The sequence below is a fragment of the Streptomyces sp. NPDC058880 genome, from assembly GCF_042742535.1.
GTDB lineage: Bacteria > Actinomycetota > Actinomycetes > Streptomycetales > Streptomycetaceae > Streptomyces.
The window spans coordinates 1-51,648 of sequence record NZ_JBHYMC010000051.1 but is presented as its reverse complement, the minus strand read 5'-3'; the positions used below and the strand labels follow the sequence as shown (position 1 = coordinate 51,648).

The window sequence follows — 51,648 nt, the reverse complement described above, 5'->3', positions numbered from 1 at the left end:
ACTCACCCCAGTGGCCACCGCCCGCTCTGGGCGGACCCTCGGCGGTCTCCTCCGCCGCATTCAGCGGCCCCCGCCCATGACCCGGGTGAACTCCTCCGGGTCGGCGTCGAAGCCCTCCAGCCGTAGGGCGAAGGACCAGGCACCCGAGGCGTCGCGGGTGAACTCGGCGACGGTGGCGGCGGTGGCGGCGGGCACCGCCGCGAAGTCACCCTGGACGAGGTCGGTGTGGCCCTCGCGGATCCGGAACCCGGTGCCCGCGACATCGGCGAAGGTCTTCGCCCGGCCCGCGCCACCGCCCGCTCCGGCCCGGGTGTCCTGGATGACCACGCCGATCACCACGCGGCCCTTGTCCGGCGCCATCCTGTGCAGTTCGACGGTCATCACCTCGTCGAAGCCGAAGCCCTGGCCGGTGTGGCTGTCCCGGTTGAGGGTGATGGTTCCGTCCGGCGACCGGCTGCCGAAGTGCACGAGTTGGACGGGCGCCCCGTGCGGATCGGCCGCCGGGTAGACCGCGGCGACGATGTCCAGGTCGTTCGCCGGAGTGCCGGCGGGGCTGGGGTCCCACCGCAGCGCGACCTCCACCTTGGCCAGTCCTTTGCGTACACCGGTCACCGAACTCCCCCTTCGTCTGCTGGCATTGCCCTGGCATGATCCCACGGGCGCCGCACCCCGGCCCGAACGGCCGTACCTTCCCGGCCAGTCGGGCCGGCCGGAACGACCGCCGGGCCGCCCTCCACCGCCTGCTACCAGTCGCCGTCCTGTACGGGGCTGCCCGGCCTCGGGGCGTTGCCGAGCGGCTTGACCTGGCCGGGAGCGGGCTCGGCCCACGGGGTGTGATCGTCGCCGAGCCACTCCCCCACCGGCTTGACCCCACCGAGCACATCGGTCGGCGCCAGATCGGCGGCCGAGTCGTCGTAGTAGTCGAACCACGGCAGCCCGGCCCGGGTATAGGCGGCGCGGTCGACCGGCGAGGGCGGGGGATCCTCGCCCGTGATGCGGCGCCACGCGGGCGGGGTCACCAGGTGCACGAAGACCCGCGCGGACGGCTCCCCGGCCCAGTCGGACAGCGGGCGCTCGTCCCGGTAGACCTCCTGGCGCATGCTGCCGCCGACGCCGAGCCCCATCGCGGGGGCCGCGGGCGCACCCGGCCTGCCGCCCGGACCGGCACCCCGGGGCGCCCCCGGCCCGGCCGGGGCGGGCGGCGCCGCCATCGGCGCGGGGACCGGTCCGCCGAAGCCGCCGCCCGTCGGCGCCGGGCCGGGCGGAGCCCCGTAGAGCCCCCCGCCCTGGGCCGGCGCAGGGGGAGGTACCGGTCGCGCGGCTTCGGCCCGGCGCCACCGCGCCAGCGCCTCGGGGCCCAGCGGGAACACCTGGAGCTGCACGCCGCCGGTGGTCTCCTCACCGGTGACCTGCCCCTCGACCGTGGCACCGAGCCCCAGCGGCACGGCGACGAACTGGCGCACCGTGCCGTCCCCCGAGTTGATCCCGTCCAGCCAGGGCTGCCGGGGCAGCACCGTGTAGTTCTGCGGGGTCCGCGCCAGGCGGCCGCTCCACCGCTCGCCGGAGACGGCGCACACCTTGCCGACGCCGACCTGGAGCGCCGCGGGCGTCCGGGTCCCCCCGAAGCTCAGCCACATGGCCTCGCGCAGGTACACGGGCAGCATCACGCCGCCCTTCGCCAGCCATTCCGACGGGACCGTGTCGGGGTGGTCCTCGACCCTGCGCAGCGGGAATTCACCCAGTCCCGGCGGCAGCGCATGCGTTCCGCTTTCGGGCAGGCGCAGCGTCCGTATGAACCGGATCTGCACTCCTTCTCCCATAAGCAGCGCATTTCCGTCCACCCGTACCGAACCTGTTCCCACACTCGCCCCTTTCTGCTGGTCAGAGCCGGTTTTACCGAAGCAATGACGGTCAAGCCGGATCGTTATCCTCAAGTTTTGCTCAAATGTAGTGACGCTGCGGCCGCCCGCTTCCTAGCTTCCTCGTACACGTGTCCCGACGTGTCGTACGTTCCCGCGGTTCCACACGCCCGGCGATCCCGGTGACGCGTCCCGCGTTCCCCCCAGGAAAGAGTGCAAGCATGAAGGTTCCCCAGGCCGGCGCGGTCGCCGCAGTGATCGCCCTCGCCCTGACCGCATCCGGGTGCGGTGGTGGAGACGAGGACCAGGGGATCCTTCCCATCGGCATCAAGTTCGACCAGCCGGGCATTGGCATGCGCGAGACCGGTGGCACATTCACCGGGTTCGACGTGGATGTCGCCACCTACGTGGCCAAGGAGCTCGGCTACAAGCCGGAGCAGATCGAGTTCAAGCAGGTCCTGAGCAACGACCGTGAGCTGCTGCTCCAGTACAACGAGGTCGAGTTCGTCGTCGCGAGCTATTCGATCAACGAGAAGCGCAAGGAGAAGGTCGATTTCGCGGGCCCGTACTTCGTGGCCCACCAGGACCTGCTAACCCGCGCCGACGACACCTCGATCACCAAAGCCGAGGACCTCAACTCCAAGACGATGTGCTCGGTGACCGGTTCGACCTCCGCCGAGAACCTCAAGAAGAACCTCGCCCCGAAGGCGTCCCTGCTGGAGCTCGGCGGCTACTCGGACTGCGTCGTCGCCCTGCAGGAGGGCCGCGTCGACGCCATGACCACGGACAACGCGATCCTGGCCGGATACGCCGCCCGCAAGGGCAACGAGGGCAAGTTCAAGCTGACGGGCCAGAGCCTCAGCAACGAGAACTACGGCATCGGTGTCAAGAAGGGCGAGAAGGAGCTTCAGCGCAAGATCAACGATGCTCTGAAGAAGATGGTCCAGGACGGCTCCTGGGAAGCGGCCGTGAAGAAGAACTTCGGCGCGAACTACAAGTACGAGCCGGCTCCGGCGATCACCACCGGCTGACGCCCGACGCACGGGTGGCCGTGACCCCTCCGGCAAGGGGTCACGGCCACCCGTGCGTCCCGGCCCCGCGTCAGGCCACCGGGGCCTTGCCGCGCAGCACGGTCAGGAACTCCCTCATCCAGCGCGAGTGGTCGGGCCACGCTCTGGCCGAGACCAGGGTGCCGTCGACCACCGTCTCGGAATCCTCGAACCGGGCCCCGGCGGCCTCCATGTCCAGTTCCAGCGCGGGATACGCGGTCACCCGGCGGCCGGCCAGCCCCCCGGCCGCGGCGGTGATGAGCGGGCCGTGGCAGATCTGCGCGATCGGCTTGTCTGCCTCCGTGAAGGCGGCCAGGATGCGCCGCAGCTCGGGATCGTTGCGCAGGTACTCGGGCGCCCGGCCGCCCGGCACGACCAGGGCCGCGTAGTCCTCCGTCACCACGTCCGCGAAGGCCAGGTCGGCCGGCCAGGTGTAGCCGGGCTTCTCGGTGTAGGTGTCGTAACCGTCCTCGAAGTCGTGTACCACGAAGCGCAGTTGCTTCGCACGCGGCGCCGCGATGTGCACCTCGTACCCCTCCTCGCGCAGACGCTGGTAGGGATACAGCACCTCCAGCGACTCGGCCGCGTCGCCGGTCACGATGAGGATCTTCACTGCCATGGGCTGCTCCAGGTAGGGCTGTGGGCGGTCGGGGCGGCCCCGCCGGGGCCACCGCTACCCTGCCCGCGGCCCTCGGGGCGCACACCCCCGGCTTCCACGTTCCCGACACATGCTTTTTGCCTGATGGGCACATGACAATGCGATGCTCCTGTCGCCACCCGATCCCCCGCCGAATCCCCGGGCGGGGACGGTGCGTACGGAGAGGTACCCCCCACCGAATGAGAATCTCGCGCCTGACCCCCTGGGCTGCCGGCCTCGCCGCCGTGGCCCTGGTCGCCGTACCGGCGGCTGCGTCCGCCGGCCAGCAGGTCGCGGCGGCGCCCCCGGCCCCCGGGACCGCCCCCGCAGCGGCCGTCGCGTACGACGCGTACTACGCGCCCGCCGAAGGCAAGACCGGTGCCGCGCTCAAGGCGGCCCTGCATGACATCGTCAAGACGCAGTCCAGGATCTCCTACGACGGGGTGTGGAACGCCCTGAAGGCGACCGACGAAGACCCGGCGAACCCGAACAATGTCATCCTGCTCTACTCCGGCCGCTCGCAGTCGAAGTCGTCGAACGGCGGTGGCGCCAACGACTGGAACCGCGAGCACGTCTGGGCCAAGAGCCACGGCGGCTTCGGCACGGCCACCGGCCCGGGCACCGACCTGCACCACCTGCGCCCCGAGGACGTCAGCGTCAACAGCACCCGCGGGAACAAGGACTTCGACATGGGCGGCAGCCCGGTCAGCGAGGCCCCGGGCAGCCTGACCGACGCCGACTCCTTCGAGCCTCGGGACGCGGTCAAGGGCGACGTGGCCCGCATGCTGCTCTACATGGCCGTCCGTTACGACGGCGGCGACGGCTTCGCGGACCTGGAGATGAACGACAGGGTCAACAACGGCTCCGCCCCGCTCTTCGGCCGGATCAGCCTGCTGAAGCAGTGGAACCGGATGGACCCGCCGGACGCCTTCGAGCAGCGTCGCAACCAGCTCATATTCGACGTGTACCAGCACAACCGCAACCCGTTCATCGATCACCCGGAGTGGGTCGAATCCATCTGGTGACGTCGGACCGCGACCGCGGCGGCCTCCGGGGGTTGACGTGCGTCAGGCCGGGTATGCGCAGGCCAGAGGCTGCGGACCGCGCCCGACGGCGGCAGCCCACGGAGGTACGTCGTGATGGACGGAGCCGGCCTCTCCGATCGCGAGCAGCGCGCCCTCTCCGCGATCGAGGCAGAACTGCGGGGCGACCGGGCCCTCGACCGGATGCTGCGGTCGGGGCGCCGGCGGCGCCGTGCCGCCTGGGGGGCTCTGTGGGGCGCGGCGACCGCGGCGCTGTTCGTCGCCGCTTCGGTCACCGTGTCCGAGCCGCTGCTGTGGGGCTGCGCCGCAGCCTGGACCCTGACCGTCGTCACGGCCCTGCCCGCGGCCGTCGAATGGGCCGGCCGCCGCAGACGGGTCGGCGGGCACCCGGAGGGATGACCTGCCGCGGGCCGGCAGGCGCACCGGGCGGGGGACGGTCAGGCGGTCAGACCCGGCCGGCCAGGGCCTGGAACTCGGGCCAGGACAGCGTGGGCGTGCGCGCGTCCCACACCTTCTGGGACAGCGCGGCCAGCGGCATCCGGATGCCCGCCGCCACCTGGTCCTGGGTCTGCGCGCCGGACAGGTCGGCCCAGACGGCGAGGCGCCCGCCGAGTATCTGGCCGTCGTAAGAGGTCGGCACCGGTGCGGTGCCGCGCAGGACCAGAGGGGTCCACTGCTCGTAGATGCGCCGGCCGGTGGGGTAGGTGAACTGGTTCGGCTCGCCCAGCACGTAGTACAGGTACTCGTCGTTGAGGTTCACGAGCTTGCGGCCCTCGCGCAGGTACTCCAGCGGCGGTCGTGCTCCGATCTCCTTGCCGGTCCAGTACTCGACCTGGATGTCCTCGGCGGCACTGGTGACCCCGCCGGCGAAGAAGCCGTCGTTCCACGCCTTGAGGGCCTTGCCCGAGGGGCGGACCACGTCGGCCCGGTCGTTCAGCCATCCCGTGGCCAGGTCCTGCACGCGTGCCGAGGGCCCGTAGCGCTGCTGCGCCGCGCGGGCGAGCTGGGGGAAGGAGGCCTGCGGGTCGCGGACGACGAGCGCCTGGTACTCGTCGGCGCCCAGGTGCCAAGCCCCGCCGGGGAAGAGCGGCCGGTACTCGCGCAGCAGGTCGTCGACAAGTGCGGCCGCGGCCGGGTTCGATATGTCCACCGCTCCCTTGACCGCCCGGCCGTTCACGTCGCGCAGCTGCAGATCCGGGTGGGCGCGCAGCACGGCGCCGAGGTGTCCGGGCGAGTCGATCTCAGGGACCACGGTGATGTGCAGTCGGGAGGCGAGCGCCGTGATGTCGCGTACCTGCGCCTTGGTCAGGTGCGGGGTGGAAACGATCTCGGGGTGGCTGTCGGACTGGATCCGGAAGGCCTGGTCGTCGGAGAAGTGCAGCCCGAGCTGGTTGAGTTTGAGGTCGGCCATCTCGCGCAGGCGGCCCTTGATCCACTCGGGCGTGAAGTGCTTGCGCGCTATGTCGAGGTTGAGGCCGCGCTGGGGCTTGGCCGGCGCGTCGCGCACGGTGCCCTCGGGGGCCGAGCCGGAGGCGCGCACGGCCTGCTTGAGGGTACGGGTGCCGTAGAAGACGCCGGCCTCGTCCGGGCCGCTGATGCGCACGCGGCCGTCCTTGACGGTGAGGGTGTAGGACTCGGGCCCGCCCGCACCCTCCACGGCGAGCTCCACGTCTCCGGAACGGGGGGCCGCCGACGCGCCGTAGGTGATGCCCAGTTCCCCGGCGAGCAGTCGTGCCTCGTCGGAGAGCGCGGCCGTGTCGTCCTGTGCGACGACCACACGGGCCTCGGGGGCGGGCTTCCATCCGGGGCCGCGGGCCGGCTCGTGGTCGCGTACGGCCGGGATGGTGCGCGGGGCGGTGGAGAGGGCGTAGCTGGGCGACGGGGGCGGTGGCGGGGTGGGGGCGCCGGCCGGGGTGGTGGTGCCGGCGGGGCCCGGGGTGGTGGTGCCGGGGGTCGCCGGGCCGGGGGCCCGCGCCGCGTCGGAGGCGGCCGTGCACCCGGGCAGGGCAAGGGCGACGACCGCGGCGACAGCTGCCGTCGCGATGACGTGGACCCTTCTGCGCTTCATTGGTTTCCGCATCGTGCACCAGTGTCCCCCCGTACCAACGTGGCACGCGGAGCACGGGCGCGCGACCCGGCCTGGGCCCGGACCCGGTGCCGCGCGCCGCGCCTCTCAGCACCGTCTCCGGCGGCCCCGCGGAGTCGGGTGACACCCGCGGGGCACGCCTTCGGCCGGGGGCGGCCGTCACTGCCGGGCGGGATCGGCGGCGATCGTCGCGCGGCTTTCGGCGGCGGCCACCACCCGGCTGGCGGGAGCGGTGCGCGCGGCCGTACGGCGTTCCAGCGCGCCCGAGACCAGGGCGAGCAGCAGGGCCGAGGCGGCGAGCGCGGCACCGACCCAGTTCGGGGCGGTCCAGCCGAGGCCGGCGGCGATGACGAGCCCGCCGAGCCAGGCGGCGAGGGCGTTGCCGAGGTTGAAGGCACCGATGTTGACGGCGGAGGCGAGGGTGGGGGCGGCGGCGGCCTGGTCGAGGACGCGCTTCTGCAGTGGGGGCACGGTCGCGAAACCGAGGGCGCCGATCAGCGCGAGGGTGATGGCGGCTCCGGTCTTGCTGTGGGCGGTCAGGGTGAAGACGGCGAGGGTAACGGCGAGGGCGGCCAGGGTCGCGTAGAGCAGGGGCATGAGCGCGCGGTCGGCGTAGCGGCCGCCGACGAGGTTGCCGACGACCATGCCGAGGCCGAAGAGGACCAGGAGCCAGGTGACGGAGGAGTCCGCGAACCCGGCGACGCCCGTCATCATCGGCGTGATGTAGGTGATCGCCGCGAAGACGCCGCCGAAGCCGAGGACCGTCATGGCCATCGCGAGCAGCACCTGGACGTTGCGGAAGGCGGCGAGTTCGCTGCGGATGCGCACCTCGCCCCCGGGCCGGGGCAGCTCCGGCACGAGGCGGGCGATGCCGAGCAGTCCGGCGACGCCGAGCGCGGCGACGATCAGGAAGGTGACACGCCAGCCGAGGGTCTGCCCGACGAGGGTGCCGAGGGGAACTCCGACCACGTTGGCCACGGTCAGACCGGTGAACATCATGGCGATCGCGCCGGCCTTCTTCGCCGGGGCGACGAGCTCGGCGGCGACGACCGCGCCGATGCCGAAGAAGGCGCCGTGGGCGAGCGACGCGATCACGCGGCCGGTGAGCATGGCCCCGAAGGCGGGGGCGAGTGCGGAGAGCACGTTGCCCACGACGAAGAGGGCCATGAGCAGCATCAGCATGCGCTTGCGGGGGATGCGGGTGCCGAGCACGGTCATGAGGGGGGCACCGAGGACGACGCCGAGGGCGTAACCGGTGACCAGGAAGCCGGCCGTGGGGATCGAGACGCCGTAGTCCGCAGCGACCTCGGGGAGCAGGCCCATGATGACGAATTCGGTGGTGCCGATCCCGAAGGCCCCGACGGCGAGGGCGAGGAGCGCGAGAGGCATGGGGAGGTGCCCTTCAGGGAGGTGGTGGTGCCGGGTGCGGACGCGACCTGCGCGCAGGGATGCTTCCGACGCTTACATGCGCACACATTAATTGCAGACGCGGGATATATGCAAGCGCGGGCTATTGCGCAGATGGCATATCCTGGGGGCACGCGGCCCGCACGCTCGCCCCACACGCCCCGCGCGCCCCGCACGCCCCGACGCTTCGATGGAGGAGCCCATGACGGCCACGGACAGCACGCCGACCGCCCTCTCCCAGGGCTGGTGCGCCCTCTCGCTCCTGCACGGCCGGATCGAGGCGCACATCGAGCGCGCCCTCCAGGCCGGCCACGGACTCAGCGTGCGCGAGTATTCGCTGCTCGACGTCCTCAGCCGCCAGCACGACGGACCGGGCGGGCACCTGCGGATGCACCAGGTCGCCGACTCGGTGGTGCTCAGCCAGAGCGCGACGACCCGGCTGGTCAGCAGGCTGGAGGACCGCGGCCTGCTGAACCGCTACATCTGCGACACCGACCGGCGCGGCATCTACACCGACGTCAGCGGATCCGGCCTGGCCCTGCTGGCCGCCGCCCGCCCCACGAACGACGCCGCCCTGCGCGAAGCCCTCGACGAAGCCGCTGGCCATCCGGAGCTGGCGCCCCTGGTGGCGGCCGTGGAGAACCCCCGCAGGCCGTAGGGCCTACCGGCGCGGAACGGGCGGGGACGAGGTGGCGGCCGCGCCCGGCGCCGGAGACGCGCCGCGCGACGGCGGCACCGCCCCGGACGGCCCCGGGGAGGCCCGTACCGTCGGGCCGAGCGACCGGTCGGGCGTCGGGACGCCGGACGGTGCCGCCGACGCGTCCCCGCCCGAGGGCCGGCCCGGTCTGCTCGGCGAGGGCGACGGCGGTCCGCCGGAGGACGGGCCCGGAGTCGTCAGGCGCGGCGGGGTCGCGGGCAGCTGCGGACCGGGCTCGGCGTCCGGGACGAACAGCAGGTACCCGACACCGGCGACCGCGGCCGCGGCCGCCGTGAGAGCCGCGAGCGGCACGGCGAACCGCCGCAGCCGCTCCGCCGGCCGTCGTCCGGCGCGCGCTCCCGGCGGGCTCGCGGTGCGCAGGCGGCGGGCATCGACGCCGTCCGCACGCGCGGACAGCGCCTGGCGCAGCCGGCGCTCCACCGGGCGCTCGCCCTGATGCGGGCCGAGGTGTTCGCCGTCGGGCGTCATATCCGTCCCTCCAGGTTCCGTTCCAGCGCGTCCAGGCCGCGGCTCGCGCTGGACTTCACCGCTCCCCGGCTGATCCCCAGGGTGGTCGCGATCTCCGCCTCGCTGAGGTCGGCCCAGTACCGCAGCACGAGGACCTGTCGGCGCCGGGGCGTGAGCCGGGCCAGCGCCGCGAGCACTTCGCGGTGTGCTTCGTCCAGCACCACATGGTCCTCGGCGGACGGCAGGTCGGCCGCCGGAGGCGGGGTCCAGGCCCGTGCGGTGCGCCTGCGCCGCAGGACGGAGCGCGCGGTGTTGACGACCGCGGTGCGCAGGTAGCCGAGGGCGTTGTCGACCTCGGCCACCTGTTCACCGTGACGGCGGTACAGGGCGGTGAAGGCGTCCTGTACCACGTCCTCGGCGGTGGCCAGGTCGTCGACGAGCAGCACCGCCAGCCGGACCATGCCCAGCCGGTGCGCGTGGTAGAGCTCGGTGACCGTGGGCGGTCCCGGGTCCCCGTCGCCGGTGTGGTCGTGGGCGTGGGCGTGGGACGGGCCGTACGCGGAACCGTACGCCGGAGCGTGCGGCCCGGCGAAGATCCGCGGGGTGGTGGCGCGCTCGTGGCGCAGCAACGACCACAGGCCCCGCCACGCCCGGCCGAAACCGGGCGCGAGGGGGCCGACGGGTGGTGCGAGGTGGAGCACGGGATTCCTCAGCTGTTCGCGCGGCGCCGCACGGCGTAGAGGGCTCCGGCGCCCGCAAGGACCAGACCGGCCGCTCCCGCCCCCATCGCGACGGTCGTCGCCGAGGAGCCAGTATGCGCGAGCTCGGCCCTCGTGCCCGCCTCGGGTGACGCGGCGGGCGACGAGGGAGAGGCACCGGGGCCGGAGTCGCCGCCCGCGCTGCTCGGAGAGGCGCCGGGGGCGGCTCCGGGGGAAGCACTGCTCGCGCCGCGGCCGGTGATCGAGGGGGAGCTGACCGAGGGGACGGGCCTGGGGGCGACCTCTCCGGGCGAGGCGTCGGCCGGGACGCTGACCGACGGGGAGGGCGCGGCCGGGCCGGCGCTCGCGCCGTACGCCGGTCCGGCCAGGACGACGGCCGCCCCCGCGGCGGCTGCGGCGACGGCCGTGCGGCGCACGGCCAGGGGGACACGCTTGAGGTTCTTCACGGTGGGTCTCCACGGTCGGTTCCGGGGTGAAGGGGCGCGGACTGCGCCCCTTCACCCCGCACGACGCGCGACCCTCCAGGAGGTTGCCGCCACCGCGGAAATACTTTCGTCCGTCGTGCAGCTCCGTCTCCGGAGCGACCACCTGCTGGAGAAGGTCAGGTGGAGGCGGGGACGAGCACGACGGCCGTCCCGTAGGCGCAGACCTCGGTCCCTACGTCGGCGGCGTCGGTGACGTCGAAGCGCATCATCAGCACGGCGTTGGCGCCGCGCGCCTTCGCCTGCTCGACGAGCCGGTCCATGGCCTGGTTCCGGGTCTGGACCAGGGTCTTGGTCAGGCCCTTCAGCTCGCCGCCGATCATCGACTTCAGTCCGGCGCCGATCTGGCTGCCCAGGTGGCGGGAGCGCACCGTGAGGCCGAAGACCTCGCCGATGACCCGCTCGACCCGGTATCCGGGGACGTCATTGGTCGTCACGACGAGGACGCCGGTCTCGTGCGCGCCGGCTCCACCGCCGTAGTCGTCGATACCCATGCGTCCACTCTTGCGCCGCCCGCCCGCCGCCGCATCCGGGCAGCCCGTGATCGGGGCACGGGGGCGGCGAGCCCCGGCCCGCGGGCGACGACGGGCCTGACGCGGCCGGAAAGGGCGAGTCCGCTCATGCGGCCGGGGCCGTGCATCCGCACCGCGGTGCCCGGTACTCCAAAGGGCGGCCCCTGGTGGACACATTGGGCATATCGGGCTACAGGCCGGTGGGGCACCGGAGCCGCAGGGCCCGTCCTCGTCATAGTCGTCCCTGGCAGCCGCCTGCTGCCATCCCGCGCCGCACCACGCGGCCGGTCGGACGTCTTCACAGAGGAGTCGGCTCATGCTGATGCCCACCAGAACCATCCTCGCTCTCGCCACCGGAAGCCTGGTTCTCGGTCTGGTCGGAGTGGGCGCCGCCGTCGCGGACGAGGGCCCGCGGGAGATCATCGTCGGCGAGGTCCCCCCGTACGCGCAGCCGGGCGGGTACCCGTACGAGAGGTACGCGTACGGGAAGGTCGTCTCCAGGGGGCCGCTGAAGGTCCGCAGCAGGCCGACCACCGAGTCGCGGGCGATCGGCCACGTGCAGCCGAACAGCCGGGTCGAGATCGAGTGCAAGAAGTACGGCGAGAAGGTCGACGGGAACCGCATCTGGTACCGCCTGCACGTCGAGCGGGAGGACTGGGAGAACGGGTCCGGCCGTGAGGACCGCCAGGACCGTCAGGACCCCGACCGCGCGAAGGCCTACGAGAAGGAGCACTGGGTCTCCGCCCGCTACGTCAAGAACCTCTCCGAGGTGCGGTACTGCCGCTGACCCCCGGCGAGTCCAGCGGGCGTACGGTACGCGGTCCCACGCACCGCGCACCGTACGCCCCGACGCGTTCCCGCAGTTCGCGGTCGGCCGTGACCACGACCACCGGGCGGCCGTCGACCGCCCGGGCCGCGACCAGTTCCACGATCCGGTCGTCCGCGCTGCCGGGCGCCGTCTCGACCCGTACGCCGGGCACGGACGCTACGCCACCGGCAGCGCCCTCGACGACGAGGACGATCTCCTCGCCCTCGTCCCGGGCGGCCAGCCGGTCGCGCAGCCGCTCGGTCGCGCCGCGCCGGTCGCGCCACCAGCCGTCCGGCACCGAGCCGACCACGTTCGCGGCATCGACGATCAGCACGGTGCGCACACCCGGACTTCAGAAGTCGCCGTAGTTGACCTGCCAGGTGGGCAGGCCCATGCGGCGCCAGACGGCGACGACCCGGTCGCGGTCGTCGAGGGAGACCCGCACCGCGTAGCGGTGGCGCACGTGCGCGTCGAACAGCTCCGCCTTGACCACGTCGTCGCGGCGCGTGTCGCCGGCCGCGCGCATCCACAGCTCGTCGTAGGGCACCTCGTGCCGGCGCAGCCAGGACTCGGTCTGGGCCCGGTACTCCTCGCTGCGACCCGACAGCAGCACCACCGTGTCGCCGTCGGCGCGCCGGAAGGCGTCCAGCGCCTGCCGGACCGGCTCGTTGAGCAGGTCGAGCTCGCAGCGCGTGAAGTCGTACGGCCCCCGGTCGCCGGTCAGTGCGAGCGTGCCGTCGATGTCGCACATCACCGCCGCCGGCAGTGCAGGGTCGGCGACGTAGGGCGTCACGGGCGGCGCGGCCACCTCCCCCGAGCCGGCGTTCATCCACTCGCTCGTCAGGCGCCAGCCGCCCCGGCGGACGTTGCGGTGCTTCTCGGCCAGCACTCGGATGATCTCCTCACCGACCTGGCGCTCGCGGGCGGCGTCCCGACGCAGGCACTCCTCCAGCGACACGTCGGTGAAATCGTGCACGACGAAGGTCGCGCGGCCGCCGACGGCCGCCTTCAGCCGCTTCGGGATGTGCTTGGTCAGGTGGGTGTTGTCGACGACCACGTCGAACCCGTCGTCGACGGCCGCGCGGACGGCCGCGTCCTGGATCGCCAGGACCGTCTGCTCGTGGGCGAAACCGCGGCCGCGCCCAGGATCCGGCAGGTCGAGCATGGCCCGCAGGTCGTCGAGGTTGACCCGGCGCATGCGGCCGCCGGACTCGGCCTGCAGGGCGCGTGCGGCCGTCGTCTTGCCCGAGGCGGGCAGACCCGTCATGACGTGGACGACGGGAATGGGTGACTCGCCCTCGGCGGGCCGGTGGGGCAGGTCCGCAGCCGGCGCCGGGATCCCTGGCGCAGCCCGGGACACGCGGCCGGCCCCGCCCGACGTTCGCGCGGGAGCGGGCGCGGTCCGGTTGTCCTCGTCGGACACGCTCCTGTCCTCCTCGTCGGTGACGTACGGGTCGACGGCCTCCGGCCGGACCCGGCGCCAGGTCGTGAGTTCGGTCGACCGGCCGTCGAGCCGCATGAACATCGCGGGTCGAACGGCGCGGTCGGGCAGCTGCGCCACGGCCCGGGCGAAGGCTCCCCGGTCGGAGGCCAGGTGCACGAGGCCCGCGTAGGCCTCGTCGATCGCCCGCTCGTGGCGGGCGGCGGCCTCCTCCAGTCCGGCGATGACCTCGCGCACCCAGTGGTCGAACTCGTCGGGCACCTGCGCCAGCAGAGCATCGAGGGGCTTGCCGCCGGACGCCTCGATGTCGGAGACGGTGCAGTTCAGGCCCTGTGCGAGCTGCTGGGCGGGCAGGCCGGCGAAGCGCTGGATGCCGTGGCCGCGCCAGATGTCCCGCGCGGTCACGCCGGTGAGCACCCTGTGGAGCCGTACGTACTCGGACAGCTTGGCCTTGGCGCGCACGCCCGAGGCGAAGCGCAGCACGAAGCCCTCGGCGTCCATGCCGGTGGCGGATGAGCCGCCCGGCAGGGTGTTGGACTCGGTCAGCGCGAGCAGCTCGTCGAGCGGCATGGCGGGCCACACCGTGACGACGGAGCCGATCCCAGTCCACTGGGTGGCGGCCTCGGCGAGCGGCACCTCGGTGCCGCCGACGGTGAAGGCCGCAAGGAGGACGAGGTCGCGCCGGTCGCCGTAGTCCACGACGATGCGGTTCTGCGGGTACAGGATCTCCGCGAGATAGGTGGTGCCCGGCTTGAGGGCCGAGGTGTCCGCGCCGTCGAGCCGGCGCTGTGCCCAGGTGGCCTGGGCGCTGGTGAAGGACGCCTTGGAGGCGACGCGCCAGCTGCCCGCGTAGTGGAAGACGATCGCGAGGCTGCCGTCGACCTTGTCGTACACCTCGAACGGCTCGTCGGGCAAGGCCGGGGCGTACGGCCGGCCCGACGCGTGTTCTCCGACGTTGAAGAACTTCGGCAGCGGCAGCGCGACGATCGCACCGGTCTCGTCGTCGGCGACCAGGCCGCGGCAGCGCGTGGTGACCTCGTTCCAGACGCCCTCGTACTGGGCCGTCCGCGTGTACGTGTAGATGGACAGCGGCAGCTCTGGGTGCGATTTGCGGGTCACGTACCCGGCGTCGATCGAGTGTGCCAGCGCCTGGGCGGGCAGCAGGTCATGCAGAGTCAGGCTCTCCTGGCTCATGGGGTCCTCCCGGTTTGAGACGGCTCATTCTCGCCTGCGGGAGGTGATGCCCGGTACTCAATTATGCCTGGTCGGAGCGGCTCCAAGGCGGTTGATGTCCGCGGGCCGCAGGATGTGGCCGGGCACCTCGGTGCCGGGAGTGGCGACGGCGATCATGGCCCGGCCGAAGGCCTCGGAGGTGATGACGAGGTCCGGTGCGAACCGCTGCAGCAGCGGTACCAGCGGTGCGGTGACGGCGTGGAGGACACGGTGGAGCCGGGTCCGGGGCCTGGCGCCGCGCGCCGGCCGGACGATGCCGGGGCGGAACATGTAGGCGCGGAAGGGGAGTTCCAGCAGGTCGTTCTCGGTCCTGCCCTTGACGCGGGCCCACATGGAGCGGCCCCGGCCGGTGCTGTCCGTGCCCTCCCCGGAGACGTACGCGAAGGTCATGCCGGGGTTGGCTGCGGCGAGCGGCCGGGCGACCGCGAGCGTCAGGTCGTGGGTGACGCGCCGGTAGTCCTCCTCCTTCATGCCGACGGAGGAGACGCCCAGGCAGAAGAAGCAGGCGTCGAGGGCGGCCGGGTCGACTCCGGCGGCGGACAGGTCGGACGGGTCGTCCTGCACCCGCTCGCGCAGTTTGGGGTGGGTGACGCCGAGCGGGGAGCGACCGACGGACAGGACGCTGTCGACGGAGTCGTCACGCAGGCACTCGCGCAGGACGGCCCGGCCGAGCATCCCGGTCGCGCCGAAGAGGATGACGTTCACCTCAGGAAGCGTAGGCGTCGGCGGTCGGCGGCGCGCGGGGGCGGGGAGGGGGCCGGTCCCGCCGGGACGGGCGAGACGGTCGGGACCGGCTGGTGCGCGGATCGGCGGACGGGCGGACCTGATGCCCGGGATCGCCGCGATTCAGTGGGAGACGCAGAGCTCGTTGCCCTGGGGGTCGGCGAGGGTCGTCCACGTACTGGGGCCCTGGCGGCCCTCGTGGAGGAACTTCGCCCCCTTGGCGACGAGGCGCTCGACCAGTACCTTCGGGTCCTCGTCACCGGTGCGGACGTCGAAGTGCATCCGGTTCTTGACGGTCTTGGCCTCCGGGACGAGCTGGAAGAGGACGCGCGGGGCGCCTTCCAGTCCCCCGGGGTGGCGGATCGCCGCTCCCGCCTTCCAGACGAGCGTGCCGCGGTGGGTGGTGGTGTCGTCCTCGGTCGCGTGCCCCGCGGCGATCAGGCCGCGGATGAACTGCTCGTCGCTGGGCTCCACTTCCCAACCGAGGGCGTCGGCCCACCAGTCGGCGAGGGGGTGCGGATCGGGCGAGTCGATGGTCACCTGGAACGTGTACGCCATGCCGGGACCCTACTGACCGGGCGCGGGCCGCGCCACAGGAGGACCGCCGTCACCAGGGCCGGCGGCGCGCTCATTGCGGCGGGCGGGGGGCGACGAGCCGCGAGGAGACGAGCACGCCGACGATGGCCAGCCAGGCGGCCACGGCGATCCAGAGCAGAAACTCCCCCACCGGAACGAGCCAGGCGATGCCGGCCGGCTCCGCGACGGACAGGCACGCCGTGGCCGTCATTCCGAGGGGGAAGACGGTGGCCCAGCGCCGGATGTCGCCGCGCGTCCGGGGGTGGCGCAGTTCGGCGGTGAGCAGGACCGCGTACCAGACGAGGGACAGCGCGAGCGTCACGAGCGTGACGCCGCGCAGGGCCGTGTGCGCCGCGGCCGTCCACACGGGAGACGCGGTGAGCTTGGAGCCGGCCAGGGCGGAGAGGGAGAGCGCCCCGCCCGCCACCCAGTGGTCGCCCGCGCCGCCCGCCACCTCGCCCAGGTCGAACCTGAGGAGAGCAGCCGCGTAGAGCAGCAGCCCGAGGCAGAAGGCGGCCAGCGCGGCCCGGGCCAGCCAGTCCTGGTGGCACGCGGCGGCGAGCACGGCTGCCAGGAGGGCGAGCCCCTGCGTCGCCACGCAGCCGAGGAAGGCGCCTCCGGGCATGCGGCGGTGCCAGTGGCGTACGACGTTGACCAGCAGTCCCGGCCAGAGCACCGCCGCCAGCGCGAGCAGTGCCGCGGCCGTGGTCTGCCGGCCGAGGAGGGAGATCCGGGTGCCGATGACGGTGGTCGCGGCCACGGCCGTCAGGGCGGCCGGGGTGTCGGCCTCGGCGCGGAACCGCCCGCGATCGCCCACGAGCCGGGCCGTGAAGTCGAAGCCGAGGACGAGCCACAGGGCGACCGCGACGACGAGTGCGACCAGCGACGCCGCCTCGTGTCCCGTCATGTACAGCCCGACGGAGATGATGCCCGTTGCCATGACGGCGGCCCCCGCCGCCGGCGGAAGGCCGGTCCACCAGCCCGGGCCCGGAAGGATGCTCACGCTTCCAGCGGACCGCACGGTTCAGCGGGCCGCCAGCGGGCGGGGCCGACTGGCGGGCCGCCCCCGCGCGGCAAATCCGAGGGTACGTGTGCGGGGTGCACCTGACGGGACACGGCCGGGTCCCGGGCCCTGGACGGAGCGGGAGAGACAGCGGTCCGCCACGGGGGCGATGCGGACGGCCGAAGGGTCCCCTCGACGGCGCCCGCGCCGCCATCGAGGTGGCCGGAACTTGCGCTTGTCAGGCCTGTTAGGTCTACCTAACCTATGGCTCGCTCGCTCGCGCTCGCTCGAGCACGTTCGGCACGACTTCGGGATCCGTCCCCAACCGAAGGAGCCTCCCCCCATGAACGCACGTCTCGACCACGCCCAGCCCTACGCCATCGGCCTGTTCCGGATCGTCACGGGCCTGCTCTTCGCCTCGCACGGCGCCGCTTCCCTCTTCGGCGTGCTCGGCGGCGCCCATGGCGGCGGCACCGTCGCGGCGGGCACCTGGCCGGGCTGGTACGCGGCAGTCATCCAGCTGGTCGCCGGTGCCCTGGTCCTGCTGGGCCTGGGCACCCGCGCGGCCGCGTTCGCCGCCTCCGGCTCCATGGCGTACGCGTACTTCACGGTGCATCAGCCCGGTGCGCTCTGGCCGCTGCAGAACGGCGGCGAGGCCTCCGCGATGTTCTGCTGGGCCTTTCTGCTCCTTGTCTTCACCGGACCCGGCGCCCTCGCGCTGGGCTCCCTGTTCGCGTCGCGAACGACCGCCTCTTCAAGGCACCGCGACGACACCCGACCGGAAACCGTGGCCGCCTGAGGAATGGATTCGTCCGCAGATCAACGGCCGATAGCCTGTCGCACATGGACGAACTCAACGGGGTGGAGATCGTCGGCTTCGCGGACGCCGAAGCGTTCGAAAGCTGGCTTGCCGAGCACTACACACGCCAGGAAGGGGTGTGGGTCAAGCTCGCGAAGAAGAAGTCCGGGATCCCGTCGGTCACCGATGACGAGCTCGTCGACGTAGGGCTCTGCTACGGCTGGATCTCCGGGCAGCGACGCTCTCTCGACGACACGCACTACCTGCAGAAATACGTGCCGCGCCGGCCCAGGAGCCTGTGGTCGCAGGTGAACGTCGACAAGGTCGCGGCGCTGACCGCCACGGGCCGGATGCGGGAACCGGGGCTCGACGAGGTGCGCAGGGCACAGGCGGACGGTCGCTGGGTCGGCGCCTACGCCCCACAACGCACCGCGGGGGTGCCGGAGGACCTCGAAGCGGCACTCGCGGCGCGTCCCGAGGCCCGCGCGGCCTTCGACGCACTGGACCGGACCGGTCGCTACCTGGTCGCCCTGCCGCTGCTCCAGGCCCTCACGCCGGAGACCAGGAAGGCCCGGCTCGACCGGGCCGTGCGCCTGCTGGCCGGTGACCCTCCGCAATGAGGCGGTGAGATGTCGGGGCGGCGGCCAGGCTCTCCCTGCCCCCGGAGAAGGCATCGGGCCCGACCCCACCGCTCACGGGGAGGCCGGGCCCGGGGGCCCGGGGGCCCGGGGGCCCGGGAAGTCGGCCCTCGGCGGGTCAGGAATCCTGGTGGCGCGCCTGCTCCGCCCGCTCCGCGTTCCGCTCCTTGATCCGCACCGCTTCCTTGCGGACCTCTGCCTGGGTGGCGCGCTCCCGCAGGAGCCACTCGGGGGACTCCTGCTTCAGCGCTTCGATCTGCTCCGTGGTGAGGGGCTCGGTCACTCCGCCGCGGGCGAGGCCGGCGATGGAGACGCCCAGCTTGGAGGCGACGACCGGGCGGGGGTGCGGACCGTTGCGGCGCAGCTCCTGGAGCCACTGGGGCGGGTCGGCCTGGAGCGCGCTCAGTTCACTGCGCGAGACGACACCCTCCTGGAACTCTGCGGGGGTGGCCTGGAGGTACACGCCCAGCTTCTTCGCCGCGGTCGCGGGCTTCATCGTCTGGGTGTTCTGGTGCGACGTCATGAGGTCAAGGGTATCGAGCATGTGCACGGCTTCCGACCACGCCCGGTAACCTTGCGGGGTGACAGGCTCGGAAACACCCCCAGCGTTCCGGCTCGCTTATGTCCCCGGCGTGACCCCTGCCAAGTGGGTGCGGATCTGGAACGAGCGGCTGCCCGACGTACCCCTGACCCTCGCGCAGGTCTCCTCCGCCGAGGTGTTCGGCGTCCTGCGCGCCGGTGACGCCGACGCGGGCTTCGTCCGCCTCCCGGTCGACCGCACCGACCTCAGCGCGATCCCCCTCTACACCGAGACCACGGTGGTCGTCGTCCCCAAGGACCACCTCGTGGCGGCGGCCGAGGAGGTCACCACCGAGGACCTCGCCGACGAGGTCGTGTGGCAGCCGCTCGACGACACCCTGGACTGGGAGAAGCTTCCCGGCCAGCCCGCGATCGAGCGGCCCGCCACGACGGCGGACGCGATCGAGCTGGTGGCGGCGGGTGTGGGCGTGCTCGTCGTGCCCCAGTCCCTGGCCCGCCTGCACCACCGCAGGGACCTCACCTACCGGCCGGTCTCGGACGCACCCACGTCACGGGTGGCGCTGTCGTGGCCACAGGCGGAGCCCACCCCCGACCTGGTGGAGGAGTTCATCGGGATCGTCCGCGGACGGACGGTGAACAGCACGCGGGGCCGGCAGCAGGCGGCTCAGCAGCCCAAGGCCAAGGGCAAGCGGCCCGAGCGGGGCACGGGCAAGGCCGTCGGCCCCGGACCCCGGCGCGGGTCCGGGGCCGGGTCCGGCAAGCCCGCTTCGGGCAAGGCGGCCGGGAAGAACGCGCGCGGTGGCTCCGGCGGGGCCAAGGGAGGCAAGGGCGGCAAGCCCCGGCGGCGCCCCTAGGGCTCCGGCCCCCGGCATCCCGGACGGCGGGGACCGTGGAATGGTCCTCGAAGAACCGTCACCGGCAAGGATTTGCCAGAATCGGATCATGCTGACCATCGGGACGATCGTCATGGGCGCCGAGGACGTGCGGCGGGCCGCCGCATTCTGGTCCGGGGCGCTGGGCTACGTACCACGTGACGGCGCGGTGGACGACGGCTGGACCGTCCTGGAACCGGCCGACGGCGCCGGACCCGCACTGGCCCTCGGCCGCAGCATCACGCCGGTCCAGCGGCGCCCCCGCGTCCACCTCGACCTGTACGCGGCGGACGCGGCCGAACAGGCGGCGGAGGTGGCACGGCTGGTGTCGCTGGGAGCCCGGCACGTGGAGTGGGACTCCTACCCCGAGAACCCTGACTTCGTGGTCCTGGCGGACCCCGAGGGCAACCGCTTCTGCGTGATCGACGCGACCCACGGCTGACTCCCCCACCCCGTCTGCGAGAGACGGACGGGGCGTGAGGCCCTGCGGAGGGGACTGCGAGGCCTCGCCGCCGTGCCGTTCCTCACTGATGCGGATCGACTCGATGACGACGTCGTCGACCGGGCGGTCCCCTGCTCCGACGGCTGTGCCCGCGATGGAGTCCACGACCTTGCGTGGAAACGGCGGTCCCGCACGGGCGGCTCCGGCGCGCCCGCTCGGGCGGAAGGCGGCCGAAGGCTCACCCGGCCGGGGCCGGCATCCGTGCAACCGAAGATCCCGTCGGCGGGCTGCGGCCGGTGACGCGGGCAGAGCCACGCAGACAACGGCCCTTCCTGATCCCCCGCTTTCCCCTTCCTTAAGCGGAACCTAAGGCTCATCGAGACCGCCCCGAAGCGAACGAATGTCCGTTTCGGGGCGGCTAGCGTGCTGCCGCAACCCCAACTCCCCAGTAGCACAAAGGCAGGCACGCGATGGGCAGCACACTCGGTCACCGGCGCAGGACGAGTCGTACGGCGAGGGTCACGGGCGCGATCGTGGCAGCGGCGGTGATCGGCGGTGCGGCCTTCGCGCTCACCGGGACCGCACACGCCGGGTCCGTCGGGGCCGTCTACACGAAGTCCAGTTCCTGGAGCGGCGGTTACACCGGGCAGTACGTCATCACCAACAGCACCGGGCAGCCCCGGTCGGGCTGGACGCTGGAGTTCGACCTCCCGACGGGCACGAAGATCGACTCGCTCTGGAACGGCACCCACACCGTGGCCGGGCAGCGCGTCACCGTGAAGCCGGCAGGCTGGAACGGGGAGCTGGCAGCCGGCGCCTCCGTCACCGTCGGATTCGTCGCGAGCGGCCCCGGAGCCCCGGGCGACCCGACGGGCTGCCGTATCGACGGAGTGAAGTGCTCCGTCGACCAGAGCGCCACCGCCCAGCCGAGCGGGCGACCCACCACCCGGCCGACCGCCACCGCGGCTCCGACTGCGGCCCCGACCACCGCCCCGACCGCTTCGGCGACCTCCGCCCGGCCGACCCGCACCGCGTCGCCCTCCCCCACGGCGACCACCCCGGCACCGGTCGGCGGCGCGCGCTTCGCGCCGTACGTGGACACCTCGCTCTATCCCGCGTACGACCTGCTCGACACGGCGGCCAAGACCGGCGTGAAGGAGTTCCACCTGGCCTTCATCACCTCCGGCGGCGGCTGCGCACCGCTGTGGGGCGGCGTCACCGAACTCGCGAACGACCAGGTCGCCGCGCAGATCGGTGCGCTGCGCGCCCAGGGCGGTGACGTGCGGGTGTCCTTCGGTGGGGCTGCCGGACACGAACTCGCCCTGAACTGCGCCACGGTGGACGACCTCGCCGCCGCCTACGGGAAGGTCGTCGACCAGTACCGCCTCACCAAGGTCGACTTCGACATCGAGGGCGCGGCCCTGCCCGACACCGCTGCCAACGCGCGCCGCGCTCAGGCCATAGCCAAGCTCCAGAAGGCCCACCCGGGTCTGGACGTGGCCTTCACGCTGCCCGTGATGCCCGAAGGCCTGACCCAGCCGGGGGTGGCGCTGCTGGCCGACGCCCGCAAGAACGGCGTCCGCGTCGACGCCGTCAACATCATGGCGATGGACTACGGCCCCGCGTACAGCGGGGACATGGGGCAGTACGCGATCCAGGCCGCGACCGCCACCCAGGCCCAGATCAAGGGCGTGCTCGGACTCTCCGAGGCGGCGGCGTGGAAGGCCCTGGCCGTCACGCCGATGATCGGCGTCAACGACGTGGCCAGCGAGGTCTTCACGGTCTCGGACGCGACAGAGCTCGTGGAGTTCGCGGCGTCGAAGGGAGTCGGCAGGCTGGCCATGTGGTCCTCCACGCGGGACAAGCAGTGCGCGGCCGGAGCCGTCAGCCACGCGGACGCCACGTGCAGTTCGATCCTCCAGCAGCCCTTGGCCTTCACCAGGGCCTTCGCCGCCCTCAAGTAGCGCACGGCCCGGTCGGCTTCGGCCGGATCAGACCAGGATGCCCGCCCGGGTGGCAAAGTCGAGCGCCATGTCGACGCGCGGGGCGAGGCGGCCTTCGGTGCCGGGCGCGGTGAGCAGGGCCGTCGCCGCCTCGGCGTCGGCCCTGCCCTCGCGTACGAGCGCCGCGAACCGGTCGACGGCGTCGGCGAGGGCCCGCTCGTGCACGGAGGGGGCGTCGAAGGAGGAAGCCGTGAGGCCGAGGAACTCCTCGTGTGAGCCGGCCCAGGGCGCGGCTCCCTCCAGCCCGTCCTCGTGCAGCTCCCGCGGGTACGGGATGCGATGCCAGGCTCCGTTCTCCCACCAGTAGACGAAGCCGAACATGTTGCCGTCGGCGTCGTCCCGCAGGAGCTCCCAGGGCAGCCAGTCCGGCCCACCCGCCAGGAAGTCGATCTGCTCGCCGCCGATGTGGGTGGTGCTGCCGTCGGGGTCCTGACCGCAGAACACCGCGCGGTCTTCGTCGAACACGCTCAGCCGCCACCAGCCGTCGGCTCCGGTGGAGTGGCACCACAGGCCGTCCTCGTCGAGGGCGAACTCCGTGCCGGTGGAGGAGGCGACGTCGACCATCGCCATGATCGCGGCCCTGGTCCACAACTGCTGTGGGTGATCGAGGTCTTCGGGCCGGCTCGGCGTGTGCATGCTTGGTCTCCTCCAGGGTCTTGGACAAGCCTCGCACGGCATCGGCGCGACGCCTCACGAGGGTCCGCCCCGGCACGGACGAAGGCCCGTCCCGACCGGAGGTCCGGCCGGGACGGGCCCGGTGCTTCGGCCGTCAGGCGTTGATGCAGGTGTTACCGGCGGCCGGGTTGAGGGCGCCGATCAGGTTGATGCTGTTTCCGCACACGTTGATCGGAATGTGGATCGGGATCTGGACGACGTTGCCCGAGAGGACGCCCGGCGAGCCGACCGCGTAACCCTCCGCGACGGAGTCCGCCGAGGCCGAGGACGCACCGCCGATGACCGCCAGGCCCATCACCAGGGCGAGGCCCGCACTCTTCCAAACACGCGACACGTGGAATCTCCTTGTCGTGCAGGACGGTGCCGGAGCACCGCACGGCCCCGAGGGGGGCCGCCCCTCCTTCTTCGGCAGCAGACCGTCACCGCCCGAAGCCCGGACGGCCCCGTTCCCTCGAAGAGGTGCCCGCACGACCTCCGTTTGGTGGTATCCAGGGTGACGGCCCACGGCAGAGCCGGGCTCGAATTCTCTGTTCGAACACACCAGTTCGGATTCCTGCAGCACGACGCGGAAAGCCCCAGCCAGCCTCGAAGAAACGAACCGGGCTTCCAGGGCAGCGACTTCACGGAACCGGCGGGCGGCGGAGCAGCCCGGGGCGATCTGCCACGACGCCGGGGCAGGGCCCGGCGCCGGCACCCGGCCGATCCCCCGCCGGGTGCACCGGGGGCCGCCGCGCGGGAGCGGCCTCGCCCTTGCGCAGGGCGGCGCCCGGCCCGTGTCGAACCGGACCGGGTGCACGCCCGACCACCCATGTCACACGGGCTTTTGCGACCAACTCGTGCACAGGGACCAGATGATGAACACGTCGATCGCGATGATGATGATCGACCACCACGGCTGGTACGGCAGCCACAGGAAGTTGGCGATGATGCTGAGTCCGGCGAGCACGATGCCTGCGCCCCTGGCCACGTTGGAGCCGAGGAACAGGCCCACTCCGGTCAGCACGACGATGATCCCGACGATGAGGTGGATCCAGCCCCACGACGTCAGGTCGAATGCGAAGACATAGCTGCCCAGACGCGCGTACACGTCGTCCTCGGCGATGGCCGCGATGCCCTGGAAGATCGCGAGGCATCCGGTCACGACCAGGAGGACCGCGGCCAGGAACGTACCGACCGCCCCTCCGGTTCCGTCGCCTCCGCTGGACAGCGGTGTGGTGCCCGGCGCGGGGCCGGTGTTCCAATTTCCCCCGGTCGGTGTCGACTGGCCCATCGAACTCACCTCACAGTTGGCGGTACCGCGCCGGACACACCCCACAGTGTCGTCCGGCCGACGGTTTCTCGTGATCACCCGAAGCGGGTGGTCCTCCCTTCCGGGTCGTGGAGCGGGCGCGGCGTCAGGCGGCGGGTACCTGGCGCATTTCGAGAACCCGCAGGCCCATGGCTTGGAAGCGGGTGAGGAGCCCGTACAGGTGCGCCTCGTCCGCAACGGTGCCGAGGAGGAGCGTCTGCTCCCGGACCGGGATCCGGTCGAGCTCGGGGAAGCTCGCGGCGAGCGTGTCCGGCACGACGCCCGAGATGTGGAACGCGTAGCGCATGAGAGCACTCACTTCTCTCCGGAGGAAGACGTCAGGTGCCGTGACTCGGCCTGCCTGGTTCCTGCCTCATTTCTGCCTGGCTCTGCCGTGTGCTGCCGGGTTTCGCGGAGTTCTGCCCTGCCATCGTCGGCCCGGCTCCCGCAGCCCGGCATCGCCCGGTACGGGCGAGGCGCTTCCCCCTAGAGCAGCCCGAGGTCCTGGGCTCGGTGGACGGCGTCGCTGCGGCGGGTGACGCAGAGCTTGCGGTAGATGCTCTTGAGGTGAGTCTTGACGGTGTTGGCCGACACATACAGCTCGGCAGCGATCTCCTCAGTGGACAGCATCCGTGCGGCCTGGCGCAGCACCTCGGCCTCCCGTGCGCTGAGCGCCTCCACCACGGGCGACGGCGTGCCGGGCCCGGTCGCCGGGTCGGCCGGGCGGACGCGGCCCGGGGCCGGACGGGAGCCTTCTCGCAGGTGTCGGCGAACCCAGGGGCCGCTCTCGGCGAACGGCCGGCACAGTCCCTCCGGCCGGGCGAGGTCCACGGCTTCGGCCAGCTTCCGGCGGGCCTCCACGGCGTGGCCGTCCGCGGCGGCGATCTCTGCTCCGAGCAGGTACGCCGCCACCCGCACCGGCGGCGCGACGCCGTCGCCGGCGGGCAGGCCCGCGAGCTCTCGCGCGGCGGCCCCGGCGCGGCCGACCGCCAGGAGGGCGCGGGCACGGGCCAGCACGTGCTCGGGCCGCGCGGAGGGTGCGGCGTCGAGCACCCGCAGGGCCGCCACGGCGTCACCGCATGCCAGGTGAGCTGCCGATCCGGCCACGGCCAGCGCGTCCGCCGCCCACGCGGACAACGGCTCCGCGGCCCCCGTCGAGCGCAGTCGGGCGAGGATGGCGAGAGCGGCCTCGCCGTCGCCCCCGGCGGCGGCGATCCTGGCTCCGATGACGGCGGCCTGGACCGCTGCCGTGCTATCGGGGCGGAGGCCGGCGGCCGCGGCCGTGGTCGCCAGGTCCAGGTGGATTCGGGCGGCCGGCAGGTCGTCGTGCTCCACGGCGACGCCTGCCCGGACGAGGTGACCGGTGCCGGAGCGGCGCTCGGGCGGGAGCGCCGACTGCTCGGCGACGGCGAGGGCGGCACGCGCGTGCTCGGCGGCCCGCCGCAGCCGGCCCCGCATCAGCTCGGCGAGGGCCAGCGAGCCGAGCGCGTCGCAGAGCGGATACCGGGTGCCGGGATCCCCTACCGGCTCGGCGGCCGGCTCCGCGCAGGCCTCGGCGGCAGCCGCGAGGGCAGCCCGCGCCGAGTCGAGCCGTCCGGCGCCGAGCCTGACCGCGCCGAGTGCCGCGAGGAGCAGGGCACGGATCTCGGGGTGCGCGGCGACCAGCGGGGCCGGCAGCTCGCCGAGGAGCCGCTCGGCGTCGGCCGCCGCCCGCTCGGTGGCCGCCAGGTCCCCGGTCGCGCGCCCGGCGAGCGTCCCGAGGAGGGCCCGGCTGAACCTGGCGGCGGCGCCGGAGCCGGGGCCGAGGTGGGTGTCCGCGCGGCGCACCGCATCCCGGTAGCCGGGGAGGTCCTGTACCACCAGCCGGAGGGCCGCCCCGACCAGGGCGGGCGCCGCGCCCGCCGCGTCCGCGGGCAGGGGCGCGAACGCCCGGTTCAGCCGCTCCGCCCGCAGGCCGGTGAACAGCCGGCCGATCGCCAGGTCGTCGACGAGCCGCCCCGCGGCGAACGACCAGTCGCCGGCGGCCGCTGCCTGGACCACGGCCTCGTCGAGCCGGCCGGTCCCGGCGAGCCAGCGCGCCGCCCGCCCGTGCAGCTGCTGCTCCAGCCCCGGGTGGCGCTGACGCAGGTGTGCGCGCAGGACCTCGGCGAAGAGAGGGTGCAGCCGGTACCAGGCGGATGCGTCGACCTGTTCCAGGAAGGCGTTGTCGCGGGCCAGCCGGGCGAGGGTGAGGGCGGCGTCGTCACGGCCGGTCAGCGCGTCCGCGAGGTCGGGGTGGACCCGGTCCGTGATGCTGACGCGCAGCAGGAGGTCCCGGGTGGCCGGCGGCTGCGCGTCGAGCACCTCTTTGAGCAGGTAGTCGGCGATCGTGGTGCGGTCGGCCGCGAACTGGCGAACGAAGGCTTCCGGGTCGGGGCTGCGCTGCATCGCGAGGGCGCACAGCCGCACCCCCGCGGCCCATCCCTCGGTCCGTTCCATCAGCAGCCGGATCCCGGCCTGCGAGAGGTCCAGCCGGTGCTCGGCCAGCAGGGCCTCGGCGTCCGCGTCGGTGAACCTGAGGTCGGCCTGGCGAATCTCCGCGATCTCGCCCGCCGCCCGGTAGCGGTGCAGTGGCAGCAGGGAGTCCGTCCGGCTGGTGAGGACGACGCGCAGGCCTCCGGCGGCGTGCCGAAGCACGAAGTCCAGTCCCTCCGTCATGGCGGGCGGGCGGGCCGTGTCGAACTGGTCGAGCACGAGTACGGCGGGCTGCGCGGAATCGGCCAGAGCCGCCGCCAGACGCACCAGGAAGGACTGGGTCACCCCTTCGGCGCGGGTCGGCCTGCCCACGGCGGCGGGCAGCTCGACCCCGCCCCGGTGGAGGGCCTCCATGACGTACGCCCAGAAGACGCCGGGGGCGTCGTCGGGTTCGACGGTCAGCCACAGAGGGGGCCGCGGCGCCCGGCCGCCGGCCGCCCAGTGCGCGGTGAGCACCGTCTTGCCCGAGCCGGCCGGACCGTTGATCAGGGTGAGCGGGCCCCGCACCCCGGCCGTCAGACGGCTGAGCAGCTCGGGTCGGTGGACGAGGGTCTTGGGCACGGCCGGTGCGGTGAAGCGGGCCGTGAGCATCGGGTCGCTCTGCGGTCGGGCCACAGCCTCCACTGAAACCGCGATCGGTCGTGATCACCACTCGTGCCGTCCGGTACGGGTGAGGTGCGGGCCCGCCGCCGGGCTCTCGGGCGGGCTCACCGCTGGGCCGGCCCGGGGCCGGGTGCGCGCTGCGGCGGGTCGTCGGCCGTGCCCAGCCGACGCGCCAGCAGGTGCTCGTGGGCCAGTACGTACCCCACGGCGACACCCATGGTGACGACGACGAAGAACATGATCAGCCAGGACAGGACGACGAAGACCAAGCCGAGGCCGCCGAACTGTTGGAGGCTCCGGTTCAGGGCGCGGGGCATGTAGAACTGGGAGCCCCAGCTGATCAGGCCCGCCCCGACCGCGACCAAGACCGCGCCGGGCAGCAGGGGAAGCCATGCCACCCGCCCGCCGAGCAGGAGGTGCTGGGTCCACCACCACAGCAGGATCCCGCTGATCAGGGAGACCACCGCGCCGAGGACCCGGCCGGCGCCGAACGCCTGCTGCACGGGCCCCTGGAACAGCAGCGCCGTCAGCCAGACCAGCAGCCAGGCCAGCCAGCGCCAGGCCGCCAGCCGGGCCCCCGCCTTCGGCAGGTGCCAGGCGCGCTCGCAGGTCCGCTGGAGAGCGCGGCTGCAGGCGGTCGCGGACAGCAGTGTGACCACGACGCCCACCACCCCGGTGCTCGCGAGGGCTGCCGTGTCCTCGCCACTGTTCTGCACCACCGAGCGGATCTGGTCCAGTGCCGGGCCCGTGAGGCCCAGGGTCCCGCTGATGGTGGAGACGAGCTGCTTGCGCATCCAGTCGGGTGCGAGGGCCCCGATGACGAAGATGGCGGGGATCGCGCCGAGGAAAGCCTGCGCGGCCAGCCGGGTCGCACAGTCCAGCAGGTTGACGCGCGCGAACTGTTCGAGGATCCGGCCGAGGAACGGCGTGTAGGTGCGCATCCAGGCCGGCACGGTGAAGCGGGGCGGCTTGTCACGCGGTTCCGACACGGTGACGGCTCCTTCCCCGGACGGCGCCTGTCGGCTGCGGTTGCCCTCCACGAGAAGGATGCGGCCGCACCGAACGTCCGGCACGTCGGGAGCGGCCCCCGCGCGGGTGGGGAGCGCGGCCCCGGTGGCTCCGGCCCGAGGTCCGAGGCCGGCCCGGAGCGGACGTACGGCCGTCGTCCCGGGCGGCCGGTCCGGCCGTACCGCAGGGCCTGGCACGCGCGGCGGTCGACGGCCCGCCCTGTGTCACCGGCGGCCTGCGGGAGCCGCGGCGCGGGCGCCGGGGCTCCCGGGACGCGGGGCGTCGGCCGAGGCCCGCCACCGCCCTCGGGAACGGAGTCCGGCTTCGACCCGGCCACGGTAGGCCGGTCGGGGGCGGTGGCGGGCGGAACCTCACTGGCGCTGGTGAGGACCGGTCCGGGTCCGGGCGGAAGGCCGCCCGACGCCGCCCTCCGCGTCCGCCGTCCCCGCTACGGACCCTGGTGACCGCCGTCCAGGCGGACGATCTCCCTTTCCAGCGGGCCGAGTTCCCCCTGCCCGTCCGCCTCCAGCCGGACTATCTCCTCCCGCACCGCGGTGAGTTCCTCCTGACGCCCCATGACCGCCAGCTGCAGACCGTAGGCCTTGAGCACGACCATGAGCAGCTGCGCCCGTCCGGCCTCCAGGGAGTGCATCCGGCGGGCGGCCCCGACCGCCTCGGCCCGCAGGGCGAGGGCCGTGCCGGGCTGATCGGCGAAATCCTGCCGGCTGTAGGTGCACAGTGCCCGGGCCAGCTGGGGCAGATAGGCGAGCGGGCTCACCTGGGCGAGTACCCGGTAGGCGGCGACCTCCTGTCGGGTGGTCAGGGTCTGGGAACCGAGGAGGGCCACTCGGGCCCGGAGTACCGCGTCGTGGTTGATGTGCGCCGTGTGATTCATGACGCTGATTCTGAAAGCCGCGAAGGGGCCCGAACAAGGGCAATCCACTGTGCTCTTGATCCTACGAAAACGTGCTCTGACCTGTCATGATGGATACGTCTTCACCCCTGCGCCCGCTCGGCGCCCCGGTCATCCGGCCAGGAAGGACAGCCGGACCCGACGGCGGGGGTTGTCCCGGTTGGTGTCCACCAGAGTGACGGACTGCCAGGTTCCGATTGCCAGCGTTCCGTCGATCACCGGAAGCGTCGCGTGCGGCGGGACGAACGCGGGCATGACGTGGTCACGCCCGTGGCCCGGAGAGCCGTGGCGATGCCGCCACCGATCGTCGGCCGGCAGCAGGGACTTCAGGGCGGTCAGCAGGTCCTCGTCGCTGCCCGCTCCCGTCTCGATGACGGCGAGCCCGGCGGTCGCGTGCGGCGTAAAGATGTTGAGGAGTCCACTCCGCCCGCGCGCGACCTCCTGAAGGAAGGCGGCGCAGGCGGAAGTCAGGTCGTGGACGGTCTCCCGGTTCCCGGTCGTCACGTCGACGGTGCGCGATACGAAGGCGTCGGCCATGGCGCCATCCTGCCGCCGCACCCGTGCGCGACGGCGCAACCCGGCCGGCTGTCCGCGCGGAGGTGATCGACCGTCACTGGGCCGCCAGGGGTTCCGGTTCGCGGGGTCGGCCGGACACAGCGGCGGACCGCCGACCTGACGTTCGCGCGCCGCAGGACGTCCGGGGCGCGGGTGCAACCTCCTCGCCGCGCCCGGTGGGCGCGGCCGGCCGGGGGAAGCGCGCTTCGGCATCGAGCGGCCGCGGCGGGGTGGTGAAGGTCGTGCGGGCGAACCTGCACGCCGTCGGTGCGGCGGGCGTTCTGTGGGTGTGGAACGACAACTGGAGCGGGCATACCTTCCATGCTTACCTCCACAGCCCGCACAGCCTTCGGTTGAAAGGATGATCGGTGACCTCTCAAAGCATTCATCAGTCTTCTGATGAGCATGTACCGGTACTCCGTGGCGCGACGACGGTGGAGTGGGCGACGGGCATGGTGATGGCCCTGGCACCCTGCGGGGCCCGTGAGGCGCGGTTCGCGTTGGCGGCGGCAGCCGAGCGGGCGCGGGTACCGGTGGCGGACCTCGCGGCCGCGGTGGTCGCGGGCTCGCTCGGGGACCCCGTACCCGCCCGGTGGGATCGCGCACTGCGGCGCGCGGTCGAGGCCCTGCGGAGCGCCCGGCCGGGGGCGGAGGGCGAACGCGGCGTGGGGCTACTGCCCAGCCGGACCCGGACCGAGGACGTCCTGGCGCGGTTCCGGGCGGCCCGGGAACGGCTCGCCGGGGCCCCCGGTGACGCGGTGGCCCGCGGCGCCATGGACGACATGGCCTACACCCTGTGTGTGCTGATGGGCCGCTCGACCGTGCACGAGGCCGTGCTGGCGGCCGAACGACACCTGGCCGCAGCGCACTGACCCGACCGGCGGCCGACCGGGCCGGCACCGGAGCCCGGCGGGGCCGGCCGGGCTCCGGTGCCGTCGTCGAGCGCGGAGGCGAGTCCGATGCACTCGACGTCGATCTGGTCGGCCGGCTCCGCCAGGACCGCGGAGAGGTCGCGGGCGGTCGACGGGCCGCGCGGGGCGGAGCCCGTGTGCGGCGCCCGGGCACGGGTAGGCGCTGGACGTACCGGAGCGTCCGTACGGCAGTGAGGAAGTCGTCATGCCCCGCGGTTCCAGCCCCAAGAGGGAACGACAGTACGAGCACATCAAGGACAGCGCCGAGGAGCGCGGTGAGAGCCCCGAGAGGGCGGAGGAGATCGCCGCGCGGACGGTGAACAAGGAGCGGGCCCGGGCCGGCGAGACGAAGACGGCGAGCAGGACCTCGCTGGAGGACATCTCCTCGGGTCGACGCGGCGGACTGCGCTCCCACAAGGGGGCCGGAGGCCCCACCTACGACCAGCTCTACGAGGAGGCCAGGCGCAGGAACCTCCACGGCCGCTCCTCGATGGACAAGGCGGAGCTCAAGCGGAAGCTGGGCCACTGAGCGCGGTGGGCGGACGGAGCGGTCCGGTGGGCGAGCACGCGCCGCGCCGGACGGCGCCGACCATTGAGCGGAGCGGCAGCCTAGGCCGGTCGGCGCAGGCGGCGGATGATCAGGGCACTCCCGGGGTAACCGCACCGCGTGATCACATTCGGCGTCGAAGAGGAATACCTCCTGGTGGACCCGGTGACGGTGCTGCCGGTACCCGGGGCCGAGTACGTGCGCAGGGCGGCCGGTCTGGGCCCGATCGCGGAGGACGGCGAGATCCAAGACGAGCTGCTCCAGGCACAGGTCGAGGTGGCGACGCCGGTCTGCACGGAGCTGGAGGAGGTCGGCGGCCACCTGCTGCGGCTGCGGCACGCCGTAGGCTCGGCCGCCGAGGAGCACGGCTGCCGGGTCGCCATGGCCGCCGCGGCACCGCTGCGCGACCCGTCGGCGGTGCCGGTCACCCGCAAACCGAGGTATCTCAGGATGGAGGGCCAGGCCCGGCAGCTGGTGGACGAGCAGCTGATCAACGGTATGCACGTGCACGTGGGGGTGCCCGATCCGGCGACCGGCGTCGCAGTGCTGAACCGCATCCGGGTTTGGCTGCCGACCCTGCTGGCCATGTCCGCGAACTCTCCGCTGTGGGACGGCAAGGACACCGGCTTCGCCAGCTGGCGCACGATCGTCTTCGGCCGCTGGCCGGTCAGCGGCCCGCCCCCCTACTTCGACGGGCACGCCGACTACGAGCGGCGGATCGACGCGCTGGTCGCCTCCGGGGTGATCGCCGACCGGGGTCAGCTGTACTGGCAGGCACGGCTTTCCGACCGTTTCCCGACCGTCGAGGTGCGGTGCCTGGACGTGCAGCTGCGGGCCGACGACGCGGTCATGCTGGCCGGTCTGGTGCGCGCCCTGGTCACGGTCGCCCTCGCCGAGGAGAAAGCCGGGGCCGCGCCCGCGCAGTGCTGTCCGGAACTGCTGCAGGCCGCCAACTGGCACGCGGCCCGGCACGGCCTGAACTCCACCCTGGTCGATCCCAAGGGTCGCTGCCGCAGCAGCGGTGACGTGCTGTCCTCCCTGCTGGCCCACGTCGCTCCGGCACTCGCCGAGTCCGGCGACGAACGCGAGGTGGCGTCGCTCGTGCACCGGCTCCTCCAGGAGGGGACACCGGCCGACCGGCAGCGCCGCGCCCTGCGGGAGGGCGGCATGCCGGCCCTCAGGAACCTGATCGTGGGCGACTCCCCGTCCGGCTGAGCCGGGTGGCAGGCGCGGACCGGGGGGACGAGCGGACCGGGCGGACGCCCCCGCCGACCGTTTGCGTCGTGCGATGCTGGTGGGCATGACCTTGGAGGACCTGGTGAGGCTGCGCCGTGCCCGGGACGTGATGGACCGCGACTACGCGGAGCCGCTGGATGTTCCGGCGCTCGCGCAGGTCGCCCTGATGTCCCCCGGGCACTTCTCCCGCAGCTTCCGCGCCGCTTTCGGGGAGACCCCGTACAGCTATCTGATGACCCGCCGCGTCGAACGCGCGAAGGCGCTGCTGCGGCGGGGCGACATGAGTGTGACGGAGGTCTGCTTCGCCGTCGGGAGCACCTCGCTGGGATCGTTCAGCTCGCGATTCACCGAGCTCGTCGGCGAGAGCCCCAGCGCCTATCGGGCTCGCGCGCACGAGGCGGGCGAGGCCATTCCGGCGTGCGTCGCCAAGTACATGACGCGACCGGTCAGGGGCGGGCGGCCGCCCGGTGACCAGGGCACGGAACCCGTCGCGGATCCGGTCAGAAATGGAGAAGCGAAAACGGCGGGCGCCTCGTAGCGTCGAAGCCATGAACATCAATCTCTCGCAGTGCTTCATCGCGGTGGACGACCACGACAAGGCGATCGCGTTCTACCGCGACGTCCTGGGCCTGGAGGTGCGCAACGACGTCGGGTTCGAGGGGATGCGCTGGGTGACCGTCGGGTCGCCCTCGCAGGACGTCGAGATCGTCCTCGAACCGCCGCTCGCCGACCCCGGCGCCCCCGCCGCGGACCGGCAGGCGATGGCCGAGCTGCTGGCCAAGGGCATGCTGCGCGGCGTGATCTTCTCCACCGACGACGTCGACGCCACCTTCGAGCGCATCCGGGCGGCCGGCGGGGAGGTCATGCAGGAGCCCATCGACCAGCCGTACGGAGTCCGTGACTGCGCGTTCCGCGACCCGGCCGGCAACATGCTCCGCTTCAACCAGCCCCGCAAGCAGTAGCACCACCTTCCCCTCACGGGCCGCGGTCACGTCCACGCCATCCGGCGTGACCGTGACCGCGGCCCTCCCCATGGACGGAGACACCTCGCGCATGGCCACGCGGAACACCACGCCGCCCCCCGCCCGGCACGCTGCCGACAGCCACGACCTGATCCGGGTGCACGGCGCCCGTGTGAACAACCTCAAGGACGTGAGCATCGAGATCCCGAAACGCCGACTGACGGTGTTCACCGGGGTCTCCGGATCCGGTAAGAGCTCGCTGGTCTTCGACACGATCGCCGCGGAGTCGCAGCGGCTGATCAACGAGACGTACAGCGCCTTCGTCCAGGGGTTCATGCCGACGCCGGCCCGGCCCGAGGTCGACGTGCTCGACGGGCTGACCACGGCGATCATCGTCGACCAGCAGCGGATGGGCGGCGACCCCCGTTCGACGGTCGGCACCGCGACCGACGCCAACGCGATGCTGCGCATCCTGTTCAGCCGGCTCGGCAGCCCTCACGTCGGCTCACCCAAGGCGTTCTCGTTCAACGTCGCCTCCATCAGCGGTGCGGGTGCGGTCACCGTGGAGCGCGACGGCCGGACCGTGAAGGAGCGCCGGTCCTTCAGCATCACCGGCGGCATGTGCCCGCGCTGCGAGGGCCGCGGCTCGGTCACCGACCTGGACCTCACCCAGCTCTACGACGACTCCAAATCGCTCAACGACGGCGCCCTCACCGTCCCCGGGTACAAGCCGGGCGGCTGGAGCTACCGGCTGTACAGCGAGTCGGGCCTCTACGACGCCGACAAGCCGATCCGCCGCTACACCAAGAGGGAGCTGCACGACTTCCTCCACCGCGAACCGGTCCGGATGAAGATCGCGGGCATCAACATGACCTACGAAGGGCTCATCCCCCGCATCCGGAAGTCGATGCTCGCCAAGGACCGGGAGTCGATGCAGCCGCATATCCGGGAGTTCGTGGACCGTGCGGTCACCTTCACGACCTGCCCCGACTGCGACGGCACCCGGCTCACCGAGACGGCCCGGTCGTCGAAGATCAAGGACGTGAGCATCGCCGACGCGTGCGCGATGCAGATCAGCGACCTGGCCGCATGGGTCGACTCCCTCGACGAGCCCTCGGTGGCACCACTGCTCGGCTCCCTCCACCACACCCTCGAATCGTTCGTCGGGATCGGGCTCGGCTACCTCTCCCTCGACCGCCCCGCAGGCACCCTCAGCGGCGGCGAGGCGCAGCGCGTCAAGATGATCCGCCACCTGGGGTCCTCGCTCACCGACACCACCTACGTCTTCGACGAACCCACCACCGGTCTGCACCCGCACGACATCCAGCGCATGAACGGCCTGCTGCTGCGGCTGCGCGACAAGGGCAACACGGTGCTCGTGGTGGAACACAAGCCGGAGACGATCGCGATCGCCGATCATGTCGTCGACCTCGGTCCCGGCGCCGGGACAGCGGGCGGCACCGTCTGCTTCGAGGGGACCGTCGACGGACTGCGCACGAGCGGCACCATCACCGGACGGCACCTCGACGACCGCGCGGCCCTGAAACCCGCGGTACGCGAACCCACCGGCCGGCTGGAGATCCGCGGCGCCGCGACGCACAACCTGCGCGACGTCGACGTCGACATCCCGCTGGGCGTGCTCACCGTCATCACCGGTGTTGCCGGCTCCGGGAAGAGCTCGCTGATCCACGGTTCGATCCCAGCCGGCGAGGGCGTTGTGTCGATCGACCAGGGCGCGATCCGAGGCTCCAGGCGCAGCAACCCGGCGACGTACACGGGGCTGCTCGACCCGATCCGCAAGGCCTTCGCCAAGGCGCACGGGGTCAAGCCGGCGCTGTTCAGCGCCAACTCGGAGGGGGCCTGCCCCACCTGCAACGGCGCGGGAGTCGTCTACACCGACCTGGCGATGATGGCGGGTGTGGCGGTCACCTGCGAGGACTGCGAGGGCAAGCGGTTCCAGGCGTCGGTTCTCCAACACCGGTTGGGCGGTCGCGACATCAGCGAGGTGCTGGCGATGTCGGTGACCGAGGCCATGGAGTTCTTCGGATCCGGTGAGGCGGCCACCCCGGCCGCGCACCGCATCCTCGGCCGGCTCTCCGACGTCGGGCTGGGCTACATCAGCCTCGGCCAGCCCCTCACGACGCTGTCCGGCGGCGAGCGGCAGCGCCTGAAGCTGGCCACGCACATGTCCGGGAAGGGCGGGGTCTACGTCCTCGACGAGCCGACCACGGGACTCCACCTCGCCGACGTCGAACAGCTCCTCGGCCTACTCGACCGGCTCGTGGACTCGGGCAAGTCGGTCATCGTCATCGAGCACCACCAGGCGGTCATGGCGCACGCCGACTGGATCGTCGACCTCGGGCCCGGCGCCGGCCACGACGGCGGGCGGATCGTCTTCGAGGGCACACCCGCCGACCTCGTCGCCGACCGGTCCACCCTCACCGGGGAGCACCTGGCGGCCTACGTCGGCGCCTGACGGCCGGGTGCGGTGCGGCCTGGCCGGGTGCGGGGCTGGGTCCGGCACACGGTTCCCGCCAACTCTGGCTGTTCCCGGACGAGTTGCGCGCTATCTGACTATGTTCTACGGGGCACATCAGTTCGCCCCAGGAGGTCAGATTGCAGCCCAGGCGCTCCTTCGCGCTCCCCGGCCCGTTACGCCGCTCCCACCTGCTCATAGCCTTCGCCCTCGGCTCCCTGCTGATCGGCCTGACGCCCTGGCTCGGCGTCACGAGCACCGCAGCGGCCGGCCGCGCACCGGGGCCGCGGGCCGCGCCCGTGCCCACCGACCAGCAGGCGGCGGTGCAGTCGCCGCACCACGGCGTCGCGCCGGCGAACGCCATGGAGCCCACCGCCCCCGTCCTCGACCGGGCCGGGTGGACGGCGAGCGCGAGCGACGAGGAGACCACCGGCGAGAACGGCCGCGCCGCCAACGTCCTCGACGGCGACGCCACCACCATCTGGCACAGCAAGTGGACCGGCACCCCCGCGCCCCTGCCGCACAGCATCACCATCGACATGCACCGCACCGCGGTCGTCTCCGCCCTCGTCTATCGGCCGCGCGCGAACGGGCCGAACGGGCGCGTCGGCGAGTACGGCATCAGCGTGAGCGCCGACGGCCAGAACTGGGGCACCCCCGTCGCCACCGGCACGCTCGCGGACGACGCCACCACCAAGACCCTCGGCTTCGCCCCGACGGGCACCCGGTTCGTACGACTGACGGCGACGACCGAGGCGGGCAACCGCGGGCCCTGGACCTCGGCCGCGGAAATCAACCTGCTGGGCGACCCGGGCACCCCCGAAGCCACCGTCGACCTGTCCCGGGCCGGGTGGACGGCGAGCGCGAGCGACGAGGAGACCACCGGCGAGAACGGCCGCGCCGCCAACGTCCTCGACGGGAACGCCACCACCATCTGGCACAGCAAGTGGACCGGCACCCCCGCGCCCCTGCCGCACAGCATCACCATCGACATGCACCGCACCGCGGTCGTCTCCGCCCTCGTCTACCAGCCCCGCGCCGACGGCCCCAACGGGCGTGCCGGCTCGTACACCGTGGCGACCAGTACCGACGGCACCTCCTTCGGCGCCGCGGTGGCATCCGGCACCTGGCGGGACGACGACACCGTCAAGACCGCCACCTTCATCCGTGCCGAGCAGGCCCGGTACGTACGTCTCACCGTGACCGCCGAGGCGGGCGGCCGGGGTCCCTGGACCTCGGCGGCGGAGATACGCCTGAGCGGGCCCGCCAACCCCGCCGTACACGGTTCCTGGGGCCGGATCATCGGCTTCCCCCTGGTCCCGGTGGCCACCGCCGCCCTGCCCGGGGACAAGCTGCTCGCCTGGTCCGCGTACGCCGTCGACCGCTTCGGCGGCAGCAACGGCTACACCCAGACGGCGATCTTGGACCTGAAGACGGGCAGGGTCACCCAGCGCCGCATCGACAACACCGGCCACGACATGTTCTGCCCCGGCATAGCGATGCTGGCCGACGGCCGGGTGCTGGTCACGGGCGGCAGCAACGCGGAGAAGGCCAGCATCTACGACCCGGCCTCCGACTCCTGGTCCGCGACCACCAGCATGAACATCGCCCGCGGCTACCAGGCCATGACACTGCTCTCCACCGGCGAGGCCTTCGTCCTCGGCGGCTCCTGGAGCGGGAACGCGAGCACCGACAAGGCCGGTGAGGTCTGGTCGCCCGACACCCGCACCTGGCGGAGGCTTCCCGGCGTTCCCGCCTCCCCGGCGCTGACGGCCGATCCGGCCGGGCCGTACCGCGCCGACAACCACATGTGGCTGCACGCCGTTTCGGGCGGCAAGGTGCTCCAGGTCGGCCCGAGCAAGCAGATGAACTGGATCTCCACCAGCGGCCAGGGCAGCATCACGCCGGCCGGCACCCGGGCCGACAGCCAGGACGCCATGACCGGCAACGCCGTTCCGTACGACATCGGCAAACTGGTCACGCTGGGCGGTTCTCCGGCCTACCAGGACTCCCCCGCCACGCGGCGGGCGTACACCGTGGGCATCTCGGGCAGCCAGGTCCAGGCGGCACGCACCGGGGACATGGAGCACCCCCGTGCGTTCGGCAACAGCGTCGTGCTGCCCGACGGCAAGGTGGCGGTCTTCGGCGGCCAGGCCTATCCGGTGCCGTTCAGCGATGCGACCTCGGTCCTGACGCCCGAGCTCTGGGATCCGGCGACCGGCAGGTTCACCCCGCTGGCCTCCATGGCCGTCCCGCGCAACTACCACAGCGTGGCCAACCTGCTGCCCGACGGCCGGGTCTTCTCCGGCGGCGGCGGCCTGTGCGGCGACTGCGCCACCAACCACCCCGACGGAGCCGTCTTCACTCCGCCCTACCTGCTGAACGCCGACGGTTCGCCGAAGCCGCGGCCGGTGATCACCGGGGGCGTGCCTCCCCGGACGTCGCCCGGCACGCAGCTGACGGTGAGCACCGAGTCGTCCGTGGCCTCCTTCGTCCTGATGCGGGCCTCGGCCGCGACCCACTCCACCGACAACGACCAGCGGCGGGTACCGCTCGTGTCCACGCCGGCGGGGGCGGGCTCGTACACGGTATCCATCCCTGCGGACACCGGTGTGGTGCTGCCGGGGACGTACATGCTGTTCGCCCTCGACGCCCAAGGGGTGCCGAGCATCGGCCGGTTCGTCACCGTCTCCTGAACCGGTGGGCGGTGGCGGAGGTCCGACTCCGCCCACCGCCGCCGGTGACCGGCCCACGCACCGAGGCCGGGACGGGGGACGCGTACCGGCCTTCCGTGCCCCCCTCCGTGGCCGGATCACGGCGGGGGGCACGGGTGTTCGGGTGACCGGGCTCCTCGCACGGTCGTCCACGGGTACGGTTCCGGCATGGACGTTTCCACAACCCATCCGAGCGACGACGTGGCTCCGGCCGCGGTGGTCAAGCACGCCGCACGCCGGCAACTGGCCGAACTGGGGGCGTCGGGCCTGTCCCTGGACGGCGTGGCCCGCGAGAGCGGTCTCGCCGTCGCCGATGTGCAAGCGGTCTTCCCGCACCGGGACGACCTGCTGACCACGCTCGTCATCGACGCCTACGACGCGTCCGGTTCCGCGATGGAGCGGGCCGACCGGGCCGCCGCGGACGCCGGTGCCACGGGGGGCGCCCGGCTCCTCGCGGCGGCCCGGGCACTGCGGCAGTGGTCCTTCGCGCACCCCGCCGAGTTCACCCTGATCTACGGCTCGCCCGTGCCGGGCTACCACGCCCCGCAGGACACCGTCCCGCCCGCCGCGCGCACCCCCGCGGTGCTCGTCGGCATCCTGCGATCCGCACTGGCGGCCGGCGAACTCGTCCCGCCTCGCCGGACGCTGCCGGGCGGGCTGCTGCGACCGGAGGCCCTGGAGCTCTTCGGCGGTGCGCCCGAGGCCCCCTTCGCGGACGTCGTCGAGCGCGGCATCGTGCTGTGGAGCAGCCTGATCGGCCTGCTGGTGTTCCAGGTCTTCAGCCGTACGCACGACAGCGTCCTCGACGAGGCCGCCTATTTCGACCACGCCGTCGCGGTGGCGGCCGAGACCGTCGGACTTGAGGTCCCGGTGGGCGAGGGCGACCGCTGACGTGAACGCCATCCGGACCCTCTGCTTCGCGACAGCGGCGCTCTCCTCCTACGCAGCGCTCTTCTACCGCCTGTCCCAGGCCCGGCGCAGCTGGCGGGACGGCGCCTACCGGGCACTGATCGCCACCCTGCTGCTGCAGTGCCTCACCTTCACCATGGGAGCCGTCGCCATGGGTGGTGGAAGCTTCCTGGGCGTCGGCAACCTGGCCATCCTCATCATGCACCTGGCCGCCGTGGCCTTCTGCGTCGCGGCGCAGATCATCCTGCTGCGATGGGCTGCCACGGACGAGGCCGCGGCCCGTGGGACACGGTACTGGCTCGTCACCGGCATCGTCCTCGACGTGCTGCTGACGGCCCTGTTCTTCCTGGCGGACGGACCCGGACGGCCCGCCTCCGACTTCGACGGGACCAGCAGGCCGCTGCTGCTCACCTACCTCCTGGTCTTCGTCGTGTCCCAGGCGGTGCCGTGCGTGACGATCTACCGGCAGTGCGGCCCGTACGCGCGGATGACGGACAACGCCTCGCTGCGGCAGGCGCTGCGGATGCTCTCCGTCGCCGCCGTGGTGCTGTTCCTGTACTGCACGGCCCGTACGGTCAACATCCTGACCGCGGCGACCGGGGTGGACATCGGCGCCTGGAAGCTCGCCTCGAACGTCTTCAGCGCGACGGGCATCGTGATCCTCTCGCTCAGTCTGATCAACTCCTTGTGGGGGCCGCCCGTTTCCCGGCTCAAGGAGTGGGCCCGCAGCTACCGCGCCTACCGGGCGCTGCATCCGCTGTGGCGGGACCTCTACGAGTCCTCGCCGGACATCGCGCTGGAACCCCCGGGGGCGTCTGTCTCCGACCTCAACTACCGGCTGCACCGCCGGGTGGTCGAAATCCGTGACGGGTGGCGGGACTTGCGCCCGTACATCGACCGGGAGACGAACACCGCCGACGGGGCGAACGGGGAGGCGGGCGAGGAGCTGCGACAGGCGTTCGCGGAAGCGGCGCAGATCAGGCAGGCCCTCCAGGCCAAGCGGACCGGGACGGTCCCCGATCACAGCAAGGACGCGGGCGACTTCGACGACCGCGACACGGACAACTTCGTGGCGGAAGTAGCCTGGCTCACCCAGGTTGCCGCCGCCTACAGTAAACTCAGTAAGGCGAGTTGAGAGCTCCCGCCCGGTTTGCATCCCCCGTCAAACCGGGCGGGCACTCCCGTTCCCCCGTGTTTCATCGGGCCGGACGGGTGGCTTCCGCCCGGACTGGCCCGGCCCATCCCCCGAGGGCCGGGCCAGTCCGATTCTCCGCAGCAGCAACCCGACCCCGTTTCCCCCGTGAGTCGCGTTAGCTGACAGCTATCGGCGAGACCCAACGTTGGCGGAGTCCCGGCCAATTGTCAACTGACCGCTATTCTGGGAAACTGACGTATAGCCACGGGCTATGCCGAGGAGGTGACGGGAGGAAGGTTCACCATGACGGAGACCGAGACCGGGGGCGATGACCGGCCCCTGCTCGCAGTGCGTCTCGACGACCTGTTCAAGACGGTTCGCCCGAAGGGCCGGCACTGGACCAACGCCGAGGTGGCGGAGGAACTGAAGCGGGCCAACCCCGAACTCAAGGCCGGGGGTGTGTATCTGTCGCAGCTGCGGACCGGCAAGCGCTCCAATCCCTCGCCCGACCTCCTGGCCGCCCTCGCCCGCTTCTTCGGCGTATCGGTCGCCTACTTCTTCGACGACAAGGTGGCCGAGTCCGTCCTCAGCGAGGTCGCCGCGATCGAGGCGCTGCGGCAGTCCGGGGTCCGGGCGGTGGCGATGCGGGCGGCCGGGATGAAGAAGGAGAACCTCCAGGCCATCACGGCCATCATGGACCAGTACCGGCAGTTGCAGGGCCTGCCGCCGGTCGACGACCCGTCCGGCCCCGAATGAGGGGCGCCAGGAAGGAGCGGTCGGCGGACCAGGATCGCCGCAGCCGCCTCAAGAAGCTCCGGAAGGCCGGTGCGCAGCGGATCGCCGAACTCGACCTGCCGAAGGCGACCGACGTGGCCGAGCTGTGCCGCCACCTCGGTGAGGCACGGGGCCGCCCCATCCTCCTGGTCCCGATGCAGATGCCTGCGACGCATCCGTGCGGCATGTGGGTCGCCGCCCGCGACGAGGACCTCATCTTCTACGACGCCAACACCACCAGCGCGCATCAGGAGCACATCATCTTGCACGAGCTGGGCCACATCATCTGCTGCCATCGCGGGGCCGGCGGGCTGGACGAGACGGCCGCCCGTCTGCTCTTCCCCAACCTCGACCCCGAACTCGTACGCGACATGCTCCTGCGGGCCGCCTACGACGACGTGCAGGAGCAGGAGGCGGAGATCATCGCCTACCTGCTCTCCCAGCGGATGGGCGCCACCGGCGAAGGACGGGATCGGACGGCCTCCGCCGGGGAGGCGGAAGCCGCCGGCGATCCCGGCACGAGTGCCATGCTCCACCGCATTGAACGCACCTTGTTCTGACGTGGCCCGGTCACACCGCGGCGCTCGCCGCCACCTCCTCGGCCAGCACGGCGACCGCCCGGCGGATGTCGTCCCGGCGGTGTTCGGACGTGAGGAAGAACCGCAGCCTCGCCTGTCCCTCCTCCACGGCGGGATGGAAGATCGGATCGGCGATGACCCCGCGGGCGAACAGCCGGTCCGCGACGTGCAGGGTCCGCGCCGAGCCGCCGAGGACGACCGGGACGATGGGGGTGTCCGCGCTGGCGCCGGTCGGCAGGCCGGCCGCCGCGGCCAGTCCGAGGAACAGCTCGGCGTTCGCCCTCAGGGTGCGCACCCGGTGCGGTTCCGCGGCGATCAATTCGAGGGCGGCCAGTGCGGCGGCCGCGTTCGCCGGGGTCAGGCCCACGCTGTAGACGAAACCCGGAAGGGTGTGCCGCAGCCAGCGGACCATACGGGCCGATCCACCCAGGTAACCGCCGCAACTGGCCAAGGACTTGGAGAGGGTGCCCATCCACACGTCCACGTCGGAGCGGTCCACCCCGAAGAACTCGCCCACGCCGCGGCCGCGCTCGCCGACGGTGCCCATGCTGTGCGCCTCGTCGACCATCAGCAGAGCGCCGTAGCGCTTCTTCAGCTCGATGAACGCGGGCAGGTCCGCCAGGTCGCCGTCCATGCTGTAGGCACCCTCCACCACGATCAGCACCCGTCGGAAACGGGACCGGTTGACTCTCAGGAGGTGTTCCAGGTCGCCGCGGTCGTTGTGGGCGAAGGGTCTGCGCGCCGCCCCGGACAGGGCGCATCCCTGGAGGATGCTGTCGTGGGCCAGCGCGTCGTGCAGGACGAGGTCCCCGGCCCCGACGAGGTGCCCGATCGCGGTGACGTTGGTGGCATGGCCGCTGACCAGGGTGAGGCAGTCCCCGACGCCGAGGAAGGCGGCCAGGGAGCGTTCGAGACGGACCGTCAGCTCCCGTTCACCCGAGAGCGGACGGCTCGCGGAGACGGAGGTCCCGTACCGTTCCACGGCCCGGTGCGCGGCTTCGTTGACCGCCGGATGGCCCGACATCCCCAGGTAGTTGTAGGAGCCGAAGGAGAGGTACGAGCGGTCGCCGATCACCGTGGTGTCGCGGACGGTGCCCTCGTGGACGCGGAAGTACGGGAAGCCGGACCCGCCGGCGGTGACCGAGGCCAGGCGCTCCTCGAAGAGGGAGACCTCCGGGAAGTCGTCGACAGTGGTGGAATCTCGGCGCCACTCGGCCGGCGCCTCGCGGGAGGGGCCGCCGGAAGCCGCCGGCCGGGCGCGGCCCGGATCGATCAGCGCGATCAGGGCACCGACGGTGAGTTCGGGCGCGAACAGGTCCTCGGTGCGGAGTCCGGGCGCGCGCCTGGCGATGTTGACCGCCAGTTCCTGGAGCATGAGGGAGTCGAACCCGAGGCCGGCCACCAGCGCCATGTCCTCGCCGAGGTCCTCGCGGGGGAACACCCCGGTCCGCGACACCTCCTCGAACACGATGGACACGGCGTCCTCGCGGGGCGCGGGGGACGGAGCCGGCGCCCGGGACGGCGCCGCCACGGCCGGCTCGGCGGCCGCGCCCACCGCCGGCGGGGACCCGGCAGGCTCCGCCGGGGTGTCCAGCGCGCGCGCCGCGTCGTCCACGACCCAGTGGCGGCGGGGTGCGAGCGGACTGGGAGGCAGGGTGCACGGGGGTGTGCGCCGGGCCGCGGAGGCTTCGGCGGGCATCGGCGCGGGCCCGGGCTCCACAGCGCGTCCGGCCTCCAGCGCCGCGGCCGCCGCGATCAGCCGGGCGGCGGCATCGGCGGGGTCCCGGGCCGACAGCGCGAGGTGCTCCTGCAGGGGTGCCCGCCGGGCCAGGGTGTCCGCGACCTGGGCCAGCGGCGGCCGGTCCTCGGTGAGCGACCTCGCCACGTCCCTGGCGTACCGGGCCAGTCCGGCCCGGTCGCGCGCGGTGAGGACCAGTTCGCGGGGCCCCTCGGGTGGCACCGGGCGGACCGCCGGCCCAGCGTGCTCCTCCAGAACCAGGTGGACGCCGGTGCCGCCGAAGCCGAAGGCGCTCACCCCGGCCCGGCGGGGCAGGTCGCTCCCGGGCCACGCGACCGGTGCCGTCGCGACGGTCAGTCGAGCGTCGTCGAGGACGGTGGTGTCGGCGAGGGCGAAGTCCGGCTGCGGCGGGATCACCCCCCGCTGCACGGCCAGGACCGACTTGATCAGTCCGGCCAGGCCGGCCGAGTTGAGCGAGTGCCCGACGACCGCCTTCACCGCGCCGAGGTGGGCGGGGGCCGCGGCCTCACCGCGCAGTTCGCGCAGGACCGCGAGTTCGACGGGGTCCCCGACGGTCGTCCCGGTGCCGTGCGCCTCCAGGTAGCCCACCTCGCCCGGGGGCAGGCCCGCGTCGCGGTAGGCCCGGCGCAGGGCCCTGAGCTGGCCGCCCGCCTGCGGGTGCATGCCGCCCTGGACGGTCCCGTCGTTGGCCGTCCCCACACCGCGGATCACCGCGTAGACCCGGTCGCCGGCCGACAGGGCGTCGGCCAGTGGCCGCAGCACCAGCACCCCGGCGCCCTCCCCGAGGACGAATCCGTCTGCGTCGGTACCGAAGGGCAGGCATCTGCCGCTGCGCGAGATGGCACCGATCCGGCACAGTCCCACCAGCAGGTCCGGGGTGAGGACCAGCTGGGCGCCACCTGCGATCGCGATGCGGGACCGGCCCGCGCGCAGCGCGTGGACCGCGTTGGCGACGGCCATGAGCCCGCCGGAGCAGGCGGAGTCCAGGGCGTAGCTCTCGCCGTGCAGGTCGAAGACCGAGCTGATCGTGTTGGGCCCCATGTTGAGGAGGAGCCCAGCCACGGAGGTGCCGTGCAGACCTTGGACAGCGCGTACAGCCTCCGTCCCGGGGTCCGTCACCCTCGCCCCGAACTCGCCTCCGGCCAGCTGGCGCATCCGTATCCGCATGGTGCTCAGCTCGCGGTAGCCGCTCTCGGTGAGGGCGGTGATCACCGAGGTCTCTTCGCGGTCGAAGCCGTCGGCCTCCCATCCCGCGTCCTGGACCGCCTCACGGGTCAGGTCGATCAGCAGCCGGTGCTGGGGATCCATCGCCGCGGCCCGGCGCGGCGGGATGCCGTAGTGCGCCGCGTCGAAGTGGCCCACGTCCGGCAGCACGGCCATGGTGTCGGTATAGGTGGACGACGTGTCGCGGAAGTCGCCGCTGAGAAAGGCCGCACTGCGCCAGCGCGTGTCGGGGATGGTGGAGAACTGCGGTCGCGGGTCCGTCAGAAGCCGCCAGTACTCGTTCAGGTTCCGGGCTCCCGGGAACCGGCAGGCCATTCCCACGACTGCTATCGCCGCGTGCCCCTCCCCCGGGCTCCGCGCCGCCGTCACGGAGGTCATCGGGCGGCCGATCGCGCACGCCACCAGTCGAGGGTGGCCGTGACCTGTTCGCCGACGGGGGTGGCCCGCACCGCGAAAGCCTCCTCGTAGGCAGTCGCATCAACCACGAAGGGGCGGTCGAACTGGTAGCGGATCTCTCCCAGTTCACGCATGAGCGGCGAGAAGAGCCCCGCAAGCGACAGTGCGGCCGACGGGATCCTGCGCACCACCGCCGGCCCGCTCCCCGACTCCGCGGCGAGCCGGTCGGCCATCTCCCGTACGGACCGGGGAGGTTCGGTGGGAATGTGCCAGGGACGCCCCCAGGCCCGCTCCTCGCCCGCGACCTCGGCCATCGCCGCGGCCACGTCGGGAAGGTAGGTCCAGCTGTGCGGGGCGTCCGGATCTCCCAGCGTGGCGACCGGCTTGCCGCGCAGCAGCGCCGGTACGACCCGTCCGGCGAGGTGGCCCCCGGTGGTGACGCCCGGGCCGAAGAAGTCGCTGGCCCGCACCTCGACCGCCCTGATGCGGCCCTGCTCGTGCAGGGTCCGCACCTGTTCCCACGCGGCGGCGCGGACCCGGCCCTTGGGGCCGGTCGCGGCGAGCGGGAGTTCCTCGGTCAGGGGGCCGTCCACCGGCCCGTAGCCGTAGAGGTTGCCCAGCATGACCAGGACGGCACCGGTGGCCTCGGCCGCGGCGCAGACCGACGCGACGAGCGGCGGCCATGCGCGCACCCAGCGGTGGTAGGCGGGTGCGGCGCAGTGGTGGATCGCCGTCGCGCCCCGTGCGGCGGCGATCAGCCGCTCCCGGTCCGCCGCGTCGAACGCGACGTGTTCGAGCCCCGGTTCCGGGCTTCTGCCCGACCTGGTGACGACGCGTACGGAATGTCCCTGCTCTGCCAGCAAACGGGCGGTGGCGGCGCCTGCGGGTCCGAAACCCACGACCACATGAAGACTCACGCGCGCACCCTAGCGCGAGTCCGGATCGATCTCTTCCGAGTTTGGCCGGTACCGGACGGTCCCGGACCGGGACGGGCCCGGAACAGGTACGGGATCGGCAAGGCGCCGCTGCGGGCCCGGACCGACGGCGCCCGGGATCCGCCGGACGCGGTTGGCCAGGACCCGACCCGTCGTGCCGGGCCGGACCCGTCGTCACGGGCCCGGCCGTCCCCGTTCGACGTCAGACGCGATCGGCGGCGATCAGCACGTACTGGAAGGAGCCGTCCCTGTAGGAGTTGATGAACGCCTCCTCGATGCCCGTGACCAGAGACGACGTGGCGCGCAGCTCCCAGTACGGCAGGGTCTCGGGGGTCAGGTCGATCACGACCTGCGGCACGAGACGGTTGTCGGCCATGGCCCGCATGTACTCACGGCGGGAGTGGATGTTGCACTCGAAGTGGGCATTGATCTGGGAGACCCACTTCGAAGGCTGGCCGTAACGCGGGTTCCAGCAACCGGTGATGGTCACGTAGCGGCCGCCGACCGCCAGGACGCGGGAGTGCTCGGCGAACAGGTCGTGCAGGTCGACGTACATGCTGGACTCGTTGTTCCAGGAGGCGGCGGCCTGTCCCGTCTCGAACGGCGTGTTGAGCATGTTGCAGACGCGGGCGTGGACGGAGTCCTCGATACCCAGCTCGCGGGCGCGCTGGTTGGCGAAGTCGGCCTGCTTGGCCGACAGGGTGACGCCCTCGACCTTGCATCCGAAACGCTGGTGGGCCATGACCATCGAACCGCCGCGGCCGCAGCCGGCGTCCACGAGCGTGTCGTCGCGGCCGATGGCGCCCAGGTGGTTCAGCAGGACGTCCGCCTGCGCGGACTCCAGGCGGTGGAGCTCGGCGATCAGCTTCTTCTCGTATGCGCTGTCGCCGGAGTCCCCGAGGGCTGCCTGGTCGATGTCACCGATGCCGTAGTGGTGGTGGTAGAGACCGTCGACATCTCCGAGGCGGAGGTTCACCGGCCGCGCCTCGTGGTCCCAGTAGCGGGCGATGTCGCCCTGGTAGGGCGTCGCCGGGGAGGGAATGAAGGCGGAAGTGGGGGCTGCAACGGTGAAATCGGTGCTAGTCACAGAGGGATCCATCCTTACCAGAAATCGGGCAGGCTGTAGCGGTAGGTGTTGGTCTGGTGCCAGTAGTGGTTGCCGTCGACCCAGGCGGCCACGCCCCGCAGGAAGCGCAGCATGCGTGGATCGGGGCAGGAGGCGGCCAGTTCCGCGGCCGCGGCTTCGAAGGCGTGCATGAGGTCGTTGTGGACCTCCACCGCCTTCAGGTAGGCCTCCTTGTCGGAAAGGCCCTCCCGTGCTGCGATGACCACCGGCAGGTTCAGGTGCAGGCCGGGGCTTTCGAGTTCCTTGGTGTAGGAGTACAGGTCGTTGGCGAGGGTGGTGGCGTTGCCGGCGAGCGCGATCACCCGCTGCGTGGCGGGCATGGCGTGGAGATCGGCCGGGAGTTCGTAGCCGCCCACGGTGTCGGTGATGGTGGGACAGGGGCGGAAGTTGTTGAACTGGCGCATCGCCAGGTACTCGGACACCTCGGGGACGTACTTCGTCTCGGCCCATGCGGCCTCGGCGAGGTACCCCAGGTGCAGCCGGGCCATGTCGTGCCGGTACCGGTCGGCCTGCGACGGGGTCGCCGCCCGGGTGAAGTACTCCATGGCCGAGCGGTAGGAGCGCCGCGGGGCGTCCGAGAGGAGCGATTGCGCCCAGGCCGGCTGGTACTCCGCGGTCGTGTGGACCGGGTCCAGAGCGGTGTGCGCCAGCAGAAGCCTTCCTCCTAGTCCGACGGGCGATCCACCGTGGTCCTCGCAGTAGCAGTCGTCGACCACGTTCTCGGCGACCATCAGCCGGGTGGCGATCATGAGGTGGTCGACGGTCGGGGCGTCCGGGTGGCAGGCGACCATGTAACGGCCCACGGAGAAGCCGTCGAACTGGTCCTCCCACTCCGGCGGGTAGGCCTCGACCTCGTCCACGGCCCAGCGCTTGATCCGGCGGCTGACCTCCTCGACCCGGACGGGGTCGGGTTCCGGGACCTGGTGGTGGTAGAGGCCGGGGACCGGCCTGCCCTCCGCGGCGGGTCGCGGAGCGGGCACGTCGGCCACCGCAGGCGGGGTGGCGGTCGGTGCCGGGCGCGGCGTGAAGAACAGCCCCGCCGTACCCACACCGCTGGGACCGCGCATGATCCGCTCCAGGGCGGGGTTCGGTGTTGCCGGCGCGGCGGCGGCCTCCCGCACCGGCGCGGCGACCAGGTCGCCCTCCGGTCCTTCAGTGGTTCCTTCGCCGGGTACGGGCAAGGGCCCGGGAACGGCAACGGCAACGGGGTGGGAAGGCCGGGTCGCCGGCCCGAAGGGCAGCGGCGGCCCGGTCGGCAGCGCGGGCTTGCCTCCGGTGACGGGGTCGGCGCCCCGGCCGTGACCGTGGGTCCCGAAGCGGGCCGCGGCGGCAGGCAGGCTCGACTGCGCAGGGGAAGGCCCGGGAACGGGCATCCGTGGCTCCTAGGTGATGGGGGTGGGCGGTGCGGGACCCTCCCGGGCACGGTCGGGCCGGCCCGGGAGGGTCCGGGCTGCTGGCGGTCGGGCCGTCAGTCGCGCCGGCGGCCGATCTGGACGTTCTCCATCACCCCGAGCGCGTCGGGCACCAGGATGGCGGCGGAGTAGTAGGTGGTGACCAGGTACGAGATGATCGCCTGCTCGCTGATGCCCATGAAGCGCACGGACAGGCCCGGCTCGTACTCCTCCGGAAGTCCGGTCTGGTGCAGGCCGATGACGCCCTGGTTGTCCTCGCCCGTGCGCATGGCGAGGATGGAGCTGGTGTTCTCCTTGCTGATGGGGATCTTGCTGCACGGGAGGATCGGTACCCCGCGCCAGGCCGGAACCTGCTGGCCGCCGAGGTCGACGTGGTCCGGGTAGAGACCGCGGGCGTTGAACTCCCGCCCGATCGCCGCGATGGTCCGGGGGTGGGCGAAGAAGAACTTGGTGCCGCGGCGGCGGCAGAGCAGTTCGTCCATGTCGTCCGGGGTGGGCGGCCCGGAGTGGGTCTGGATGCGCTGCTTGAAGTCGGCGTTGTGCAGGAGCCCGAACTCCCGGTTGTTGACGAGTTCGTACTCCTGGCGCTCGCGCAGCGCCTCGATGGTGAGTCGGAGCTGCTCCTCGGTCTGGTTGTGCGGGCCGTTGTAGAGGTCGGCGACACGTGTGTGGACCCGGAGCACGGTCTGGGCGATGGAGAGTTCGTACTCGCGCGGCTTGAGTTCGTAGTCGACGAAGGTGCCGGGGAGCGCGGCTTCGCCGGTGTGGCCGGCGGACATCGCGATCTCGGCCTCGCCGTGCTTGTTCTGCCGCTGGTGCGGGAGCGAGCCGAACCGCTCGACGTGGGCCCGGAGGTTCGGTGCCGCGTCGAGGACGGCGGCAAAGTCGGCGCGGGAGAGGGTGAGCAGGGTGCCGGAGGTCTCGGCGGTGGCCGTGTAGTCGGCCGTCGCGTCCGCGTCCAGCAGCGCGTTCTCACCGAAACGGTCGCCGTCGGCCAGTACCGAGACGGCGATGGCGTCGCCGTACTTGCCGACCGAGGTCTGGCTGACGCGGCCGTGGGCGATCAGGTGGATCCGGTCGGCGACGGCCCCGCGCTCGATCAGCACCTCGCCGGCGCGGAAGTCACGCTGGACGCACCGGTCGGCGAGCGTGACCAGCACCTGCTCGTCCTCGAAGCCGCGCAGCATGGCGAGTTCGCCGAGTTCGCGCGGAATCACCCGGACGTCCGCCCCGTCCTGGACGAACTCGATGCGGCCGTCGCCGACGGTGTAGGTGAGGCGGCGGTTGACACGGTAGGTGCCGCCCTTGGTCTCCACCCAGGGGAGCGTCTTCAGGAGCCACCTGGAGGTGATCTCCTGCATCTGCGGGGCGGACTTGGTCGTGGTGGCAAGGTTGCGGGCGGCCGCCGTGCCCAGACTGGTCTGCCGGATCGGCTCCAGCTGCGCCTCTGGGCTGGTGTCCACGGTCATCGCGCAGGGCTCTCCTTCGTGCGGGCGGTGATCGGCGCATGCGTGTGCACGTCACCATTGAAAGAAGAAAAATAGGGTGAATACCCGGGCAATCCCTCTAGATCCGCAAGCACACTAACGGCCCATGGAGCGGATGCCCCATGGAGGGACGGGGGGATTACCTCGATTCGGTGATCTTGAGCCGCGCCGTGTTTGATCAATGCCTCAGCGGTTCCGGACACGTGTGCCGTGCACTTTCCGCCAAGACCACGACGGAATGTCAACTTCCTCATCAGTCATGCCGGTTGTCCGGCCGGCCGAACGGCATACGGGCGTCCTCCCCGCCCCGGGTACGCTCCCCGGCCGGGCGGCGGACCCCCGCGGACGGCCCCCGCGGAGGGGCGGAAAGGTGACCGCAGCGCGGGTCGTGCGGTACGAAGATTCCTGTGAAGGAACAGATCCGGCCCTCGACCGTGCGCGTGTTCATCGCGCTCGCCCCGCCCGACGACGCCAAAGAGGAGCTCGCGCGGGCGCTGCGGCCCGCCTACGCGGCGTACCCGGGCCTGCGGTGGAACCGCATCGAGGACTGGCACATCACCCTGGCGTTCCTCGGCGAGCTCCCGGTGGGAACCGTGCCGCTGCTGCGGCCCCCGCTCGCGGAGCTGGCCGCGACCCGCCAAGGCCTCGACCTGGCGCTGAGCGGTGGCGGACACTTCGACGAGCGGGTCCTGTGGAGCGGGATCGGCGGGGACGTCGAAGGCCTGCAGGTACTGGCCTCCGAGGTGCGCGCCGTGGTCAGGGCATGCGGTGTCCCCTTCGAGGACCGGCCGCTGCGCCCCCATCTCACACTGGCCCGGACCCGCCGCAACGATCCCGCGTGCGTGGTGGAGGCCGCCGCCGGACTGGCCGCGTTCTCCGGTCGCCGGTGGCTGACCGCACGCCTGCACCTGGTCGGCAGCAACATCGGCCGCGGCCCGGGCCCGATCCACTACCGCGACATCGAGGCCTGGAGCTTCCACCACGGCGACCGAGGCCGCGCCGGAACGTGATGCGGCCCCGCGGGGGTGCCCCTCTCCCGCGGCGTCGTCACCGCCCACCTCCAGCGCCATCCAGCCGAACGCACCCTGCTCCAGTAGCTGTTGGCGCTCCCCGAGGCCGGGGCGGATGCCACCCGCGGGCCGGCCGCGCCCGGGCGGATCGCGTGCAGTGCGGTCGTGGTCGCCCCCCGGCGGTGCCTCCTGCACGTCCGGCGCGGGTCCGGCGGCCTGTCCGCCCTGCCCGGCGGGCCCGGCGACCGTACGCTCCTGGCCGCGGCGCTGCGCGCCGTCCGCGAGGAGGCGGGGATCGCGCCGGCCGCTCTCTGCCACACCGCCGAGTACCGGGACGTACCGGTCGGCTTCGGCGTCCGCGCCGTCGCAGCGGGGCCCGGCCGGGGTGAACCGGATCGCCCGCACCAGAAGATCACTGAAAATCTGGGGTTCTGGCCCCGCGTCAGCACCCGCGAGGCCAGAAC

The 51,648-nt window shown here is 72.6% G+C and carries 51 protein-coding genes; 23 read left to right on the top strand and 28 right to left on the bottom strand.

The genetic code is table 11. The features are described 5' to 3' along the window. Positions 1-60 precede the first annotated feature (60 nt). Together ACFW2G_RS24810 and ACFW2G_RS24805 are read right to left on the bottom strand one after the other, a co-directional pair. The gene (locus ACFW2G_RS24810) at positions 61-612 is read right to left on the bottom strand and encodes a TerD family protein (RefSeq protein ID WP_384585664.1); all 552 of its coding nucleotides are present in this window, start codon (positions 610-612) and stop codon (positions 61-63) included. A gap of 131 nt (positions 613-743) precedes the next feature. Next, complete coding sequence (locus ACFW2G_RS24805) at positions 744-1,808, bottom strand: hypothetical protein (protein ID WP_384681057.1); 1,065 nt, start codon at positions 1,806-1,808, stop codon at positions 744-746. A 272-nt stretch (positions 1,809-2,080) separates the two neighbouring features. On the opposite strand from ACFW2G_RS24805, the gene ACFW2G_RS24800 reads away from it, so the two are divergent. Further along, a complete protein-coding gene (locus tag ACFW2G_RS24800) occupies positions 2,081-2,890 on the top strand; it encodes a glutamate ABC transporter substrate-binding protein (protein ID WP_384455694.1) in 810 nt (269 codons plus the stop codon). A gap of 70 nt (positions 2,891-2,960) precedes the next feature. On the opposite strand, the gene ACFW2G_RS24795 is transcribed toward ACFW2G_RS24800, so the two are convergent. Next, positions 2,961-3,527: a DJ-1/PfpI family protein gene (locus ACFW2G_RS24795; RefSeq protein WP_384455691.1), complete on the bottom strand. Its 567-nt coding sequence runs from the start codon at positions 3,525-3,527 to the stop codon at positions 2,961-2,963. Positions 3,528-3,745: 218 nt separating this feature from the next. Between ACFW2G_RS24795 and ACFW2G_RS24790 the strand changes: the two genes are divergently transcribed. Together ACFW2G_RS24790 and ACFW2G_RS24785 are read left to right on the top strand one after the other, a co-directional pair. Then, positions 3,746-4,570, top strand: coding sequence for an endonuclease I family protein (locus tag ACFW2G_RS24790; RefSeq protein ID WP_384455688.1), 825 nt, complete (start codon positions 3,746-3,748; stop codon positions 4,568-4,570). A 114-nt stretch (positions 4,571-4,684) separates the two neighbouring features. After that, positions 4,685-4,987 (top strand): DUF3040 domain-containing protein, encoded by a 303-nt coding sequence (locus ACFW2G_RS24785; protein ID WP_037917164.1) that lies wholly within the window; start codon positions 4,685-4,687, stop codon positions 4,985-4,987. Positions 4,988-5,033: 46 nt separating this feature from the next. Here ACFW2G_RS24785 and ACFW2G_RS24780 read toward each other — a convergent pair whose 3' ends face one another. Further along, positions 5,034-6,656, bottom strand: a complete 1,623-nt coding sequence (locus tag ACFW2G_RS24780; RefSeq protein ID WP_078555943.1) for a glycoside hydrolase family 20 protein — start codon at positions 6,654-6,656, stop codon at positions 5,034-5,036. Positions 6,657-6,833: 177 nt separating this feature from the next. Beyond that, entirely contained in the window at positions 6,834-8,063 is a 1,230-nt protein-coding gene (locus tag ACFW2G_RS24775; RefSeq protein ID WP_384581750.1) for an MFS transporter, read from the bottom strand. A gap of 220 nt (positions 8,064-8,283) precedes the next feature. On the opposite strand from ACFW2G_RS24775, the gene ACFW2G_RS24770 reads away from it, so the two are divergent. Next, a complete protein-coding gene (locus ACFW2G_RS24770; RefSeq protein ID WP_037917159.1) occupies positions 8,284-8,739 on the top strand; it encodes a MarR family winged helix-turn-helix transcriptional regulator in 456 nt (151 codons plus the stop codon). 3 nt (positions 8,740-8,742) lie between these two features. On the opposite strand, the gene ACFW2G_RS24765 is transcribed toward ACFW2G_RS24770, so the two are convergent. From ACFW2G_RS24765 to ACFW2G_RS24750, 4 genes are all read right to left on the bottom strand, one after another. Further along, positions 8,743-9,267, bottom strand: a complete 525-nt coding sequence (locus tag ACFW2G_RS24765; protein ID WP_384455682.1) for a hypothetical protein — start codon at positions 9,265-9,267, stop codon at positions 8,743-8,745. After that, the gene (locus tag ACFW2G_RS24760) at positions 9,264-9,947 is read right to left on the bottom strand and encodes an RNA polymerase sigma factor (protein WP_384455679.1); all 684 of its coding nucleotides are present in this window, start codon (positions 9,945-9,947) and stop codon (positions 9,264-9,266) included. The genes ACFW2G_RS24765 and ACFW2G_RS24760 overlap by 4 nt, the downstream gene beginning before the upstream one ends. A gap of 8 nt (positions 9,948-9,955) precedes the next feature. Continuing rightward, the gene (locus ACFW2G_RS24755; RefSeq protein WP_052030135.1) at positions 9,956-10,411 is read right to left on the bottom strand and encodes an LPXTG cell wall anchor domain-containing protein; all 456 of its coding nucleotides are present in this window, start codon (positions 10,409-10,411) and stop codon (positions 9,956-9,958) included. 155 nt (positions 10,412-10,566) lie between these two features. Next, the gene (locus ACFW2G_RS24750) at positions 10,567-10,941 is read right to left on the bottom strand and encodes a YbjQ family protein (protein ID WP_037917157.1); all 375 of its coding nucleotides are present in this window, start codon (positions 10,939-10,941) and stop codon (positions 10,567-10,569) included. A 340-nt stretch (positions 10,942-11,281) separates the two neighbouring features. Here ACFW2G_RS24750 and ACFW2G_RS24745 point away from each other — a divergent pair, with 340 nt between their 5' ends. Continuing rightward, entirely contained in the window at positions 11,282-11,746 is a 465-nt protein-coding gene (locus ACFW2G_RS24745) for a hypothetical protein (RefSeq protein ID WP_384455673.1), read from the top strand. Here the strand turns inward: ACFW2G_RS24745 and ACFW2G_RS24740 are convergent. The 5 genes from ACFW2G_RS24740 to ACFW2G_RS24720 all read right to left on the bottom strand — a co-directional run bounded on the left by ACFW2G_RS24740 (position 11,712) and on the right by ACFW2G_RS24720 (position 16,743). Further along, positions 11,712-12,110 carry an NTP pyrophosphohydrolase gene (locus ACFW2G_RS24740; RefSeq protein ID WP_384581748.1) on the bottom strand — a complete coding sequence of 133 codons (399 nt, stop codon included), beginning with the start codon at positions 12,108-12,110 and terminating at the stop codon, positions 11,712-11,714. The two genes, ACFW2G_RS24745 and ACFW2G_RS24740, sit on opposite strands and share 35 nt — an antisense overlap. Positions 12,111-12,119: 9 nt before the next feature. Beyond that, complete coding sequence (locus ACFW2G_RS24735) at positions 12,120-14,402, bottom strand: RNA ligase (protein WP_384581746.1); 2,283 nt, start codon at positions 14,400-14,402, stop codon at positions 12,120-12,122. A 57-nt stretch (positions 14,403-14,459) separates the two neighbouring features. After that, positions 14,460-15,146 carry an epimerase gene (locus tag ACFW2G_RS24730; RefSeq protein ID WP_384581744.1) on the bottom strand — a complete coding sequence of 229 codons (687 nt, stop codon included), beginning with the start codon at positions 15,144-15,146 and terminating at the stop codon, positions 14,460-14,462. Between the two features lie 141 nt (positions 15,147-15,287). Further along, the gene (locus ACFW2G_RS24725; RefSeq protein WP_037917151.1) at positions 15,288-15,722 is read right to left on the bottom strand and encodes a VOC family protein; all 435 of its coding nucleotides are present in this window, start codon (positions 15,720-15,722) and stop codon (positions 15,288-15,290) included. 70 nt (positions 15,723-15,792) lie between these two features. Beyond that, positions 15,793-16,743 carry a hypothetical protein gene (locus ACFW2G_RS24720; protein WP_384581742.1) on the bottom strand — a complete coding sequence of 317 codons (951 nt, stop codon included), beginning with the start codon at positions 16,741-16,743 and terminating at the stop codon, positions 15,793-15,795. Positions 16,744-17,086: 343 nt separating this feature from the next. Between ACFW2G_RS24720 and ACFW2G_RS24715 the strand changes: the two genes are divergently transcribed. Then, the gene (locus tag ACFW2G_RS24715) at positions 17,087-17,542 is read left to right on the top strand and encodes a DoxX family protein (protein ID WP_384455657.1); all 456 of its coding nucleotides are present in this window, start codon (positions 17,087-17,089) and stop codon (positions 17,540-17,542) included. Positions 17,543-17,586: 44 nt separating this feature from the next. Further along, a complete protein-coding gene (locus tag ACFW2G_RS24710) occupies positions 17,587-18,162 on the top strand; it encodes a YdeI family protein (RefSeq protein WP_384455654.1) in 576 nt (191 codons plus the stop codon). Positions 18,163-18,298: 136 nt separating this feature from the next. On the opposite strand, the gene ACFW2G_RS24705 is transcribed toward ACFW2G_RS24710, so the two are convergent. Next, positions 18,299-18,703 carry a DUF5997 family protein gene (locus ACFW2G_RS24705; RefSeq protein ID WP_172671262.1) on the bottom strand — a complete coding sequence of 135 codons (405 nt, stop codon included), beginning with the start codon at positions 18,701-18,703 and terminating at the stop codon, positions 18,299-18,301. 58 nt (positions 18,704-18,761) lie between these two features. On the opposite strand from ACFW2G_RS24705, the gene ACFW2G_RS24700 reads away from it, so the two are divergent. The 3 genes from ACFW2G_RS24700 to ACFW2G_RS24690 all read left to right on the top strand — a co-directional run bounded on the left by ACFW2G_RS24700 (position 18,762) and on the right by ACFW2G_RS24690 (position 21,998). Beyond that, positions 18,762-19,574, top strand: a complete 813-nt coding sequence (locus ACFW2G_RS24700; protein WP_384581739.1) for a LysR family transcriptional regulator substrate-binding protein — start codon at positions 18,762-18,764, stop codon at positions 19,572-19,574. An 88-nt stretch (positions 19,575-19,662) separates the two neighbouring features. After that, positions 19,663-20,034 carry a VOC family protein gene (locus tag ACFW2G_RS24695; protein ID WP_037917140.1) on the top strand — a complete coding sequence of 124 codons (372 nt, stop codon included), beginning with the start codon at positions 19,663-19,665 and terminating at the stop codon, positions 20,032-20,034. Positions 20,035-20,504: 470 nt separating this feature from the next. After that, positions 20,505-21,998 carry a cellulose binding domain-containing protein gene (locus ACFW2G_RS24690; RefSeq protein ID WP_384456052.1) on the top strand — a complete coding sequence of 498 codons (1,494 nt, stop codon included), beginning with the start codon at positions 20,505-20,507 and terminating at the stop codon, positions 21,996-21,998. A gap of 27 nt (positions 21,999-22,025) precedes the next feature. Here the strand turns inward: ACFW2G_RS24690 and ACFW2G_RS24685 are convergent, their stop codons facing one another. From ACFW2G_RS24685 to ACFW2G_RS24650, 8 genes are all read right to left on the bottom strand, one after another. Beyond that, positions 22,026-22,673, bottom strand: coding sequence for a hypothetical protein (locus ACFW2G_RS24685; protein WP_384581737.1), 648 nt, complete (start codon positions 22,671-22,673; stop codon positions 22,026-22,028). A gap of 133 nt (positions 22,674-22,806) precedes the next feature. After that, positions 22,807-23,046 (bottom strand): chaplin, encoded by a 240-nt coding sequence (locus ACFW2G_RS24680; protein WP_037917135.1) that lies wholly within the window; start codon positions 23,044-23,046, stop codon positions 22,807-22,809. Between the two features lie 477 nt (positions 23,047-23,523). After that, complete coding sequence (locus ACFW2G_RS24675; protein ID WP_037917134.1) at positions 23,524-23,982, bottom strand: hypothetical protein; 459 nt, start codon at positions 23,980-23,982, stop codon at positions 23,524-23,526. A gap of 124 nt (positions 23,983-24,106) precedes the next feature. Next, entirely contained in the window at positions 24,107-24,307 is a 201-nt protein-coding gene (locus tag ACFW2G_RS24670) for a hypothetical protein (RefSeq protein ID WP_037917131.1), read from the bottom strand. 179 nt (positions 24,308-24,486) lie between these two features. Then, positions 24,487-27,129 carry a LuxR C-terminal-related transcriptional regulator gene (locus tag ACFW2G_RS24665; RefSeq protein WP_384581735.1) on the bottom strand — a complete coding sequence of 881 codons (2,643 nt, stop codon included), beginning with the start codon at positions 27,127-27,129 and terminating at the stop codon, positions 24,487-24,489. A 92-nt stretch (positions 27,130-27,221) separates the two neighbouring features. Further along, the gene (locus ACFW2G_RS24660; RefSeq protein ID WP_384456041.1) at positions 27,222-28,106 is read right to left on the bottom strand and encodes a YhjD/YihY/BrkB family envelope integrity protein; all 885 of its coding nucleotides are present in this window, start codon (positions 28,104-28,106) and stop codon (positions 27,222-27,224) included. Between the two features lie 467 nt (positions 28,107-28,573). Next, positions 28,574-29,020 (bottom strand): hypothetical protein, encoded by a 447-nt coding sequence (locus tag ACFW2G_RS24655; RefSeq protein WP_037917123.1) that lies wholly within the window; start codon positions 29,018-29,020, stop codon positions 28,574-28,576. A 129-nt stretch (positions 29,021-29,149) separates the two neighbouring features. Continuing rightward, positions 29,150-29,575, bottom strand: coding sequence for a secondary thiamine-phosphate synthase enzyme YjbQ (locus ACFW2G_RS24650; protein ID WP_037917121.1), 426 nt, complete (start codon positions 29,573-29,575; stop codon positions 29,150-29,152). Between the two features lie 470 nt (positions 29,576-30,045). Here ACFW2G_RS24650 and ACFW2G_RS24645 point away from each other — a divergent pair, with 470 nt between their 5' ends. The 11 genes from ACFW2G_RS24645 to ACFW2G_RS24595 all read left to right on the top strand — a co-directional run bounded on the left by ACFW2G_RS24645 (position 30,046) and on the right by ACFW2G_RS24595 (position 41,817). Further along, positions 30,046-30,465 carry a DUF5133 domain-containing protein gene (locus ACFW2G_RS24645; RefSeq protein WP_384581733.1) on the top strand — a complete coding sequence of 140 codons (420 nt, stop codon included), beginning with the start codon at positions 30,046-30,048 and terminating at the stop codon, positions 30,463-30,465. 244 nt (positions 30,466-30,709) lie between these two features. Continuing rightward, a complete protein-coding gene (locus ACFW2G_RS24640) occupies positions 30,710-31,033 on the top strand; it encodes a plasmid stabilization protein (RefSeq protein ID WP_384581731.1) in 324 nt (107 codons plus the stop codon). A gap of 138 nt (positions 31,034-31,171) precedes the next feature. Beyond that, positions 31,172-32,266: a glutamate--cysteine ligase gene (locus ACFW2G_RS24635; protein ID WP_384456029.1), complete on the top strand. Its 1,095-nt coding sequence runs from the start codon at positions 31,172-31,174 to the stop codon at positions 32,264-32,266. Positions 32,267-32,351: 85 nt separating this feature from the next. Next, entirely contained in the window at positions 32,352-32,825 is a 474-nt protein-coding gene (locus tag ACFW2G_RS24630) for a helix-turn-helix domain-containing protein (protein WP_384581729.1), read from the top strand. A 10-nt stretch (positions 32,826-32,835) separates the two neighbouring features. After that, entirely contained in the window at positions 32,836-33,249 is a 414-nt protein-coding gene (locus tag ACFW2G_RS24625) for a VOC family protein (protein WP_030027260.1), read from the top strand. A gap of 91 nt (positions 33,250-33,340) precedes the next feature. After that, on the top strand, positions 33,341-35,725 hold the full coding sequence (locus ACFW2G_RS24620; protein ID WP_384581727.1) for an ATP-binding cassette domain-containing protein: 2,385 nt from the start codon (positions 33,341-33,343) through the stop codon (positions 35,723-35,725). A 140-nt stretch (positions 35,726-35,865) separates the two neighbouring features. Next, positions 35,866-38,421: a discoidin domain-containing protein gene (locus ACFW2G_RS24615; RefSeq protein WP_384581725.1), complete on the top strand. Its 2,556-nt coding sequence runs from the start codon at positions 35,866-35,868 to the stop codon at positions 38,419-38,421. A 186-nt stretch (positions 38,422-38,607) separates the two neighbouring features. Continuing rightward, positions 38,608-39,330: a TetR-like C-terminal domain-containing protein gene (locus tag ACFW2G_RS24610; RefSeq protein ID WP_384581723.1), complete on the top strand. Its 723-nt coding sequence runs from the start codon at positions 38,608-38,610 to the stop codon at positions 39,328-39,330. A 1-nt stretch (position 39,331) separates the two neighbouring features. Then, positions 39,332-40,483 (top strand): MAB_1171c family putative transporter, encoded by a 1,152-nt coding sequence (locus tag ACFW2G_RS24605; RefSeq protein WP_384581721.1) that lies wholly within the window; start codon positions 39,332-39,334, stop codon positions 40,481-40,483. A gap of 303 nt (positions 40,484-40,786) precedes the next feature. After that, positions 40,787-41,239, top strand: a complete 453-nt coding sequence (locus ACFW2G_RS24600; protein ID WP_037917099.1) for a helix-turn-helix domain-containing protein — start codon at positions 40,787-40,789, stop codon at positions 41,237-41,239. Next, on the top strand, positions 41,236-41,817 hold the full coding sequence (locus tag ACFW2G_RS24595; protein WP_037917096.1) for a toxin: 582 nt from the start codon (positions 41,236-41,238) through the stop codon (positions 41,815-41,817). Before ACFW2G_RS24600 ends, ACFW2G_RS24595 begins: the two co-directional genes overlap by 4 nt. A 10-nt stretch (positions 41,818-41,827) precedes the next feature. Here the strand turns inward: ACFW2G_RS24595 and ACFW2G_RS24590 are convergent, their stop codons facing one another. From ACFW2G_RS24590 to ACFW2G_RS24570, 5 genes are all read right to left on the bottom strand, one after another. Continuing rightward, positions 41,828-45,196 carry an aminotransferase class I/II-fold pyridoxal phosphate-dependent enzyme gene (locus ACFW2G_RS24590; protein WP_384581752.1) on the bottom strand — a complete coding sequence of 1,123 codons (3,369 nt, stop codon included), beginning with the start codon at positions 45,194-45,196 and terminating at the stop codon, positions 41,828-41,830. Then, entirely contained in the window at positions 45,193-46,131 is a 939-nt protein-coding gene (locus ACFW2G_RS24585; RefSeq protein WP_384581719.1) for an NAD-dependent epimerase/dehydratase family protein, read from the bottom strand. Before ACFW2G_RS24585 ends, ACFW2G_RS24590 begins: the two co-directional genes overlap by 4 nt. A 220-nt stretch (positions 46,132-46,351) precedes the next feature. Then, positions 46,352-47,248, bottom strand: a complete 897-nt coding sequence (locus ACFW2G_RS24580) for a geranyl diphosphate 2-C-methyltransferase (RefSeq protein WP_384455557.1) — start codon at positions 47,246-47,248, stop codon at positions 46,352-46,354. A gap of 2 nt (positions 47,249-47,250) precedes the next feature. Continuing rightward, positions 47,251-48,648, bottom strand: a complete 1,398-nt coding sequence (locus ACFW2G_RS24575) for a family 2 encapsulin nanocompartment cargo protein terpene cyclase (RefSeq protein WP_384581717.1) — start codon at positions 48,646-48,648, stop codon at positions 47,251-47,253. Between the two features lie 95 nt (positions 48,649-48,743). Further along, positions 48,744-50,156, bottom strand: coding sequence for a family 2B encapsulin nanocompartment shell protein (locus ACFW2G_RS24570; RefSeq protein ID WP_384455554.1), 1,413 nt, complete (start codon positions 50,154-50,156; stop codon positions 48,744-48,746). A 425-nt stretch (positions 50,157-50,581) separates the two neighbouring features. Between ACFW2G_RS24570 and thpR the strand changes: the two genes are divergently transcribed. Then, positions 50,582-51,184, top strand: coding sequence for an RNA 2',3'-cyclic phosphodiesterase (gene thpR / locus ACFW2G_RS24565; protein WP_384581715.1), 603 nt, complete (start codon positions 50,582-50,584; stop codon positions 51,182-51,184). A 90-nt stretch (positions 51,185-51,274) separates the two neighbouring features. Continuing rightward, positions 51,275-51,648: NUDIX domain-containing protein (locus ACFW2G_RS24560; protein WP_384681052.1), on the top strand; the 374-nt coding region annotated here is incomplete at its 3' end.

Coding starts and splice junctions, on each gene's coding strand:
- ACFW2G_RS24715 (WP_384455657.1), top strand. CDS start 17,087: ATGAACGCACGTCTCGACCACGCCCAGCCCTACGCCATCGGCCTGTTC.
- ACFW2G_RS24625 (WP_030027260.1), top strand. CDS start 32,836: ATGAACATCAATCTCTCGCAGTGCTTCATCGCGGTGGACGACCACGAC.
- ACFW2G_RS24575 (WP_384581717.1), bottom strand. CDS start 48,648: ATGCCCGTTCCCGGGCCTTCCCCTGCGCAGTCGAGCCTGCCTGCCGCC.
- ACFW2G_RS24595 (WP_037917096.1), top strand. CDS start 41,236: ATGAGGGGCGCCAGGAAGGAGCGGTCGGCGGACCAGGATCGCCGCAGC.
- ACFW2G_RS24745 (WP_384455673.1), top strand. CDS start 11,282: ATGCCCACCAGAACCATCCTCGCTCTCGCCACCGGAAGCCTGGTTCTC.
- ACFW2G_RS24670 (WP_037917131.1), bottom strand. CDS start 24,307: ATGCGCTACGCGTTCCACATCTCGGGCGTCGTGCCGGACACGCTCGCC.
- ACFW2G_RS24690 (WP_384456052.1), top strand. CDS start 20,505: ATGGGCAGCACACTCGGTCACCGGCGCAGGACGAGTCGTACGGCGAGG.
- ACFW2G_RS24750 (WP_037917157.1), bottom strand. CDS start 10,941: ATGGGTATCGACGACTACGGCGGTGGAGCCGGCGCGCACGAGACCGGC.
- ACFW2G_RS24620 (WP_384581727.1), top strand. CDS start 33,341: ATGGCCACGCGGAACACCACGCCGCCCCCCGCCCGGCACGCTGCCGAC.
- ACFW2G_RS24645 (WP_384581733.1), top strand. CDS start 30,046: ATGGTGATGGCCCTGGCACCCTGCGGGGCCCGTGAGGCGCGGTTCGCG.
- ACFW2G_RS24785 (WP_037917164.1), top strand. CDS start 4,685: ATGGACGGAGCCGGCCTCTCCGATCGCGAGCAGCGCGCCCTCTCCGCG.
- ACFW2G_RS24675 (WP_037917134.1), bottom strand. CDS start 23,982: ATGGGCCAGTCGACACCGACCGGGGGAAATTGGAACACCGGCCCCGCG.
- ACFW2G_RS24570 (WP_384455554.1), bottom strand. CDS start 50,156: ATGACCGTGGACACCAGCCCAGAGGCGCAGCTGGAGCCGATCCGGCAG.
- ACFW2G_RS24735 (WP_384581746.1), bottom strand. CDS start 14,402: ATGAGCCAGGAGAGCCTGACTCTGCATGACCTGCTGCCCGCCCAGGCG.
- ACFW2G_RS24640 (WP_384581731.1), top strand. CDS start 30,710: ATGCCCCGCGGTTCCAGCCCCAAGAGGGAACGACAGTACGAGCACATC.
- ACFW2G_RS24770 (WP_037917159.1), top strand. CDS start 8,284: ATGACGGCCACGGACAGCACGCCGACCGCCCTCTCCCAGGGCTGGTGC.
- ACFW2G_RS24780 (WP_078555943.1), bottom strand. CDS start 6,656: ATGAAGCGCAGAAGGGTCCACGTCATCGCGACGGCAGCTGTCGCCGCG.
- ACFW2G_RS24655 (WP_037917123.1), bottom strand. CDS start 29,020: ATGAATCACACGGCGCACATCAACCACGACGCGGTACTCCGGGCCCGA.
- ACFW2G_RS24610 (WP_384581723.1), top strand. CDS start 38,608: ATGGACGTTTCCACAACCCATCCGAGCGACGACGTGGCTCCGGCCGCG.
- ACFW2G_RS24800 (WP_384455694.1), top strand. CDS start 2,081: ATGAAGGTTCCCCAGGCCGGCGCGGTCGCCGCAGTGATCGCCCTCGCC.
- ACFW2G_RS24695 (WP_037917140.1), top strand. CDS start 19,663: ATGCTGACCATCGGGACGATCGTCATGGGCGCCGAGGACGTGCGGCGG.
- ACFW2G_RS24765 (WP_384455682.1), bottom strand. CDS start 9,267: ATGACGCCCGACGGCGAACACCTCGGCCCGCATCAGGGCGAGCGCCCG.
- ACFW2G_RS24685 (WP_384581737.1), bottom strand. CDS start 22,673: ATGCACACGCCGAGCCGGCCCGAAGACCTCGATCACCCACAGCAGTTG.
- ACFW2G_RS24580 (WP_384455557.1), bottom strand. CDS start 47,248: ATGGATCCCTCTGTGACTAGCACCGATTTCACCGTTGCAGCCCCCACT.
- ACFW2G_RS24790 (WP_384455688.1), top strand. CDS start 3,746: ATGAGAATCTCGCGCCTGACCCCCTGGGCTGCCGGCCTCGCCGCCGTG.
- ACFW2G_RS24590 (WP_384581752.1), bottom strand. CDS start 45,196: ATGACCTCCGTGACGGCGGCGCGGAGCCCGGGGGAGGGGCACGCGGCG.
- ACFW2G_RS24705 (WP_172671262.1), bottom strand. CDS start 18,703: ATGACGTCGCACCAGAACACCCAGACGATGAAGCCCGCGACCGCGGCG.
- ACFW2G_RS24795 (WP_384455691.1), bottom strand. CDS start 3,527: ATGGCAGTGAAGATCCTCATCGTGACCGGCGACGCGGCCGAGTCGCTG.
- ACFW2G_RS24600 (WP_037917099.1), top strand. CDS start 40,787: ATGACGGAGACCGAGACCGGGGGCGATGACCGGCCCCTGCTCGCAGTG.
- ACFW2G_RS24775 (WP_384581750.1), bottom strand. CDS start 8,063: ATGCCTCTCGCGCTCCTCGCCCTCGCCGTCGGGGCCTTCGGGATCGGC.
- ACFW2G_RS24710 (WP_384455654.1), top strand. CDS start 17,587: ATGGACGAACTCAACGGGGTGGAGATCGTCGGCTTCGCGGACGCCGAA.
- ACFW2G_RS24725 (WP_037917151.1), bottom strand. CDS start 15,722: ATGGCGTACACGTTCCAGGTGACCATCGACTCGCCCGATCCGCACCCC.
- ACFW2G_RS24650 (WP_037917121.1), bottom strand. CDS start 29,575: ATGGCCGACGCCTTCGTATCGCGCACCGTCGACGTGACGACCGGGAAC.
- ACFW2G_RS24630 (WP_384581729.1), top strand. CDS start 32,352: ATGACCTTGGAGGACCTGGTGAGGCTGCGCCGTGCCCGGGACGTGATG.